59 protein-coding genes (2 of these 59 cut by a window edge) are annotated in these 57,671 nt (G+C 28.4%); 16 read left to right on the top strand and 43 right to left on the bottom strand.

The genetic code is table 11. The features are described from left to right. On the top strand, positions 1-43 hold the end of the coding sequence (locus tag ACI48P_RS08860) for a hypothetical protein (protein WP_475214941.1). Its footprint begins 185 nt before the window's first position; the window shows 43 of its 228 coding nt (coding positions 186-228); the start codon falls outside the window, past its left edge; the stop codon is at positions 41-43. Between the two features lie 355 nt (positions 44-398). Here ACI48P_RS08860 and ACI48P_RS08855 read toward each other — a convergent pair whose 3' ends face one another. Next, positions 399-860, bottom strand: a complete 462-nt coding sequence (locus ACI48P_RS08855) for a GNAT family N-acetyltransferase (RefSeq protein WP_475214940.1) — start codon at positions 858-860, stop codon at positions 399-401. A 293-nt stretch (positions 861-1,153) separates the two neighbouring features. Here ACI48P_RS08855 and ACI48P_RS08850 point away from each other — a divergent pair, with 293 nt between their 5' ends. Together ACI48P_RS08850 and ACI48P_RS08845 are read left to right on the top strand one after the other, a co-directional pair. Continuing rightward, the gene (locus tag ACI48P_RS08850) at positions 1,154-1,633 is read left to right on the top strand and encodes a hypothetical protein (RefSeq protein WP_475214939.1); all 480 of its coding nucleotides are present in this window, start codon (positions 1,154-1,156) and stop codon (positions 1,631-1,633) included. A 65-nt stretch (positions 1,634-1,698) separates the two neighbouring features. Further along, positions 1,699-2,226, top strand: coding sequence for a putative immunity protein (locus tag ACI48P_RS08845; RefSeq protein ID WP_475214938.1), 528 nt, complete (start codon positions 1,699-1,701; stop codon positions 2,224-2,226). 293 nt (positions 2,227-2,519) lie between these two features. Here ACI48P_RS08845 and ACI48P_RS08840 read toward each other — a convergent pair whose 3' ends face one another. The 3 genes from ACI48P_RS08840 to ACI48P_RS08830 form a co-directional block, all read right to left on the bottom strand. Continuing rightward, the gene (locus ACI48P_RS08840; protein ID WP_475214937.1) at positions 2,520-2,918 is read right to left on the bottom strand and encodes a PH domain-containing protein; all 399 of its coding nucleotides are present in this window, start codon (positions 2,916-2,918) and stop codon (positions 2,520-2,522) included. Positions 2,919-3,045: 127 nt separating this feature from the next. After that, complete coding sequence (locus tag ACI48P_RS08835; RefSeq protein ID WP_475214936.1) at positions 3,046-3,474, bottom strand: HIT family protein; 429 nt, start codon at positions 3,472-3,474, stop codon at positions 3,046-3,048. Positions 3,475-3,506: 32 nt separating this feature from the next. After that, positions 3,507-3,737, bottom strand: coding sequence for a hypothetical protein (locus tag ACI48P_RS08830; RefSeq protein WP_475214935.1), 231 nt, complete (start codon positions 3,735-3,737; stop codon positions 3,507-3,509). 142 nt (positions 3,738-3,879) lie between these two features. Between ACI48P_RS08830 and ACI48P_RS08825 the strand changes: the two genes are divergently transcribed. Together ACI48P_RS08825 and ACI48P_RS08820 are read left to right on the top strand one after the other, a co-directional pair. Continuing rightward, entirely contained in the window at positions 3,880-4,395 is a 516-nt protein-coding gene (locus tag ACI48P_RS08825; RefSeq protein ID WP_475214934.1) for a GNAT family N-acetyltransferase, read from the top strand. A gap of 13 nt (positions 4,396-4,408) precedes the next feature. Further along, positions 4,409-5,089, top strand: a complete 681-nt coding sequence (locus ACI48P_RS08820) for an HD domain-containing protein (RefSeq protein WP_475214933.1) — start codon at positions 4,409-4,411, stop codon at positions 5,087-5,089. Between the two features lie 120 nt (positions 5,090-5,209). Here the strand turns inward: ACI48P_RS08820 and kamE are convergent, their stop codons facing one another. The 16 genes from kamE to ACI48P_RS08740 all read right to left on the bottom strand — a co-directional run bounded on the left by kamE (position 5,210) and on the right by ACI48P_RS08740 (position 21,019). Then, a complete protein-coding gene (gene kamE, locus ACI48P_RS08815) occupies positions 5,210-6,004 on the bottom strand; it encodes a lysine 5,6-aminomutase subunit beta (RefSeq protein ID WP_475214932.1) in 795 nt (264 codons plus the stop codon). Further along, positions 6,004-7,566 carry a lysine 5,6-aminomutase subunit alpha gene (gene kamD / locus ACI48P_RS08810; RefSeq protein ID WP_475214931.1) on the bottom strand — a complete coding sequence of 521 codons (1,563 nt, stop codon included), beginning with the start codon at positions 7,564-7,566 and terminating at the stop codon, positions 6,004-6,006. Before kamD ends, kamE begins: the two co-directional genes overlap by 1 nt. A 19-nt stretch (positions 7,567-7,585) precedes the next feature. Then, positions 7,586-9,043, bottom strand: coding sequence for a lysine 5,6-aminomutase reactivase ATPase KamC (gene kamC, locus ACI48P_RS08805; protein WP_475214930.1), 1,458 nt, complete (start codon positions 9,041-9,043; stop codon positions 7,586-7,588). Between the two features lie 44 nt (positions 9,044-9,087). Next, a complete protein-coding gene (gene kamB, locus ACI48P_RS08800; RefSeq protein WP_475214929.1) occupies positions 9,088-10,119 on the bottom strand; it encodes a lysine 5,6-aminomutase reactivase subunit KamB in 1,032 nt (343 codons plus the stop codon). Positions 10,120-10,190: 71 nt separating this feature from the next. Then, on the bottom strand, positions 10,191-11,435 hold the full coding sequence (gene kamA / locus ACI48P_RS08795; protein ID WP_475214928.1) for a lysine 2,3-aminomutase: 1,245 nt from the start codon (positions 11,433-11,435) through the stop codon (positions 10,191-10,193). A gap of 15 nt (positions 11,436-11,450) precedes the next feature. Further along, positions 11,451-12,482 (bottom strand): L-erythro-3,5-diaminohexanoate dehydrogenase, encoded by a 1,032-nt coding sequence (gene kdd, locus ACI48P_RS08790; RefSeq protein ID WP_475214927.1) that lies wholly within the window; start codon positions 12,480-12,482, stop codon positions 11,451-11,453. Between the two features lie 57 nt (positions 12,483-12,539). Further along, entirely contained in the window at positions 12,540-13,190 is a 651-nt protein-coding gene (locus ACI48P_RS08785) for a 3-oxoacid CoA-transferase subunit B (protein ID WP_475214926.1), read from the bottom strand. 1 nt (position 13,191) lies between these two features. Next, the gene (locus tag ACI48P_RS08780) at positions 13,192-13,845 is read right to left on the bottom strand and encodes a 3-oxoacid CoA-transferase subunit A (RefSeq protein ID WP_475214925.1); all 654 of its coding nucleotides are present in this window, start codon (positions 13,843-13,845) and stop codon (positions 13,192-13,194) included. Further along, on the bottom strand, positions 13,846-14,673 hold the full coding sequence (gene kce, locus ACI48P_RS08775; RefSeq protein WP_475214924.1) for a 3-keto-5-aminohexanoate cleavage enzyme: 828 nt from the start codon (positions 14,671-14,673) through the stop codon (positions 13,846-13,848). 40 nt (positions 14,674-14,713) lie between these two features. Beyond that, complete coding sequence (kal, locus tag ACI48P_RS08770) at positions 14,714-15,094, bottom strand: 3-aminobutyryl-CoA ammonia lyase (protein ID WP_475214923.1); 381 nt, start codon at positions 15,092-15,094, stop codon at positions 14,714-14,716. 15 nt (positions 15,095-15,109) lie between these two features. Further along, on the bottom strand, positions 15,110-16,087 hold the full coding sequence (locus ACI48P_RS08765) for an electron transfer flavoprotein subunit alpha/FixB family protein (RefSeq protein ID WP_475214922.1): 978 nt from the start codon (positions 16,085-16,087) through the stop codon (positions 15,110-15,112). A 16-nt stretch (positions 16,088-16,103) separates the two neighbouring features. After that, on the bottom strand, positions 16,104-16,892 hold the full coding sequence (locus ACI48P_RS08760; RefSeq protein ID WP_475214921.1) for an electron transfer flavoprotein subunit beta/FixA family protein: 789 nt from the start codon (positions 16,890-16,892) through the stop codon (positions 16,104-16,106). A gap of 23 nt (positions 16,893-16,915) precedes the next feature. Beyond that, positions 16,916-18,040: an acyl-CoA dehydrogenase gene (locus ACI48P_RS08755; protein ID WP_475214920.1), complete on the bottom strand. Its 1,125-nt coding sequence runs from the start codon at positions 18,038-18,040 to the stop codon at positions 16,916-16,918. Positions 18,041-18,113: 73 nt separating this feature from the next. Continuing rightward, positions 18,114-19,298, bottom strand: coding sequence for an acetyl-CoA C-acetyltransferase (locus ACI48P_RS08750; protein ID WP_475214919.1), 1,185 nt, complete (start codon positions 19,296-19,298; stop codon positions 18,114-18,116). An 18-nt stretch (positions 19,299-19,316) separates the two neighbouring features. Next, on the bottom strand, positions 19,317-20,159 hold the full coding sequence (locus ACI48P_RS08745) for a 3-hydroxybutyryl-CoA dehydrogenase (RefSeq protein ID WP_475214918.1): 843 nt from the start codon (positions 20,157-20,159) through the stop codon (positions 19,317-19,319). Between the two features lie 71 nt (positions 20,160-20,230). Next, positions 20,231-21,019 (bottom strand): enoyl-CoA hydratase-related protein, encoded by a 789-nt coding sequence (locus tag ACI48P_RS08740; protein WP_475214917.1) that lies wholly within the window; start codon positions 21,017-21,019, stop codon positions 20,231-20,233. 338 nt (positions 21,020-21,357) lie between these two features. On the opposite strand from ACI48P_RS08740, the gene ACI48P_RS08735 reads away from it, so the two are divergent. After that, positions 21,358-22,305 (top strand): sodium:calcium antiporter, encoded by a 948-nt coding sequence (locus tag ACI48P_RS08735; protein ID WP_475214916.1) that lies wholly within the window; start codon positions 21,358-21,360, stop codon positions 22,303-22,305. Between the two features lie 403 nt (positions 22,306-22,708). Here ACI48P_RS08735 and ACI48P_RS08730 read toward each other — a convergent pair whose 3' ends face one another. Further along, on the bottom strand, positions 22,709-23,638 hold the full coding sequence (locus ACI48P_RS08730) for a DUF1848 domain-containing protein (protein ID WP_475214915.1): 930 nt from the start codon (positions 23,636-23,638) through the stop codon (positions 22,709-22,711). A 38-nt stretch (positions 23,639-23,676) separates the two neighbouring features. Continuing rightward, a complete protein-coding gene (locus tag ACI48P_RS08725) occupies positions 23,677-24,114 on the bottom strand; it encodes a cytochrome b5 domain-containing protein (protein WP_475214914.1) in 438 nt (145 codons plus the stop codon). A 1,027-nt stretch (positions 24,115-25,141) separates the two neighbouring features. Between ACI48P_RS08725 and ACI48P_RS08720 the strand changes: the two genes are divergently transcribed. Beyond that, entirely contained in the window at positions 25,142-25,465 is a 324-nt protein-coding gene (locus ACI48P_RS08720; RefSeq protein ID WP_475214913.1) for a hypothetical protein, read from the top strand. A gap of 100 nt (positions 25,466-25,565) precedes the next feature. Here the strand turns inward: ACI48P_RS08720 and ACI48P_RS08715 are convergent, their stop codons facing one another. The 3 genes from ACI48P_RS08715 to ACI48P_RS08705 all read right to left on the bottom strand — a co-directional run bounded on the left by ACI48P_RS08715 (position 25,566) and on the right by ACI48P_RS08705 (position 27,119). Further along, a complete protein-coding gene (locus ACI48P_RS08715) occupies positions 25,566-26,417 on the bottom strand; it encodes a L,D-transpeptidase family protein (RefSeq protein ID WP_475214912.1) in 852 nt (283 codons plus the stop codon). A 65-nt stretch (positions 26,418-26,482) separates the two neighbouring features. Further along, positions 26,483-26,869 (bottom strand): hypothetical protein, encoded by a 387-nt coding sequence (locus tag ACI48P_RS08710; RefSeq protein ID WP_475214911.1) that lies wholly within the window; start codon positions 26,867-26,869, stop codon positions 26,483-26,485. Positions 26,870-26,978: 109 nt separating this feature from the next. After that, positions 26,979-27,119, bottom strand: a complete 141-nt coding sequence (locus ACI48P_RS08705) for a hypothetical protein (RefSeq protein WP_475214910.1) — start codon at positions 27,117-27,119, stop codon at positions 26,979-26,981. Positions 27,120-27,639: 520 nt separating this feature from the next. Between ACI48P_RS08705 and ACI48P_RS08700 the strand changes: the two genes are divergently transcribed. Together ACI48P_RS08700 and ACI48P_RS08695 are read left to right on the top strand one after the other, a co-directional pair. Next, positions 27,640-27,858, top strand: a complete 219-nt coding sequence (locus ACI48P_RS08700) for a hypothetical protein (RefSeq protein ID WP_475214909.1) — start codon at positions 27,640-27,642, stop codon at positions 27,856-27,858. 54 nt (positions 27,859-27,912) lie between these two features. Then, on the top strand, positions 27,913-28,158 hold the full coding sequence (locus tag ACI48P_RS08695; RefSeq protein WP_475214908.1) for a hypothetical protein: 246 nt from the start codon (positions 27,913-27,915) through the stop codon (positions 28,156-28,158). 57 nt (positions 28,159-28,215) lie between these two features. On the opposite strand, the gene ACI48P_RS08690 is transcribed toward ACI48P_RS08695, so the two are convergent. The 11 genes from ACI48P_RS08690 to ACI48P_RS08640 form a co-directional block, all read right to left on the bottom strand. Next, entirely contained in the window at positions 28,216-29,592 is a 1,377-nt protein-coding gene (locus ACI48P_RS08690; RefSeq protein ID WP_475214907.1) for an MATE family efflux transporter, read from the bottom strand. A gap of 16 nt (positions 29,593-29,608) precedes the next feature. Beyond that, the gene (locus ACI48P_RS08685) at positions 29,609-30,040 is read right to left on the bottom strand and encodes a MarR family winged helix-turn-helix transcriptional regulator (RefSeq protein WP_475214906.1); all 432 of its coding nucleotides are present in this window, start codon (positions 30,038-30,040) and stop codon (positions 29,609-29,611) included. Positions 30,041-30,280: 240 nt separating this feature from the next. Beyond that, positions 30,281-31,681: a sensor histidine kinase gene (locus ACI48P_RS08680; protein WP_475214905.1), complete on the bottom strand. Its 1,401-nt coding sequence runs from the start codon at positions 31,679-31,681 to the stop codon at positions 30,281-30,283. Next, the gene (locus tag ACI48P_RS08675) at positions 31,665-32,348 is read right to left on the bottom strand and encodes a response regulator transcription factor (RefSeq protein ID WP_475214904.1); all 684 of its coding nucleotides are present in this window, start codon (positions 32,346-32,348) and stop codon (positions 31,665-31,667) included. The genes ACI48P_RS08680 and ACI48P_RS08675 overlap by 17 nt, the downstream gene beginning before the upstream one ends. A gap of 504 nt (positions 32,349-32,852) precedes the next feature. Continuing rightward, positions 32,853-32,981 (bottom strand): hypothetical protein, encoded by a 129-nt coding sequence (locus ACI48P_RS08670; protein WP_475214903.1) that lies wholly within the window; start codon positions 32,979-32,981, stop codon positions 32,853-32,855. Between the two features lie 16 nt (positions 32,982-32,997). Further along, positions 32,998-33,303: a hypothetical protein gene (locus ACI48P_RS08665; RefSeq protein WP_475214902.1), complete on the bottom strand. Its 306-nt coding sequence runs from the start codon at positions 33,301-33,303 to the stop codon at positions 32,998-33,000. Between the two features lie 21 nt (positions 33,304-33,324). Further along, positions 33,325-34,140: a hypothetical protein gene (locus ACI48P_RS08660; protein WP_475214901.1), complete on the bottom strand. Its 816-nt coding sequence runs from the start codon at positions 34,138-34,140 to the stop codon at positions 33,325-33,327. Between the two features lie 471 nt (positions 34,141-34,611). Next, a complete protein-coding gene (locus tag ACI48P_RS08655; RefSeq protein WP_475214900.1) occupies positions 34,612-36,996 on the bottom strand; it encodes an ABC transporter permease in 2,385 nt (794 codons plus the stop codon). Next, positions 36,989-37,672, bottom strand: a complete 684-nt coding sequence (locus ACI48P_RS08650; protein WP_475214899.1) for an ABC transporter ATP-binding protein — start codon at positions 37,670-37,672, stop codon at positions 36,989-36,991. Before ACI48P_RS08650 ends, ACI48P_RS08655 begins: the two co-directional genes overlap by 8 nt. Positions 37,673-37,750: 78 nt before the next feature. Then, positions 37,751-38,992 (bottom strand): sensor histidine kinase, encoded by a 1,242-nt coding sequence (locus ACI48P_RS08645; protein ID WP_475214898.1) that lies wholly within the window; start codon positions 38,990-38,992, stop codon positions 37,751-37,753. After that, positions 38,989-39,681: a response regulator transcription factor gene (locus ACI48P_RS08640; RefSeq protein ID WP_475214897.1), complete on the bottom strand. Its 693-nt coding sequence runs from the start codon at positions 39,679-39,681 to the stop codon at positions 38,989-38,991. The genes ACI48P_RS08645 and ACI48P_RS08640 overlap by 4 nt, the downstream gene beginning before the upstream one ends. 197 nt (positions 39,682-39,878) lie before the next feature. On the opposite strand from ACI48P_RS08640, the gene ACI48P_RS08635 reads away from it, so the two are divergent. Then, complete coding sequence (locus ACI48P_RS08635; protein WP_475214896.1) at positions 39,879-41,699, top strand: sensor domain-containing diguanylate cyclase/phosphohydrolase; 1,821 nt, start codon at positions 39,879-39,881, stop codon at positions 41,697-41,699. A gap of 83 nt (positions 41,700-41,782) precedes the next feature. On the opposite strand, the gene ACI48P_RS08630 is transcribed toward ACI48P_RS08635, so the two are convergent. From ACI48P_RS08630 to ACI48P_RS08615, 4 genes are all read right to left on the bottom strand, one after another. After that, entirely contained in the window at positions 41,783-43,120 is a 1,338-nt protein-coding gene (locus ACI48P_RS08630) for a hemolysin family protein (protein WP_475214895.1), read from the bottom strand. A 173-nt stretch (positions 43,121-43,293) separates the two neighbouring features. Further along, positions 43,294-45,159, bottom strand: a complete 1,866-nt coding sequence (locus ACI48P_RS08625) for a hypothetical protein (protein WP_475214894.1) — start codon at positions 45,157-45,159, stop codon at positions 43,294-43,296. 29 nt (positions 45,160-45,188) lie between these two features. Further along, positions 45,189-47,252: an efflux RND transporter permease subunit gene (locus tag ACI48P_RS08620; protein ID WP_475215037.1), complete on the bottom strand. Its 2,064-nt coding sequence runs from the start codon at positions 47,250-47,252 to the stop codon at positions 45,189-45,191. Positions 47,253-47,334: 82 nt separating this feature from the next. Then, positions 47,335-48,003 (bottom strand): TetR/AcrR family transcriptional regulator, encoded by a 669-nt coding sequence (locus tag ACI48P_RS08615; protein WP_475214892.1) that lies wholly within the window; start codon positions 48,001-48,003, stop codon positions 47,335-47,337. A 255-nt stretch (positions 48,004-48,258) separates the two neighbouring features. Between ACI48P_RS08615 and ACI48P_RS08610 the strand changes: the two genes are divergently transcribed. Next, positions 48,259-49,041 (top strand): nitroreductase family protein, encoded by a 783-nt coding sequence (locus tag ACI48P_RS08610; RefSeq protein WP_475214891.1) that lies wholly within the window; start codon positions 48,259-48,261, stop codon positions 49,039-49,041. 141 nt (positions 49,042-49,182) lie between these two features. On the opposite strand, the gene ACI48P_RS08605 is transcribed toward ACI48P_RS08610, so the two are convergent. Both ACI48P_RS08605 and ACI48P_RS08600 read right to left on the bottom strand, forming a co-directional pair. Further along, entirely contained in the window at positions 49,183-49,563 is a 381-nt protein-coding gene (locus ACI48P_RS08605) for a DUF6483 family protein (RefSeq protein WP_475214890.1), read from the bottom strand. Positions 49,564-49,572: 9 nt separating this feature from the next. Continuing rightward, positions 49,573-50,310: a glycerophosphodiester phosphodiesterase gene (locus ACI48P_RS08600; protein ID WP_475214889.1), complete on the bottom strand. Its 738-nt coding sequence runs from the start codon at positions 50,308-50,310 to the stop codon at positions 49,573-49,575. A 523-nt stretch (positions 50,311-50,833) separates the two neighbouring features. On the opposite strand from ACI48P_RS08600, the gene ACI48P_RS08595 reads away from it, so the two are divergent. The 3 genes from ACI48P_RS08595 to ACI48P_RS08585 all read left to right on the top strand — a co-directional run bounded on the left by ACI48P_RS08595 (position 50,834) and on the right by ACI48P_RS08585 (position 53,584). Continuing rightward, complete coding sequence (locus ACI48P_RS08595) at positions 50,834-51,682, top strand: DUF3100 domain-containing protein (protein WP_475214888.1); 849 nt, start codon at positions 50,834-50,836, stop codon at positions 51,680-51,682. Between the two features lie 18 nt (positions 51,683-51,700). Then, positions 51,701-52,171: a hypothetical protein gene (locus ACI48P_RS08590; protein WP_475214887.1), complete on the top strand. Its 471-nt coding sequence runs from the start codon at positions 51,701-51,703 to the stop codon at positions 52,169-52,171. A 99-nt stretch (positions 52,172-52,270) separates the two neighbouring features. Next, positions 52,271-53,584, top strand: a complete 1,314-nt coding sequence (locus ACI48P_RS08585) for an amidohydrolase (RefSeq protein ID WP_475214886.1) — start codon at positions 52,271-52,273, stop codon at positions 53,582-53,584. A gap of 168 nt (positions 53,585-53,752) precedes the next feature. Here the strand turns inward: ACI48P_RS08585 and ACI48P_RS08580 are convergent, their stop codons facing one another. After that, positions 53,753-55,039, bottom strand: coding sequence for a transcriptional regulator (locus tag ACI48P_RS08580; protein WP_475214885.1), 1,287 nt, complete (start codon positions 55,037-55,039; stop codon positions 53,753-53,755). A gap of 280 nt (positions 55,040-55,319) precedes the next feature. Between ACI48P_RS08580 and ACI48P_RS08575 the strand changes: the two genes are divergently transcribed. Both ACI48P_RS08575 and ACI48P_RS08570 read left to right on the top strand, forming a co-directional pair. Further along, positions 55,320-55,640: a (2Fe-2S)-binding protein gene (locus ACI48P_RS08575; RefSeq protein WP_475214884.1), complete on the top strand. Its 321-nt coding sequence runs from the start codon at positions 55,320-55,322 to the stop codon at positions 55,638-55,640. Between the two features lie 176 nt (positions 55,641-55,816). Then, positions 55,817-57,671 carry the 5' portion of a carbohydrate-binding domain-containing protein gene (locus ACI48P_RS08570; RefSeq protein ID WP_475214883.1) on the top strand. The gene runs 59 nt beyond the window's last position, so 1,855 of the gene's 1,914 nt are visible here — the first part of the coding sequence; the start codon lies at positions 55,817-55,819; its stop codon lies off the right edge, out of view.

The following is a 57,671-nucleotide window of genomic DNA, read 5'->3' as shown; positions in this document are numbered from 1 at the left end:
AAAACTACCAATGTTAGAAAAATATACTTTTACTGAATTCTAATTTTTTAAGTAGATAATAATTATTATTGCGACATTCTATATAAGTGACTATAATTATTGTTAGGTTTTCATTTTTTAAAGGGGGGATTTGGAAAATGAGAGATATTTGGAAACACTTTATGAGAGGAGTTTATCTAGGCTATACTAGATAAATAATACATAAAACTTTTTAAAAGTAATAAAATAAAAATATAGAACTGCTTTATGTAAGTAGTTTTATATTTTTATTTTATTACCATCTCCTATTTTTAAATCAAGCTTATAGGAATCTTTTTCTTCTCCATATTTTTAATTGATAACTTCAAATCCTAGTTTCTCTACATAAAATTCTTTTGATTTAATATAATCAGAACTATTTACAAGTCAATACTTAGCCTTATCATATCAATACATTCAATACCATTTTCTACAATTTTTTCATCATAATGTTTTCTAAAAAAGTCCTTATCAATTCCAACTATTCTAAATCCACATCTTTGATAGAAGGCAAGTTGAGATATACTAGAATTCCCCGTACCAACTTCTAATACTTTTGCTTTATATTTTCTTGCTACTTTTATTGCCTTATATACTAATAATTTTCCAATACCACTACCCTGATATTTTTCATGGACAGAAATATTTACAATTTCTAAAGTAAATGGTCTAGTATTTATAAGTATAAATACCCCTATGATTTTATCACTATCAAATGCTAAATAACAATCTCCTCTACATATACATTCGTTTATGCTTTCAATTGATGGATCAGCTTCTATTAATAAATAATAAGGGATTTTATCATTTATAGATAACTTTCTAATAATTATATTTTCCATTTTTTATCTCCTAGTTTACGTTTATCTTATTTATTTTAATTCCAGTCTTTTTGAAGTTTTTTTTAAACTATTTAATTTTAATTTAAATTTGTCTCCATTAATAGTTGCCTTACTATTTTTATTATAACCTAAATAAACGAACCGTAGTGTTTTATCTCCATATTTCAACACATTATTCTTTTTCATGTGTCGATAATAAAAGAATTGTTTTTCACCATTTATCTAAAATTTGTACTACCATTATTACTAATGAATAATTTTGTTAAATACATAATGAAGGGTGGAATTTAATCATGAAAAAAAATAAGTATATTATTATTGCTTTATTGTGTGTCTTGCTATCTCCATTTTTATATAAATACTTTCTTTATTATAAAATTCCAAACAATCCATTAGTCAAATTGTCTTCAGATGCAGTAAGTTGTAGTTTTTCAGAAATCAAGTACAATCCTGAAAAGTACAAGCATCACTACAATTATCATTCTCTAGACTGCTCCGTTATCTTTAATTATATTAAGGGTCTAAAACTAAAGCCCCTAGATAATAAAGATTATTCAAGTATTTACGATGTTATAAAGCCTGACTACGACTATTCTATTAAATTATCTGAGCCTGATTGGAAATATGACCTAAATATTAAACTATGGTTAAAAGATTTAAGTGTTATTTATATTGATTGTACTAAACCTGGCTTTAAAAGTGGATTTTATAAACTTATAGATTCTGAGTTTGATTATAAATACATAAATGAATTAATATTATTGCAAAGTTAATGGTGGTATCGTAAAATCATTATTATATATAAGATAATTAATTTGACTAATGAAAGGAGTATAATATGGCTAAATTACGAAAAACCTTAGGAAGTTTAGACTCTCCATATATAATTTCACTTATGAGATTGATAGAAACACAAAGTAATAATACAATTGGTAAATGGACTGTTAACTATGCCCTAGAGCATATTGTTCCAATATATGAGAAAATTTATCCTACTGATAGTCGCCTTAGAGATACGCTTAATGCATCTAAAGATTATCTTGATGGTAATATAAAATTAACAGGAGTCAAAAAGCTTATTTCAGATCTTCGTTTAGCTGCAAAGGATGCTGAAAGTAACCCTGTAGCTCAAGCATCAATAAGAGCAGTAAGTCAAGCTGCAGCAAGTATTCACAATCCAACAAATTCACTTGGTTTTGTTTTTTATGGTACAGCTGCAATTGCATATGATACAGTAGGGTTGGAAAAATCAGCAGACCTTTATGATCACTTAGCTTTTGAAGAGTCTACAAAAATGGAATTAGCGCTACAAGCAATTTCTGTAGAAAATGAACCAAATCCTGCAAAGATTAATTGGTATTGTTAGTATAATATAAGTTAAGGTTAACAACTAATACAGTTTAATAGTTATTAATAATAAATTAGATTTCAATTAAGAGAGTAAAATTTACTCTCTTTTTTATTTTTTTAAATATTTCTTATTATATTAACGATATATATAATGATACTTTATTAAAATGAATGCACATAAAAACAGAATAATAATTTTAATTACTACCCTGTTGGTTTACAATATATAAAGTTATTAATTAAAAAAATTATTTTGCTGATATTATTTATTGACTCACCTCATCCCAGTGTAATTTACCATTATATAAGTTATGATTGTAAATTCATGCATTTTGCTTTTAATATCTCAATAAATTTCTCTTTCTCTTTAGGAGATACATATCCACCAAATCTGCCATTGCATATTATTTCTATCCTATCTGTAGACAAACAAGAAGATGCTACCATAGATTTTTTAGAATTTATTCTTTTAATATCCTTAAAAAATATTTTTTCTTTTGATGGACCTGATTGAATTAGTAAATAATCTTCATTAAACTCATAATATGTTCCAAATAAAATCCAACTTATAAAGATAATAACTACTATGCCTATTATGTTACTTAATACTGATTGTAATTTTATAATTGCTATGACCTCATATATTATTGTAAAGCCAAGGAGAATCCATAACCACCAATCTACTTTTGAATAAAATCTACTTTTCAACTAATTTGCCCCCTATGTTCATATATATTTTATTATATAAATTATTTAATAATAATCTATCCATCGTACTTAAATACAATTATATTTACATAAAATACATATAAATTCTAAAAATAAGTTCTATATTTTAAATATCTATGACTCTAATATCCAATTTAGATTTTAATTTTTCTTTAACCTCTTCAAATCTATTAATATTTTTAAGATCTTTACAAACCCATCCAAATTTATCATCTATATACCTAGGAAAAATATGCATATGATAATGACCAAAGTCTGTAAATATACCCCCATTTTGCATCATTGTATATCCATCACAGTTATAAACCTTTTTAATAGCTTTAGTTATACATTTTGAAAGTTTCATAATCCTCAATAAAATTTCATCTTCAACCTCATCAACATTATGGCAATGCTTTTTAGGTACTATCAACACGTGACCTTCATTTATTGGATCAATATCTAAAAAGCAACACACAAGATCGTCTTCATAAACTATATTTGAATCAGCTTCCTTATTAACTATTTTACAAAATACACAGTCTTTATTATCCATTTAAAATATTTCCCCCTTTTATCACTTTAAAGTTAATTTGTTATATTATACATACATGCCGAAAATATTACTATCATTATAATTAAAATAAAAAAAGCTTGTTTTCTCTCTCCGTTTTTATAACTTTCCCATCTATCTATACAAGTTAGCATGAAAAATCCTGTAAGCATAACAATAGAAAATAAATCTTGTTGCCCTGACCAAATTAATATCAATTCAATGATGAAAAAAATAATCAAAATTCTAAGCCTAATTTTCTTCATATGTATCCCCCTTTGGACTTCTATTTATTGCTTTTTATATTATTATAGCATTTGTAATTAATTTATATAAAAAATGATTTAAATTGATATATGTATTATACTTAAATAGTAAAAAATATTTTTAGTGGTTTAAGGAGAATATATGAACATCTTAGCAAAAGATAAACTAGAGTTAAAAACATCTAGTATTAATGAACTTAATGAATTAAATATCATACATAATGAGGCTTGTGAATACTTCAGTTTTGATGAAAATCATAATATCACTAGTCCTAGTGATTGTCTAACAATAGGAGACTTGCCACCTAATGGCACGAAAGATAATTTCTATATATTATCAGTTTATGAAAATAATCAAATTATCGGATATACTACTTTATACAAAGGATTCCCATCAAAAGATACTTTATATATCTGTTTTATGTATATTTCTAGCAAAAAACGTGGCAATGGATATGGCTATAGTATAGTTGAAAGTATCTCATCATACTTTAAAGCTAATAACTATAAGAATATAAAAATTTCAGTATCCTTAAAGAATTGGCAGGGTATTAGATTTTGGAATAAGTGTGGCTTTTCAACTATTACTAATGTAGATATTGATGGTCCATTTGGTAACAGTAATTACGGTTCATTTGAACTTGAAAAAATAATATAGTATGGTGAATTTAATGAATAGATTTGAATTAATAAAAAATGATAAAAGAATTATTAATATATATAAGCAAATAACAGAATTTGAAGATTTAGATAAAGGATGGGCGCATCATAATTTTGGCCATGTAAATAATGTTTCTAATTTAGTTGAATCCATACTTAATAAGCTAAATTATAATGAGGATTTTATAGAAGAAGCAAAAATAGCAGCACTACTACATGATATTGGTGCTATAGAAGGTAAAGATAATCATTCTTCAAGAAGTTATAATTTTGCTAAATCCTATTTTAATGATAATAATATTATATTAGAACATAAAGATTTAGTTTTGGATGCAATAAAAATCCACAGTGATGGGTTTAATAGTGATAACATAATAGCACTTACTTTAATATTAAGTGATAAACTAGATATAAAACATACTAGAGTCGCAAAAGAAGGCTATAATGTAAAAGGCATGAGACAGCTACAATACATAAATGATATATTAGTTGATATTAATAATAGTAATTTAGAAGTTAAGTTTATTTGTAATAATAAAATTAACAAAAGTGAATTAGAAGAATTCTACTTTATTCTTAAAGTCTTCAAATCAATAATAGCTTTTTCTAAAAAAATGAATTTAGAACCTAAAGTATTCTTTAATAATATAGAATGGCAATTATTTAATAATATTTTAGAAAATAATTATTAAATTAGTAAAATATAAAATAACCAATAAAAGGCAACTTATATAGATTTTAAATCAATATAAATTGCCTTTTTACATACAATTTTGTATACATAATTACTTAACTAGGTTTAATATATAACATTACTTATTTACATGAAGATTTCTATTTATCATCTCAACAACTGCAAAGCTAGCAACATCTTGTGCAAACTTGCCTGGTCCAAACCCTGCATCATATCCAAGTTCTTTAGCTAATTCATGACTAATTCTAGGTCCTCCACAAATTAACACAACCTTATCTCTAAGGTTTTCTGCTTCTAAAAGCTCTACCAAGTTTGTAAGATTTTCTATATGAACATTCTTCTGAGTAACAGTTTGAGATACTAAAAGTACATCAGCATTTAATTCTACAGCCTTCTTAATAAACTCCTCATTAGGAACTTGACTTCCTAAATTATATGCTTCTATTCCATCATATCTTTCTAATCCATAGTTACCAGCATATCCCTTCATATTCATGATTGCATCTATCCCTACAGTATGAGCATCAGTACCAGTACTTGCTCCAACTACTACTATATCTCTTTTTATATTTTCTTTTATATAAGTTTCTATTTCATACTTATCCATGGTCTCTTCTTGTGCTACTTCAACATGGATTTCCTCATAATTTACGCCTTTTTCTATATTTCCATATACAACATAAAAAGTGAAATCCTTATCTAATGGTTTATGATGAGCAACATTTATATCATTTAATCCCATGTTTTTAGCAGTTAGTTTTGCAGCCTCAATTCCTTTTTCATCGTCATTTATTGGAAGTGTAAAACTTACTTGTACCTTTGAGTCATTCATAGTATCTCCATAAGGTCTTAAGTTTTTAAGATCTAAATTTTTATCAAATTCCTTAGTCTCCATTGAGTATAATCCACTCATTAAAATCCACCTCCTAACATAAGTCCTATAAATGGGTTAAAATAATTAGCTTCTTTCATAACTACTCCATCAAGACCTTTCCCACCATCTATAGGTCTTTTTATTCCTGCAAACTTGCCTTGTTCTAATGTTTTAAATAATCCTTCTTTTTCTATCTCTGTAAGTAGTTCACAGGCTTTGTTTAAAACTTCATCAGCTCTGTTTGCCATTATTCCATCTTTCTTAAACTCTATTTCATCTCCAAAGTCTTTCATAGTATTAAAAATATAACTAGCATTTTCTATTGATATTGCTCGATCTGAAATAAATGGTGTGTGGATTGCCTCTGTTAACATTCCAAGTAAATGTAGTTTCTGCTTTGTCATTATAGTTACCATATTAAAAAGTGCATCTTGTACTTGCCCTTTAAATATATCTCCAGTCATAAACTTTGTAGGAGGCATATACTTCAGTGGTGCTTTAGGGAAAATCTCCCTAGCCATTTGTGCTTGTGCTAGTTCATATAAAAATCCATTTTCTACATCTGGGCTTATTTCAAAAGCATGACCAAGACCCATTTGCTCTTCTGGTAGTCCTGCTATAAGTGCAAATTGTTCATTAATAAATTGAGATGCCAATACTGTATGTGCTTCTTCTACTGCATCTGCTGTAGTTAAATAGTTATCTTCTCCAGTATTTATTATTACTCCTGCAAATCCATTAATTATTCTTGAAAAATATTGGTCTATCATAGTTCTTTTCATGTTTATATCTCTAAACAAAATTCCATATAATGCATCATTAAGCATTACATCTAGTCTTTCTTTTGCACCTAATGCTGCTATTTCTGGCATACATAATCCAGAGCAGTAGTTACAAAGTCTAATATATCTTCCAAGCTCTTCTCCGACTTCATCTAGTGCTTCCCTCATTAGTCTAAAGTTTTCTCCTGTAGCGTATGTTCCTCCAAAGCCTTCTGTTGTTGCTCCATAAGGCACATAATCTAGTAAACTTTGACCAGTAGTTCTTATTACTGCAATTATATCAGCGCCTTGTTTTGCTGCTGCCTTTGCTTGGATTATATCTTCGTATATATTTCCTGTTGCTACTATTACATATAAGTAAGGACCACTCTTATCGCTATACTCCTCTAAGTAATCATCTCTTTTCTTTCTATTTTCTTTAATTTTCGCCACAGTTTCTCTTGCTATTTCATTTATCTTCAATTTAACTTCAAAAACGTCATGTTCTTTCAAATTACATAAATCTAATTCACCTTTGCTAACTTTTTGGGCTATTTCTTGAATACTAAGCCCAGTATTAATCATAGCATTCCCTAGGTAATAAGCTATACCTAATCCTAAACTGTTTTTTCCATGGTCTTTTATAATATCGTCCACTACCACATTTGGAAGCGGCACATTAAATTCATCTACTCCATCTACTCCAAGTAATCTACATATTGTTCTCTCAACAGCAACAGTAGTATGTTTGTCTATAAATTCTTGAGTATCCATTGCAATACTTTTAGCGCTTTGTCTTGCTTTTTCAACTACACTAAAATCTAAATTTAATTTACTCATCTTGTCCCCCTTGTAAAACTTACTTAATATTTTTAGCTATCTCAACAATTTCATCTTCTAATCCTAATAACTTGCATATATTTATAGCATCTTTCGGTACTTCTCTTTCATTTCCAACTTTTTCTAAATTATAATCCATATTTTCTTGAAGTATGTCTATACTTGTGCTATTATAGTTTTTGTGAGAAATTTTCAGATTCATTTGACGTTTTAGCTTATCAAAATTGACATTCTTTAGACCAACCACTTGATAGTGGTCAATTTCCTGGTCAATGATATCATCATAATGAGTACACATTAAACTAAAAGAGTTGAAGTTTTTAAAATAAGTACATATTGATTTTAGAAGTATTCTTCCTTCACATGGATTAGTACCTCTTGCAAATTCATCTAGAGCTATAAAGCCATCTTGTATTTTCATAAGTTTAGTTATTTCTTTTAACTTAATTATCTCTGCTCCAAATGTAGATAGACCTTTGTTTACATCTTGCATATCATCACTTACTAAATATATAAAGTCTAGTATACATAAATCAGCTTCCTTAGCAAAAACATAAAATCCACATTGGAATAGATATAAATTAAGTGCAACAGTGTTTAAACTAACACTTTTACCACCCATGTTGGCTCCAGTTATTAAGGTAATCTTCTTAGTTAACTCTATACTAATTGGCATGTACTTTTTATTAGCTTTATTTAATATATTAGCTACTTTAGGATTTATTATTTCTCTGAAAATTATCTTATTATCAGTGTTTATATTTGGCTTAATCCCATTGTATTTGACAGCTAACTCTACTTTCCCCAAAAGTAGATCTAGTTTCCCAATTGAATTTATATTTGTTTTAATATTTTCTAGGTAATAATATAAGCTTGAAGTTATATGTTTTTTTATTTTCAAACATTCATTTTCTTCTTGTACAACTATGTCTAACCTATCATTTTTTAGTTTTTCAATAATATAAATATCATTTTCTGAGAAGATTTTACTTTCAAGCTTAGCCTTTTCTTTTCTAAGATTTGTTAGCTCTTGGCTATATGAATCGTATATGTGGAAGGTTGATAGATTTAAATCATCAGGATCTAGCATTTTAATAATTTTATTTAAGGATATAAAATTAATATAATCTATCTTAAGATTAAGCTTTGAATATTTTTTTATAAGTTCTTCATTGTTTATAGCAAAATTTTTTATTTCAAATAACTCTATTTCATCTAATATTTGTTTATTAGATAATCTTGTTATGCTATTTTTTATATCTTTGATCTTATAAAGTATATAAATTATTTCCTGGTAAATATCATTATTTTCTGATAACTTATTTTTAAGAGTTTCAATGTTATCTAATTCTTTTATTAATTTATCAGCATTAGCTTTTTTATAAATTTTTATGTTTCTTTTTTCTTCATGACCAAAGGCTGTTATAGTATTTAGTTCCTCATTAATAAAATTCTTAATACTCTCACCTACTTTCACTATATTTTATTAAACTTATAATATTTATATATTTCAATAAGTTTTTATTTATCTATAACATTAAATACTTTTGTTTCTGTTTTATTTTGTATACAATATATAAAGTTTTCTTCATTAAAAGCATATCCATCTATTGATGTTGGGTTTATACTAATTCCTATTAAATTTATAGGATTAATAACCTTAATTTCTCCTTTAAGTTTTAAAAATTTATCGTATACTTCTTTATCTAAAAATATCTTCGTACTATCGACAACTAACAAAGTCACATTTTTGTATTTAGTGCCACTTTTTATTAAACTTTGGATAAAGGTATTTGTAAGTATCCCATTTATCACTATATAACTTGTATCTTCATCTATCCCATCATAAACTTCTTTATGAGCATCTAAGGTTGTCATTATATTTAACTTTTTATAAGAGTAATCCTCATTAACCAAGGTTATCTTACTATCTAAAAGTTCTTCATAAATCTTATAAAATTTATCATCATCTATCTTATCAGTACTAAGCATGTTTGCTTCATAAGCAATTTGCTCAACTGCCTTATTCATATTTTTATTAATTACGGCTCCACTACAAAATATTGTAGCTTCTGTTACACTAGGTGAACCTAAAGTCTTTCTTGATAATGCTCCATCTACTATACTTAAGTTGGCACCTAGATTTAGTAATAAATTAATAATAGTTTTTATCTGACTATTAATAGATGGACCTGCTAGCTCTACATATCCATCACTTAAAGCTCTAAATATTACGATCTTACCTAAAGGAGTGTTTATATTTGTTACCTCTAGTATCTCTTTAGTAATATCGCTACTTAAAACACAGCTTTTTGCTGTTGCAATAATACTTCCTGCCATAACATAAATTCTTGGCTTTTGTGTATTAGTTACTATATCCTGACTTTCTCCATCTACCCCTATAGAGGTAAGACCAAGGGTAACCTTACCCTTAGTCTTCTTATTAGCTATTTCATTTATAATATAATTTAAGGTTGTGGTCTTACCTACATTTTTATAGTTTCCTATTATAGATAAGCTTTTATATTTTAAAACTTCATCTAAAATATTCATAATATATCCTTATTTTATTTAACTTTGTAATTTATTTTATAAGTCAAATTATAAAGTTAATAATTTAGTATTTATTCCTTACTTAAACCTCTATTTCTTCTATCTAACTCTACTGGCTCAAGTACTGTTTTTTCATTATTAAGTAGTCCTGCTATACCTACCTTATGTGTTTTAGATTTTCCACTACACACTTCACAATTACATTCGTGTTCATACTTAGGTGGCTCTATGTAAGTAGTTATTACACCTTCAAAGTTTCTAAGTATTACTTTGTCATAACTTTGAGATATTACGTAGTTTGGCATAACTGGTGTTTTTCCACCACCACCAGGAGCATCAACAACAAATGTTGGAACACAATAACCCGAAGTATGCCCTCTAAGACCTTCTATTATTTCTATTCCTTTTGCTACTGGAGTTCTAAAGTGTTCTATTCCATTTGATAAGTCACATTGATAAATATAATATGGTCTTACTCTTATTTTTACTAAATCATTTACAAGCTTTTTCATAACATGCATACAGTCGTTTACTCCTTTAAGTAATACGCTTTGATTTCCTAAAGGTATTCCTGCATCTGACATTTTTTCACATGCTATCTTTGATTCGTCAGTTATTTCATTAGAATGATTAAAATGAGTATTTAACCAAATTGGGTGATATTTTTTTAGCATGTTTACAAAATCGTCAGTTATTCTTTGAGGTAAAACTACAGGCGTTCTACTTCCTATTCTTATTATTTCTACATGTGGTATTTCTCTTAGTTTCTTTATGATATATTCTAAATTTTCATCACTCATTAGAAGTGCATCTCCACCTGATAATAATACGTCTCTTATTACAGGAGTATTTCTTATATATTCTATAGCTCTATCTATTTGGCTAAATGGTAGAGCATCATCATTTTGTCCTGCAAATCTTCTTCTAGTGCAGTGTCTACAGTACATTGCACATTGGTCTGTTACTAAAAGAAGAGCTCTATCTGGATATCTATGTGTTAATCCTGGTACTGGAGAATCTCCTTCTTCATGTAATGGGTCATCTAAGTCAGCAGCAGATATTTTTAATTCATTATAAGTTGGGATTGCCTGTTTTCTAATAGGGTCATTTGGATTAGTGGGATCTATTAATGATAGGTAGTATGGTGTAATACTCATTCTTAAATTTTCAAGACATTTTCTAACGCCTTCTTCTTCACTTTCTGTAAGTGGTATATATTTTTTTAATTCTTCAACAGTAGTTATTCTATTTCTTACTTGCCATCTCCAGTCATTCCAGTCCTCATTTTTAACATCCAAAAATATCTTCCTATTCATATTTTAATCCCCCTACTATACATATAAATTTTTAAATATTTCTCTTAAAGTTTCGCTTTCTCTTAATGAACTTATAGTTACATCTGCATGACCTTTTGTGTATCCGTTTCCTATTATCATGTTTACATCTTTACCTACACCCTCAGCTCCAAGTGCTGCCTTTGTAAATGATGTAGCCATAGAGAAGAAGTATACTGTTCCTTCATCTTTAACTGGTAATATAGAAGTCATTTCTGTATTAGGTACATTTACACAGTTTATACATAAATCAATTTCTTTTTCGTCATTTGCTTTTAAAACTTTTTCTAATACTTCATTTGGATTTTGTGCGTCAGCTACTATTGCTATATCCACTAATTTATTTTCTAATAAGAACTTTCCTTGTTCTTCTTTTCTTACTAATCCCATAACTCTACCATTTTTACCTGCTTTTTTCTTAGCTTCATAGCAACATAACATACCAGACTTACCTGCAGCTCCTAAAACTAATACACTATCGTCCTCTTTTACTAGTCTTTGTGTTTGAGCTGGTGCCCCTGCCACATCAAGAGCAGCTAGTGCTAAAGTTTCTTCCATATCTTTAGGAAGTTTTGCATATATTCCACTTTCAAATAATATTGCTTTTCCTTTTATTTCAACTCTATCTATATCTGGTTTAATATCTATTATTTCATCTATTTGTAGTGGAGTAAGAGATAATGAAACTAATGTAGCTATTTTATCTCCAACTTCTAAATCAATTTTTCCTATTAAGTCAGATCCTATTTTTTCTATAGTACCTATTAACATACCACCAGAACCTGTTACTGGATTTTGCATTTTCCCTTTTTGTGATACTATTTCAATTATTCTTGATTTTATTTTTTCTACATCGTGTTTACATTCTTCTTCTATTTGAGTAAAACTTGCTGAATCTATGTTTAAAGCTTGAACATCTATAAGTACTTCATTATCATAAAGTTCCATACTATTGTTTATTTTCTTAGCTGGTTGTGGTAGTACATTTTCTCCTATAACTCTGTGTGTTCCGTATTTGCATCCTTTCATGATTAAATCCCCCTATTTATTAATTTACTTAACCTATTAAGCACTTTTTATTATTCATTATTCTTCCATTATTTTCACATTCTCAGGTATTATTAAATATGCTTCAGTCATCGCTCTTAATTCATCAACACTTACATCCTTACTAATTTCTTTTACTAAAAGACCTTCGCTAGTTACTTCCATTACAGCTTGTTCTGTTATTATCATATCTACAACACCTTTAGCTGTTAGTGGTAATTTACAGTTTTTTAAAATCTTAGACTTACCTTTAACAGTGTGAACCATTGCAACTATTACTTTCTTAGCTCCCACAACAAGATCCATAGCCCCCCCCATACCTGGAACCATTTTTCCTGGAACTATCCAGTTTGCAAGATTTCCATGTTGATCAACTTCTAAAGCACCTAGAACTGTTATATCAACATGACCACCTCTTATTAGCCCAAAAGACATAGATGTATCAAAGAATGCACCATCTTCATTTATAGTTACGTATTGTCCACCAGCATTGGTAATATCTACATCTATTTCATCATCTTTAGCTAGTTTTCCCATACCAACCATTCCATTTTCTGATTGGAAGGTAACTTTTATACTTGGATCTATATAATTAGCTGTTAAAGTAGGTAATCCTATCCCTAAGTTTACTAAATCATTATCTTTAAGTTCTTTAGCTACTCTTTTTGCTATAATCTCTTTTGCATTCATTTTATTTTTCCTCCCTAACTATAAAGTCAACTACGACTCCAGGAGTCATTATCATATCTTTATTTAAGCATCCACATTCTACAAGGGTCTCAGCTTCAACTACTACTAAATCACTAGCCATAGCAATCATAGGATTAAAGTTTTTAGTAGTTCCTTTATAAATTGTGTTACCAAAGTCATCAACAATACTTCCTTTTATTAAAGCTAAGTCTGCTCTAAGAGGTAACTCAAGTAAAAACTCTTCTCCATTTACAACTATCTTTTCTTTATTTTCTTCTATTATTGTTCCAACACCAGTTGGTGTAAGTATTCCACCTAAGCCATAACCACCAGCTCTAACTCTTTCTATTAAAGTACCTTGTGGAGATAATTCAACTTCTACCTTTCCTTCATTCATAAGTCTTCCTGTTTCTGGATTTGTGCCTATGTGAGATGCTATTATTTTCTTAACTTGATTATTCACTATTAGTCTTCCTATTCCCTTATCTACAAAGGCAGTATCGTTACCTATTATTGTAAGATTCTTAACTCCTGAATCGATTACTGCATCTATTAATATCTCACTTGTTCCACAACCTAAGAAACCACCAATCATAATTGTCATATCATCTTTTAATAATCTTTTTATTTTATCTAAAGAAACTAATTTAATCATTTATTTCCCCCCATTTAGGCTTAAGATTTCACGAGCTTCCTTAGGTGATGCTATTTCTCTTTGAAGAACATTAGCTATTTTTACTACTCTTTCTACTAACTCACCATTAGATTTTGCCAAAACTCCTTTTTGCATATATACATTATCTTCAAATCCAACTCTTACATGACCACCTAGTAATATAGAAAATGCAGCCATTTCAAATTGAGATCTTCCTATACCGCTTACTGTAAAAGTAGCATTTGAAGGAATACTTTCTTTCATAAAAATTAAATCTCTATATGTAGCACTTATTCCTCCATTAACACCCATTACAAAGTTAAAATGCATACTATCTTTTATAAATCCTTTTTTATTAAGTCTTAAAGCCATATCTATCATACCTTTATCAAATACTTCTATTTCTGGCTTAACACCTAAAGCTATCATCTTTTCCCCAAACTCTTTTATAGTGTTTTCTGTATTGACAAAGATATCATCTCCACCAAAGTTACAAGTACCACAATCTAGGGTTGCCATTTCTGGTAATAAGTTTACAGGTTGAATTCTTTCATTATTACTCATTCCAACTGCTCCACCAGTAGATGGCTGAATAATAACATCAGGACATACTTCTTTTATTGCATTTATACAATCTCTAAATCTATTTATATCTTGAGTTGGTTTTCCATCATCTTCTCTAACATGAAGATGTATTATCGATGCACCTGCATCATAAGCCAACTTTGCTTCTCTAGCTATTTCCTCTACAGTGTATGGAACACTTGGATTATGCTCTTTTGTTACTTCTGCTCCACAAATAGCTGCCGTAATAATCAACTTTTCCATATTAAGACCCCCTATTTTATATCTATTATTAAAAACATTTTTAATATCTTTGTTTATCTTTAGTTACTACACAAGTACCACTTGCCCTACAAACTACTATTGGATCACTCAAAAGTTCTGCTGCTGAATCATTTATATCAGGTCTTGGTATAATAACTTTTCTAGCTTCAAAAACCATTTTTCTTGAAGAATTTCCAGAGTTAACTATCTCACCAACTGCTTCAATATAATCCCCTGCATAAACCGGTGCCATAAATTCCACATTATCATAGGCTTTAAATAAACCTTCATCTCCGTCATTTCTTATTAATAATTCAGTAGCCACATCTCCAAATAACTGTAGCATCTTTGCACCATCTACTAAATCACCTCCATAGTGAGCATCATTACTACCCATTCTTACTCTTATCATAGCCATCATTAAAGTCCCCCCCCCTTAGTTTCTTAATTCTTCTATAAGGTTTTTAATTACCTTATTAACATCTCCAACTATACCAACATCAGCAACTTCAAATATCGGAGCACTTGGATTTTTATTTATAGCAATTATAAATTCAGATTCTTCCATTCCAGCCAAATGTTGAATAGCTCCAGATATTCCACAAGCTATATATAAGTCTGGTCTTACTGTTTTTCCCGTTTGACCAACTTGTCTTGACTTATCTAGCCATCCAGCATCAACTACTGCACGAGATGAACTTACCTCTGCACCTAGTATTTCTGCTAACTCATAAATATCATCAAGATTTTCCTTACAACCCATACCACGACCAGCAGAAATTAATATTTTTGCATCCTCTATATTAACCTTTTTGATGTTTTCACTTACAAACTTAATAATCTCAACATTCTTATCACTTTCCTCAAAATCAACTTCAAACATTTCTATATTTCCTACAAGTGAGCTATCTTTTTCAAGCTTTTCCATAACTCCAGGTCTTACTGTACTCATTTGTGGTCTGTGCTCTGGGCAAACTATTGTAGCCATTATGTTTCCACCAAAAGCAGGTCTAGTCATAAGTAGTCCTTTAGTTTCTTCATCTATATCTAGAGAAGTACAGTCTGCAGTAAGTCCAGTATGTATACTTGCACTTACTCTTGGAGCCAAATCTCTTCCTATCGTAGTTGCTCCTATTAAAACTATTTCTGGTTCTTTTTTATTTATTACTTCACATAATGCTTTAGTATATGTGCTAGTCATATAATCTTTTAAGTTTTCATTATCTACACAAATTACTTCATTTGCTCCATAATAGATAAGATCCTTACATAATTTTTCTACATCATTACCTAATAAAACTGCACTAACTTTATCATTAAGCTTATGAGCTAATTCTTTTCCTTTTCCTAACAATTCTAAAGAAACTTTTTGTATATTACTGTTTCTTTGTTCAATAAAAACCATTACACTCATCTTTATCCCCCCTTAACTATTTCGTTATAATATACTTTTCACATAAAGCATCTACTATCAACTTAGCTCCTTGTTTTTCATCAACATCATGAACTACACCACAAGCTTTTACTCCTTTAGTGAAAGATTTTTTAACTTTTGTAGGAGATCCTTTAAGACCTATTTCTTCTAAATTAACTTCTATTCCATTAACACTCCAAGTCTCTATTTTATCTTCCTTCTCACAATCGTATATTAAGCCTACTCTCATATATCTTGGAGTATTCATTTCCTTTAATGTAGTAATAAGAAGTGGCATTTTTGCTTTTATTACTTGGTGTCCATCTTCAAAAGCTCTATTTACTATTACGCTATCACCTTCTATATCTAACTTTTCAACATAAGTTATTGAAGGTATATTTAAGTGCTGTGCTATTTGAGGTCCAACTTGTGCTGTATCTCCATCTATTGCTTGTCTTCCAGCTATTATTAAATCATAATCTAATTTTTTAATAGCACCAGCAATAGTAGATGAAGTAGCTAAAGTATCTGCACCTGCAAAAGCTCTATCAGTAAGTAATATTCCTCTATCAGCACCCATTGCTAAAGCTTCATTTAAAGCATGTTTAGCTTGAGGTGGTCCCATAGTTATTACTGTTACAGTAGAATCTGTTTTATCTTTTATATTTAAAGCCTCTTCTAATCCTGCTTTATCATCAGGGTTTATAATACTTGGTACTCCATCTCTTATTAAAGTACCAGTCTTAGGATCTAATTTTACTTCCGTAGTATCAGGAACTTGTTTAATACAAACTAAAATATTCATAATTTACTCCTCCAAATATTTTGCTATTTAAGTAAATCTGCACTAATAACCATTTTTTGAACTTCTGAAGTTCCTTCATAAATCTCGGTTATTTTTGCATCTCTTAACATTCTTTCAACATCGTATTCACGAGTATATCCATATCCTCCGTGAAGTTGGACAGCTTTAACAGTTACTTCCATAGCTACCTCTGAAGCATAAAGCTTTGCCATTGCAGCCTCTACACTGTATGGTTTACCTTCATTTTTCTTATCAGCTGCACTATACACTAAGTGTCTAGCCGCTTCTATTTTCGTTTTCATATCAGCTAAAACAAATTGAGTATTTTGAAATGCTGATAAGCTTCTTCCAAATTGTTTTCTTTCTTTTACATAGCTAACTGTAGAATCTAGTGCTCCTTGAGCTATTCCTAAGGCTTGAGCTGCTATTCCTATACGTCCACCATCTAAAGTTTTCATGGCTATTTTAAAGCCTTGACCTACTTTACCAAGTAAGTTTTCTTTAGGAATTCTACAGTTTTCAAATATTAATTCACATGTTGCAGAACCTCTAATTCCAAGTTTTTTCTCTTTCTTCCCTACAGTAAAACCTTCAGTATCTCTTTCAACTATAAATGCTGATATTCCACGAGTTCCCTTAGATTTATCAGTCATTGCCATAATTATATAAATATCAGCAACTCCTGCATTTGTTATAAATATTTTACTTCCGTTTAATATATAATGATCTCCATCTTCAACAGCAGTAGTTTGTTGTGCAGAAGCATCTGTTCCTGCGTTTGGTTCAGTAAGTCCAAAGGCTCCAATCTTTTCTCCTTTAGCAAGTGGAACTAAGAATTTTTGTTTTTGTTCTTCACTTCCAAACTCATATATTGGTGTTGCTCCTAGAGAAGTATGTGCAGATAATATTACCCCTGTTGTGCCACAAGCTTTTGATAATTCTTCAACAGCCATAATATAACCGACTACATCTCCCCCTTCTCCACCATATTCTTTAGGGAAGGGAATACCAAGCATTCCACACTCTGCCATTTTCTCTACTGTCTCATAAGGAAATTTTTCTTCTTCATCTATTTCATGTGCAATTGGTGCAACTTCATTTTCAGTAAATTCTTTATACATTTGTTTTAATAATTCATATTTTTTCATACTTTTCACCTCTTTTTAAAATCGATTGACTCTAATTTAATAGCTTTATATAATAAAATTTAGCATTAAAGTTTTATAACTTATTAACTATTAAGCTTGTACCTTGTCCTCCACCTATACATAAAGTAGCAAGACCTAAATTACAATCTTCTCTTCTATGCATTTCATGAATAAGCGAAACTAAAATTCTACATCCACTAGCACCTATAGGATGACCAAGTGCTATTGCTCCACCATTTACGTTTACTTTTTCCATATCAAAATTTAATCCTTTAGATACTGCTAATGATTGGACTGCAAAAGCTTCATTAGCTTCTATTAAATCTATATCTTCTAAAGATAAGTTAGCTTTATCTAATGCTTTTTTAGTTGCTGGTACTGGCCCATAACCCATTATTGTAGGATCTACTCCAGCAGATGCGTATGATATAATGCTAGCTAATGGTTTAAGTCCTAGTTCATCACATTTTTCCTTAGACATAACAACAACCATTGCACCACCATCATTTATTCCAGATGCATTTCCAGCACTTACAGTTCCATCTTTCTTAAAAGCAGGTCTCAGTTTTGATAGCTTTTCTATAGTAGTGTTATGCTTTGGATGTTCATCTGTAGAAATTATTATTGCATCACCTTTTCTTTGAGGTATTTTTACTTCTACTATTTCACTACTAAATCTATCTGTTAATTGAGCTTTTTTAGTTCTTTGTTGACTAATATAGGCAAATTCATCTTGTTCTTCTTTACTAATATCAAATTTTTCTGCTAAATTTTCTGCAGTTATTCCCATATGGTAGTTATTAAAAGCATCAGTAAGTCCATCATTTACTAAACTATCTATCAATGTGTTATTGCCTAAACTGTAACCATATCTTCCTTTTGGTATTAAGTAAGGAGAGTTACTCATACTTTCACATCCGCCAGCTAATACTACATCACAGTCACCTAAAGCTATAAATTGTGCAGCCATTGTTACTGCACGAAGTCCAGAACCACATACCTTATTTATTGATAATGCTGGAACTTCAACAGGTACCCCTGCTTTTATAGCTACTTGTCTTGCCACATTTTGTCCAAGTCCAGCACTAAGTACATTACCTATTATTACTTCATCAATTAATTCTGGATTTATGTTTGCTCTACTTATTGCTTCCTTAGCTGCTATACTTCCAAGGTTAACACAACTTACATCCTTTAGGCATCCACCTAATGTACCTATTGGAGTTCTAACAGCTGAAACTATTACTACTTCTTTCATATTAAAGCCCCCCTATAACTATTTATAATCATAAAAACCTTTATTAGTTTTTCGTCCTAGCATATTTCCTCTTACCATTTTTCTAAGTAGTGGATGAGGTCTATATTTTGTATCTCCAAATTCTTTATATAAAACTTCCATAATATTTAAACAAACATCAAGTCCTATTAAATCTCCAAGTGCTAATGGCCCTATTGGATGATTAGCTCCTAATTTTAATGCATTATCAATATCTTCTACACTTGCTATACCTTCAGCATAAATTCCTATACCTTCATTTATCATAGGTACTAGTATTCTATTTACTATAAAACCTGGTGATTCTTTTACGTTAACTGGTGTTTTATTTAGACTGTTAGAAAGGTTGACTATTTTATCGTGAGTTTCATCAGAAGTAAAGATTCCATCTATTACTTCTATAAGGTTCATAATTTGTGCTGGATTGAAAAAGTGCATTCCTATTACCTTTTCAGCTCTTTTAGTACTTAGAGAAATTTCAGTTATTGATAGAGATGATGTATTACTTGCTAGAATTGTTTTCTTTTGACATATATAATCTAGTTCTTTGAATAATTTCTTTTTAGCTTCTATATCTTCATATATTGCTTCTATTACTAAATCACATTCTACGGCTTCTCTTAAATTTGTTGTTGCTGATAAGTTATTAATCATTTTCTTTTTATCTTCTTGAGATATCTTTCCTTTTGCTACCTTTTTTTCAAAGCTTTTAGATATTACTTGTACGCCTTTTTCTATTAACTCATCTTTTATATCATGCAAAATTACTTCTTGATCATTAGACATTAGTACTTCACATATACCACAGCCCATTGTGCCACTGCCTATTACCATTATTTTCATAGTTTGTCCCCCTGAAACTCTTAATATTTTTATAACGGATTTCTACTACTTCTAATTTTGTAATAAATTATTTACTTTATATCTTTTTTCAAGTCAAAGTTAGCTTCTCTCTTTTCTAAAAAAGCTTCCATACCCTCTTTTTGATCATAACTTGCAAAACACATACCAAATAAGTTGCTTTCTAATTTAATACCATTATCAATACTCATATCTAAACCTTGGTTTATTGCAATTTTTGCATATCTTACTGCAAGCTGACCCTTAGTTGATATATCCTTTGCCATTTTTATAGTCTCGTCCATTAATTTATCTTCCTCTATAACTGTATTCACAAGGTTAATTTTTAATGCTTCCTTTGCATCAATAATTTTAGCACTATATGTAAGCTCTTTAGCTTTTCCTATCCCTACTATTTTTGGTAACCTTTGTGTTCCTCCAAATCCGGGAATTATTCCAATATTTAATTCAACTAAACCTAACTTTGCTTTTTGTGATGCTATTCTTATATCGCAACTCATGGCTAACTCTAAGCCTCCACCTAAGCAAAATCCATTTATTGCTGCAATAATTGGTTTAGGTGAAGATTCTATTTTTCTAAATACTCGATTTCCTTCTTCTGAAAATTTACGTCCTTCTTCAAAGTTCATATCTTTCATTTCATTAATGTCTGCACCTGCGACAAAAGCTCGACCTTGTCCACTTATTATTCCCACAAAGATACCTTCATCATTGTTTAAAATATCTATTGCTTTATCAAGCTCTTCTAAAACGTCCTTGTTAAGAGCATTTAATTGTTTTTCTCTATTTATAGTTATTTTATAAATATGATCTATCTTTTCACAGATTATATTAGTAAACATAATTTTTCCCCCTATAATTTAATCTTTTGATTTTCTACCTTACTTTCCAACCGTTTTCTACTGTATTTATTAAATTATATGAAGGCTATTTTTGATTATGACAATAAAAAGTAAAATTTCCTTAACTTATATAAAATTATTTTTATTAAGTAATAATTAATTTTGAATAACCAACCTATAGCTATCTGGTTATTAATATTTTTTATTAGTTATCTTTCATGAATTAATTTTATTTGTGAGTTTTTTTCTAAAAAAAATAGTTAATAATGATAAATAGATATTTTTAACTTTTAATAAGCTTAAATTATTTTTACTTGATATAAATTTGGAGGTTACATATGAATTATTTATCTTACGCCATTGTGGCAACATTAGTTATCTTCTTATCTATAAAGACTGCTAAGTATATTGATTTAATTGATAAGACTACAACCTTGTCTGGAGCATTTATAGGAGGGATATTATTATCAGCAGTTACATCTTTGCCAGAGCTACTAACTACTGTATCAGCTACTATTTTGTTGGATAATCCTAGTCTTTCTATTGGCAACATACTTGGTAGCAATTTGTTCAACTTAACAATTTTTTCTATTTTAGTTTTACTTAGTGGTAAAATATTCAAAAATGCTTCTATTTCTAAAATCCATAGTACTACAACACTACTATTATTTTTCATTTATATAGCATTAATATTAAACTTATTTAAGCTGGCTAACTTTGAAGTTTTAGGTTTAAGCATAACGTCTATATTTATACTCACTTTATATATAATAGGAATTAAAACAATGGCAAGCGATGATAATGAAGAAATTGAGGAAGATAATACTAAAATTGACTTGAGTTTAAATCAAATAATATTTAGATTTGTAATTTCAAGTATTGGCTTAGTTTTATTTAGCATTTTAATAACATACATAACTGATATTATATCTACAAAATTGAACTTAGGCGCAGGACTAGCCGGTGCATTATTCCTTGGAATTGCCACTTCCTTACCTGAAGTTACTACGTGTATTACCTTAGTAAAAAGAGAGAACTTTAACGTTGCAGTTGGAAATATCTTAGGCAGTAATATATTTAACTTTCTTGTGATTTTTATTGCTGATTTTATATATACTAAAGGAACTATCTATTTGTTTGACGATAAAAATATAGTATATCTTATTCTATTTGGAGCAATAGCTACTCCTCTTATGTTCTTTGTCTTAAACGGTAAGAAAGAAAAATCATACATATTCCCTTCAATTGGTATAATGATTTGTTACTTGTTGTTCTTAACATTATAAGCAAAGGTTAGTAGGCTGCCCTTAGAATATAAATATAATTTCTATAGATTTCCCTTTCTATTGTTTTATAAGCATGTATAATTATAGAAACTATGCACTCATACTGGCTTTATGATAATCAGCGAAACTTTAAAGGATACAGTAAGATGAGATGTTATGAAGAATGAATTAGCAGAGGCTATTTAGTTTAAAAGAATAGAGAAATTTTTATTAGATAAATACATAAGCCTAAACGCTAAAATGATTAATAATTTTATTAATCATGATCATTAATAACTAACTATTTAAAGATGGTTGAATATATCTTCTTTATTAGAAAAACTGTATCTCATTTACTATAATAAATAGTAAGAAGATACAGCTTTTCTAAAAATATATATTTTCATTTAATTAATTTTGTTTATTAAAAGAATGTTATCTGTCCGTCTATATAGCTTTCTTGTTTTGCTTCTTTTATAACATCATTCTCCATAATATTCCCAATTAATAAAGGTGAATTTGGATCATGATTCTTAATATTATCTTTAACTATATTATGATTATAATTTGCATAGCAGTATATACAACCATGAGCGCAAGTATTATATACCCCTATATCATTTCCAAGAAGACAACTACATCCTTTTCTTGTTGCTATTTTATTTGTTAGTACTTTGATATTATTATTAATTGCACGCTCAATTACTTGTTTAGTCATGCATCCACTACAATCAACACCACATTTAGAGAACTCTTCACCTTCTAAGCAGGTTTTAATTCTTATGTTGTATTTTTCTCCAATAGAAACAAATTTCTCTGCTAAAATTTTACGCTCTTCATAGGATACCTCTTTAATATTAATAAAATTACGCTTTGTACTTTCATACAGATCTACAAAACTAATTATACAATAATTTGTATATCCACTAAGAGAAGAAGCCATTTTTTCAAAACTTTCTATATGAAATTGGAGACTATATTTTTCATTAATAAAAATCGGATCATATCTCCATTCTATATTTTTTAAACCTACAATATCTGATAACTTTTTGAAACTTTCTATAACTTTTTCTTTTAAAGGCACATTAGGTTCTATGTCTTTATCATATGGAGTGATTGTTATAAACCAAAATTGTGAAAAATCCTTTATTTCACTAATTCTTGTAATAAAAGGTTCTGGATTTTTACTACAAAACGCTAAACAATCTACTATATCAGGTGTTAACCTGTATTTTGTTACCTGATTAAAATAATATGGATTTCTAACATAAACATATCCATCCTTAATTCTATTAAAAAACCATTTACTAAAATAAGCTGGTATATCTGTTCTATTTCCTGTATTTATTATCATAAGTCATTTTCTACCTTTATCTATTAATTGATTTTATATTATTGTTCTTCAACAATATATCCAACTATTGGCGCTACTTTTTTTAATGATTCTACGTTCCCATAATGACAAGAATTAAATTCATTAGTAAGGTTGTTACCTGCTAATAATCCATGGTGCATTCCGCCACCCCAAGAACCTACATTACTTACATCATAAACTATTTTGTTAACTACAACGTATGATGGACTTCCATTTTCTCCATTATAATTTTTTTCTATTTCTTCCATTGTAAATGAATTATTTGAATAGATCGTCTCAACTGTGTCTTGCTCTTTGACCATTTCTAAATAACTTATTTTGTTTTTCAAATACAATCTTTGCATTCTTAAACAGTTAAGCATATATTGGTTATCAGCCATATTCATATATTGCTCTGTCATTTTTATAGCATTTTCTAAATTTCTAATTTGTATATCGATATAACTCTTATTCATATTTTCACCTCTAAATTATAAGTTCATTATTATATATATACTTAAAATATTGAGGTTCTATGATATTAATATATCTACTATCACCTTTTATTAAAAAGAAAAACTAATGACTTTCCTTTATTTGTTAGTATAATTCTTTGTATATATAAAAAACTATTATAACTGCAAAAGGTACTTAATATCTTTTATTCTTGTGTTTAATATATTTTTTATTGATACCTAAATACCTTAAATTTTTCTCTTTATAAAAGATCAATTCTGGTATATTATCAATAAATATTCTCAAAATATTTTATCTGTATAAGATTTATTATTCTAGTTAATATCTGTAACATCAATTAACATAGATATTAAATAACCACATTTATCATAATTACTCACTACAGTTTATATACATTTTTGTTATACTTGAAAACATCATAATGTCTTAACTTATGTTAAAAAGCAATACTTTCTAAATATCTAAATTAATTCGCTGAAATTTTTCAATATTATAATCTTCTAAGTCCAAAGGGTATCTAAAGTTATTATAAAGACACTTATTAGCATATATTATTCTATTGTTTTTATCCTGAGTTCATACAGCACACTCCCTATTGTCAAAAATCTAATATACAGAATTCGTAACTTACCATCATTCTAATTTTAAAATATAATGATTTACTACAATCTCTAATGCAATGTTAAATACCCATTTATCTAAAATTTAAAATCATTATTCATTAATAATATAAATTTTAACCAACAATATATATTATTCACAAATATTTTTGATTAAATTGCCATATATAAAAAATTTATACAGCAGCTTATCATATCTAAAATATAACAAACAAGAAAACAAGTCTTTACTATACTTAAAAACTTAACATATTTTAAATTTTCTATATTTTCAATAAATTATAAAAAGTAAATGTACCACTTACTCTTCGAATAAAATATAATTATCTTATATATCTAAAACACTTAGATTATTATTACATAAATTCATGACTAAACTTATTTTTATATAATAGGGGGTGATTTATTGAAAAAGTTAATCTCAGGATCTATCACTTTAATTGTTCTACTTGCTTCAAACTATTTATTGTGTAATCTGTTTAAAGTGGAGTTTTTAGAATTATCATTTATGACTGGTTTGTTATTTACTATTATAATTTGGTTTTTCTCTAGTGAGGGTGGGTTTACTACAGAATTAACTAATGCATCTCATAAAAGATTTATGGCTAGCGAAACTCGTACTAAAGATCATTTTGTAAAATTCCATTTCAATGTCCCATTTGTAGTTTCACTAGCTTATACAATAATTTTTGCATTAATTAGTATAGTTATTTATTGGAAATACTTCTAATATATTATTATCTACTTAATAAAAAGCAGTAACTTTTCTGCTTTTTATTAAGATAATATTTATCATCTATTTTTATCAATTTATAAATATAAAGATTTAATTATTGAATAATTACAGGTGTTGTATCTAATATATTCTCATATATCCACTTTGCATTCTCAGTCTCTAATCTTATACATCCATGACTAAGCGCCTGACCAAGTCGTGAATCTATTACATAGCTTCCTGTTGAATCATATAAAATAGAATGATAATAATAACCATCTTTAATTCTTGTTGCATACTTTACAGAATAATTCTCTGTTCCAAATGATGGCTTTCTACCATTTATATAAAATATACCTGTAATAGTAGGTGTTTCAGCCTTTCCAACTGTGCATTTCCATTTGTGTAACTGTACCCATTTACCATCTTCCTTTTTAAAAACATAAGTATATTTGCTCTTTAGGTCAGTTGTTAGTAAATAATTGGTAGGACTTTTTATATTATTTTCATTAACAAATCTAGTCATGTCAGTGTAAAAATATTTATAATCAAATGCATTTGGTTTATTTCCATCATCTGATAAAAAATAATTAAATACATAACCAACCATATCATCATATACTACCTTAGACCAATCACCATCATCTTCTAATACCTCAACTCTTGACTTTTCAGGAATTACAGTTATTATATCAGTACTTATTGATTTATCTTTTCTTAAATTAAGATTGCTCCAAGTATATTTACTTTTAGATACAAAATCCCTATAAACATATCCTTTGTTATTATAATATACTACTTTTAACCAATATTCCTCAGAATCTAAAACTTCTATTTTAGCCCCCTTAGGTATTACTGTAATTATAGGTGAGTCTGTTGATTTTTCAGATCTTAAATTTAAATTTACTAAAGTGTATTTATATATATTTTCTCTTGCTTTTTTTATTATTCTTTTACTTTCATACACAAAAATACATCCCCTCATATTCTTTTACAATATTTTATGAGAAAATGTATTTTTATGTTCTATTTTTATTTTTCTATATTTATAACTTGATCAAATACTACTTCTTTATCTACTTCATCATAAGTTCCTTCTTGACCTTCAATAGTAACTAATATTGGCTTTTCAACTACCACTCGTATATTTTTATATTCTTCAGATGGAGGCATATAGATACCCATCTCACCTTTATTATCTTTACTTACTCCACTTTCTGACATTTGAAGCACTTTACCATTTTCACTTTTTACATTTATTACAGTTCTTAATTCTTTATTTACTTTTACATGCACCTTAAAAGCCCACGTTCCAATGATAACATGATCTTTATCATTTCCACTAATTGCATAGTTATCTATTACATTAATTTTTATTTGGAAGTTAAATTCGTCTGGTATTTCATCTTCTATATCCATTGTACTAAGCTTATATTTTGCATACCTACAAATGTATATTCATCTATAAACTTTCCTTCTAACCCTGCAAAACCTGATGTATCCAGTTCTTTATCTATAAAATCGACCTCTATCTACTGGAGAGAGAGTATTTATTACACCCATTTAACTCTTCTCTTTCTTCTATTGCTAATAATTCATCTTCAACCAAGTTGCTTTCACTACTAATCTTATCTTCTAGCCTTGCTTCTTTACTTCTCTTCTGTAACAATCTATAGCTTTAAACTTTGCTATTGCACATATCTACTTTCTAAGATCTTCAGATTCACCTGTGCATTTTTTGAATTATTCTATACTGAAAGGAATACATCATTTATACACACTTCAATTACCCCATCGTTATTAAGTGAATATAATACCTTATAATACACACCTTTAACTAATGGTAGATATTTATCTACTATATATTCTAGTGAGTCCTCTTTCTCTTTTTATATAATTTGCTTCATTACATGCCATATTCACCTCCAAAATTCCTATAAATTGTGCCACAACTTATTAATAAAAGATTTACAATAGATAAAATGAAATAAAATAAATTTATTATCACTTCTATTAAATATTTTTTATAAATTGCATTTTAAAATTATCAACCACTTAATATTGTAATAAAATAACCCATAATACTTCTTTAAAAATAATACTATAAATAAAAAATCTTTTTTAGGTAAAAATATTTAAGACATTATAATTATTATGGCTATAAAACTACTCATTATGGAGGTATTACTTTGAAAAAATACTATTATTTATTTTCTATTGTTTTAATACTTTTCTTATTTCCTAATTCTACATATGCAAATTCAAATAATATAATTGAACCATGTAAAGAAGCGACTACAACATATAACAAGGAGTTAGGAAAAATATATTCTGAAATTGTACGTGTAAGAGATTATCTTTATGCAATTGACATTAATCCATATGATATTAAAAATGACTCAAAATAATTATATAAACAATTAAACTTTACTTTAAGTAATCTTAATACAATAAGAAGCAATTTGAATTTTCAGAAAAGCAGCTCGAAGAAATCTAAAGATGATGTCTTATTAATAGCTAGGCTATATGCTATTGTAGACATTTTAGAAATTAGTATCCAAGAACAAATTAACCTAATAGATCAGCTTCTAATAGATGCTAACCAACATTCTAGGATGTTTTATTCTGAAATGATGACTCATATATATTACTACCTGACTTCAGCAAATGATATGATAAATTATGTTGCTGACGATTATGAGTTTTAAAAATTAATATAATAAAAGCCTGAGTAAATATAAATATTTCTCAGGCTTTAAAATTATCTATGCTAAAACGTCTACTAACTCTTCTTTTACTAGAAATTTTTGTTTATTAACTTCTATTTTAACAACTATAAATGTTACTACACATGAAATAAAATCTGCTACTGGTTGTGCAAACCAAACACCGTTAAGTCCAAAAAATCTCGGTAATACAAGCATCATAGGTACTAACAATATTACCTGTCTTAATAAACTTAAAAACATTGCGTGTTTTGCTTTACCTATTGACTGGATATAGTTTGAACCTATCATAGACATACCTATTAAAGGCATAAACATTAAGTATTTTCTTATTCCATCAACAGATATTCTAACTAGTTCCTCATCACTATTAAACATAGCTACTATTGGTTCTGGGAAGAACTGAACTATTACCCATCCAAAACATAAACCTATAGTTGCCGCAACAACGCATATCTTTAATGTTTTTGTAGCTCTATCATATTGCTTACGTCCATAATTAAATCCTATAATTGGTTGAGCACCTTGACTTAAACCAACTATTGGCATGCCAACCATCATTATTATTGAGTTTATTGTAGCCATAGCTCCTATAGCTAAATCTCCACCGTAAGTCTTAAGCGAATTATTGCATATTATTTGAACACAACTAGCTGCTATTTGCATTGCAAAAGGTGCACTTCCTATAGCAAATATCATATTTATTAGTGATTTATCTAATTTAAGGTTTTTCTTATCAAACTTCAAGTTAGACTTACCTCTTATGAAATAAGATACTCCCCAAGTAGCTGTAATAAATTGAGAAGTAATAGTAGCTAATGCAGCTCCTTGTATTCCCATTTTGAATCCAAATATAAATAACGCATCAAGTACTATATTAGTTAAACAACCAACTATCATTATTGCTGCAGAAAGCTTTGGACTTCCATCCCCTCTAATAATATGGTTTAGAGAAAATGCAGTAATGTTAAATACTGTACCTAATAATATTATGTTTATATAAGATTTTGCATAAATTAAACTGGCATCACTTGCTCCAAATAAGGAAAGTATTTGGTTTTGGAATGTTAGACCAACTACAGTAAGTACTATTCCTATTATGATTGCTAATGACAATACGTTACCTAAAAGCCTTTGTGCTTCATCTTTCTTCCCTTGACCTAATTTAATAGATATATTTGTTGCTGTACCTATTCCTATTAACATACCAAATGCCATTATTATCGTCATAATTGGCATTGTAACTCCTAGACCTGTTATAGCTAGTGGTCCAACACCAGGTATATTTCCTATAAATATTCTATCAACTACATTGTAAAGACCATTTACCATCATCCCTACTATGGCAGGTAAAGAGTACTTAAGTAATAATTTTCCAATAGACTCTGTTCCTAAAATTTGTTGACTATTGTTCATTCATTCATTCATCTCCTTATCTTAAATTATGATTAATACAGATCTTCTTTAAGATTCTTGTAAAAGTTTCTTTTTCTTCTTCTGTTAAATTTGTTACTATTTTTTCATCCCATTCTCTAAGTATCTCAAAAATGTTGCTTTCGATAGATTTTGCCTTGTCAGTTAAGTAAACTTTATATGCTCTTCTGTCCTGCTCATCTTTTATTCTAGTTACTAAGTTTTCTTCTTCAAGCTTTTTTATCGCTCTTGCAGTAGTTCCTTTATCTATTCTGAGAATTTCAGTAAGCTCTTCTTGGCTAATACCATCTTGCCTGTAAAGTTGTGTTAAAAACATTAGTTGCCCTTGACCAATTCCAAAGGTAGAGATTTCTTTACTAATTTGTGTCCCTCCTTTTCTATATAATTGAGAAATATATTTCCCGATAGGTTCTCTTGACTTTCTTTCCATATTAATACTCCTATTTAATTTAGTTGCAAATGCAACCTAATATTTATACTTTATCATTAGTTGCATTTGCAACTTATATAATACTAACACTTTTTAGTTGTGTCCGCAACTACTTTTTCTTGTATTTTTTTAATGTTTTTCTTACATATTTGCAAAAATCATTTTCCTTATCTAAAAAAGCTATGAACTTATTAATTATCATATAACTTAATAAATTCATAGCTTCATCTTTTTTAAACATTATCTTGGTATTTTAATAATAAACTCAGTGCCTTTTCCTATTTCACTTTTCACTAATATTTCACCATTATGCTGTCTAATAATAGTTTTAACAATCGTTAAACCAACGCCAATACCACCAGTCTCTGTATTTCTTGACTTATCAACTCTATAAAACCTTTCAAATATATTGTATATATCTGCTTGTGGTATTCCTATTCCACTATCTTTTATAGAAATATGTACATAATTATAATCTTCATAAAGTTTAATGTCTATTTTACCACCATAATCAGTATATTTAATAGCATTAGACAGTAAATTTACAATAGCTTGTGAAATCTGATTTTTATCAACTCTTGTCCATATTTCCATTAAATCATAATTTATCTCTATGTTTTTATTAATAGCTTCTTTTTCATAGTTGAAAGCAATGTTTTGTATTAGTGCTTTTATATTAGTATTTTTCATATCTAATTTATTTTTTTCACTTTCGTACTTAGCAAGCTTTCTAAGTTCTCCAATTAGATAACTAATTCTTGTAATTTCTTCTCTTATACTCATTAGCCTTTCTGGTGTAGGCTCCCAAATACCATCAATAATGGCATCTAAATGTCCTTGAACGCTGGTTATTGGTGTTCTAAGTTCATGAGATATATCCGTTGTTAATCTTGTTCTTAATATTTCTTGATTATTCAATGCTAGTGATAATTTATTTATTGAGTAAATAAGTTCATCTACTTCTTGGATACTACTATCACATTCAAGTGTAGACTTAAGCTTTCCTTCTCCAATATCTTTAGCCATCTGTGATACCTCTTCTATAGGCTGAGATATTGACTTTGATATCACAATTGATATTGCTACCACACTGCCAATAGAAATTATACTTATCATTAATAGTATCTTGTCCATTATTTTTAAGAATGCAATATCTTTGTCTAAATAATAAATAGATTTAAAGTGATAAATCTTTCCGTATCCTATTAATTTATCATCATCATTATAAATACCAAATTTGTATTCTTCAAGATCTTGGCTCCAGTTATTATCAATTTTTTCCATATTTTCACTAATACTATTTAGCGTATCATTAAATAACATCTTATCTTCTTCAAAGATACTCCATATAAGCTTATCATTGCTATCATATACTTCTAGAGCCATGCCCTTATCTATAGCTCTTTCGCCTAATACTTTTATGCTATCTTTACTAAATCCTTTTAAGGAGTACATGTTCCTAATATCATAAACTAAATGTTCTACTTCCTGTTTGTTTCCTTTATCAACATATTTACTAAATTCAGATTTAAAAGTATTATGAATAAAACCTCCAATTACTACAATAGTCAGTGTAATAATCGTAACAAAAGATATGATTATATGCTTATTAAGAGATATTTTATTAAACCTGTATTCCAAATTTATAACCTACCCCATAAACAGTTTTTATTATCTTACAATTTCTTGAATCAACTTCAATCTTTTGCCTTAGATTTTTTATATGACTATCAATTACTCTATCCATTTTTTCATGATAACCATCAATAACTTTTTCTAATAATTCTTCTCTAGTAAATACTTTTGTCGGATTCAATGCCATCATCAACAATATCTTATATTCTGTATTCGTTAGTATTATTGAATTCCCTCTTACCTTGACATCATGTGAAGCTGTATTAATTATTATTTCTTCATTTAGATTTATGATTTCATTATTATCTAATTTTCCACTTCTCTTTAAGAATACTTTAATTCTTAAGATTAGCTCTTTAACGTTAAAAGGTTTGCAAATATAATCATCACAACCTAAGTTAAAACCTTCAATTCTTTCTTCATCTTCTATCATTGCTGTTAGCATTATTATTGGTGTATTAGATTTGCTTCTAATATACTTACACACATCTTCACCACTAATATCTGGTAACATCCTATCTAGAATTACTATGTCAAATATGTCATTATCAAAATACTCAATAGCACTTTTGCCATCGTATGCTACCTTTGTATTATATCCTTCATTCTCCAGATATGCTTTTACAAATTCACATATCTTTTTTTCATCATCTACAAGTAATATTTTCATCATGTTAAACTCTCCCATTAAAAAATCACCTTACTAAGAATATATATATTAGTCTTATATCACTTTTCGATTATTTTTAAATATAATATAAATCTTATTTAAAACTATCAACTTCTATAATACTATAATTACGTATTATTATGTACCATAATTTAAATTACCTCAGTATTTTTATCATATTTATGAATAAAAATCTAATATACTACTTCTTAATGTTTATGTTATTATCTTATTAATATTAATATACGGTAAAATAGAATGCTTTATTTAGTATTAACTTTTATCTTATATATAAAAAATCCTATAACGTAAACATCGTAACTGTCTACTGTATAGGATTTTCATATAGTCTATTAATTATTTATTTTACTTAATCTATATTCTTTGTACTTAGTTACTAGTTTTCTAGCCAATCATTCATGTTATCTATATTAATCCTCCAGAAGAAACTACTTTAATTTTTTTATTAATAGATTTTACATTTTTTATATATTCAGGATTAGCCAGCTATGCAGGATATAATTCAAATACAGAATTGCCTGAGTTAAGAACTCTATGAACCTCTGTAATAGTAGCCACTATTTTAGATTCTTCTAGTAGTTCTCTTCTTAGTATCCCCTGTACCGTTAAGTCCATCTGCTATTATCCCTAATTATTGATATTTTATCATTTGTAAGTTATCCATTGAATAATCACTTACTCTAAAATAAGCTGTTCCATCTTTATCTTCATATACGGCATAATTGTCTTTCTCATAAATAGTTATAGTTGTATCACAATCATCCTTAATAATTAAATATGGTGATTCCTCTACCTCACTCTTGTCAATTTCTTCCCAAGACTCAGTATCTAGATAATAATAGACATCATAAAAAGTATTACCTTCACTATAAATCTCTAAAAATTTATCTTTCTTAACATTTTCTATAGTCAATTTTTCAGTACTATCTTTAATCAACATATTACCATAAGAAGGGAATCATAAATAACAGTCTGTACTTACTGATTCAGTTTGCCCTTCAGTAACTCTTTCCATTGGCATGTAATTTATCTTAGTCCCTACAAGAGGTAACTCTCTCCTTTTTGCCTTTCTATATAGAGTACCATCATCTGACTCAATTATATAAGCTATACTATTTTCATACTCATCAGATGCTGTAGTTGTATCATATGCTGAATAAACCACATCGTAAGTTGCAATATTTTTATTTTCTTCTAAAGTGGATTTTGCAAACTCAATATTTGAAATTATCTTCATAAACTCATCTACATTAATATTTCTATAATCATCATCAAACCATCCCCAGGTTGATCCACTTTGATCATCTCTATATTTTTGAACTTGAATATGATATCTTCCTTCAAGATCATCACTTACCATAAAAAGTTTATTTTCATTTTCATTAATAAAATAATAATATACATTCTGAATATTATCATCTTTATCGTAAGATATCCTAAACTCCTCAAGCATATTATTATAATCTAAATACAGCTTTTCTTTAATATAGTTCCACTCATCTTTAATATCTCTTACATTAGCGCTATAATTTTTAATTCTATAGTCTCTATATTCTAAAGAGTTATAAATTAATCCATTTAAAAATCCAACATAAAGCATAGCAACTCCAAATACTGCACACTTATGCTTTACGATTTTATTGTTTCTCTCATTATCCTTAATAAAAAAATGGTAAATACAATAACCTAAAGGTAATAATATAGGTATACTAATAATTCCATTAAGGCTGAAATTGAATCCTCCTAAGATATAAAAGCCTATCATCTTCAACACTAAATTCGACTCATATACTTCTCCATCTTTTTTTTTATATATTTTCATAAACACGAAAATAATTAATGGTAACATCTAAATCCAAGCATACTCAGTTATAATTTTAATAAACTCTAAAAAATAAAACATACCTTCCCCACATAATTTTATAGACCTGAAAAATAATAAGAATCCAACTCTATAATACCATGATATTCCATATATTTAAAAAGTATCTAATATACTAATTTTTATAAAAATATAAATAACTATTTTAAGCAAAGCGCAAATACATTCATTATTATAATATAGGATCTTATCTTTTAATTTTTCCTCCCATAGTTCTTTAACAAAAAAATTGTTTGTAATTTAGCGTAGGGGATGATATATAAGTTCACTTGCCATTTTCAGGCACGCCCTTAGCCTGCATGGCAAAGAACTTATACATCATCCACGGAGCTATAATTACTAACAATTTTTAGTTAATTCAACCTAATCACTATATCGTACACGGTCTATTAGGCTTTCTTTGTTAAAGTTTTTACTAATCAAATAAGTCAACAACAATTGTGCAATTACAACACACACAACCATAATTAATATCTGAGCAATAGGTAATGTAAATACAGCATATGATCCTCCAGTTTTTCTAAATACATAAACTGCTATATATCCTAATATATTTCCTAAAGTCAATGAAGTAAATAACATTATTGATGTATAAAACATAGCTTCAATATTTAACATCTTTACTAACTGCTTATCAGTTAATCCTATTGCTTGTAACATACCTAGTTCTTTCTTTCTATTAATAATACTGCTTATCATTGAGTTTATTAAATTGATAAATCCTATTATCCCAATTATTACGACTAAACTATATCCAATAGCCTTTGTAGTACTTACTAAGAACTTATATGTATCTATTTCATCATCAATGTAGCTTGCTTCAAAATACTCATTGCTTTTTACTAAGTTCTCTACATAAGCTTTAACGCTATCATACTTATCTTTTTCAACATATAATCCTAACGATGTAGTTGCATCTGTTTTCACTAGTTTATCTAATACATCATCATGTACTGCAAAACTACCTGATCCACCACTTATTGCTTGCACCTTAAAATCTTTATCTACTTGTTTATCTCCATCGTATATTGTTAGAGTTATTGTATCTCCTACTTTTATATTTGCTTCTTTAACAGTTGAAGAATCATAGATTATTATTTCTTCACCTGATTTAAGTTTTTCTAAATCAATCTTTCCATCTTCTAAATACAACTCTAACTCTTCTAAATCATTTTCATTTGTTCCGACTAAACTATGATATTTATAAGATGTTTCTTCCCCTTTTAACTCTACTTTTAAATATTTTGATTTGTCTATTTTTGCTACTCCATCAATACTAAGCATTTGATTTACAAATTCTTCTCCTAATGGATTGTTCATTTGAAGTAGATTTAATTCTGTTTGATGACTTTCATCATCTCCAAAAGTATAATTAGTTAGAGATATTCCAATATCAGATGGGAAATGATTTCTAGCCATAGTCTCTCCATCTATACTATTCATCCAACAAGATATAACAATAAATATAATTCCACTAAGAGATAAAGATATTATTGTTACATAAGTACGCTTTTTGTTTCTACTTAAGTTTGCATAGGCTAGCCTTTTTAAGTTTATGGCATTATAGCCTTTTCTAGTTTTATTTTTAGTATTTTCTTGTCCATTGTATCTTACAGCATCAACTATTGAAACCTTCGACGCAACCTTCATTGGTTTTAATAAAGATAGCATAACTGCTAATAAACTAATAATTATTACTCCAATTACTATAGGTAGTTTAGGTACATCTTCAGTAAATGCAAACATCTGAGATAATAAGAACTTATTTAAAATAAAGCCTATGGCAATTCCTATAGGAATTGCTATTATTGATAAAATCATTCCTTCTTTAAGAACTATTTCTTTTATTTGCTTTTTAGTAGCACCTATTGCTCTTAATTTACCAAACTCTTGAACTTTAGTAACAATAGATAAATAGAAAATATTATATATTACTAAAATACTAGATAGTAATACTACCGCTCCTATTACTACTCTCCAAAGCATAACTTCTTCATCAGGATTTAAAGTGTTTATATAATCTTCATTTATTTTTCTATTAATCTTTGCTATTTCTAAATCTTCACCTATCTCTTCAATTTTATATTCAATTTCACCAGAAGATAATTTATTTACTCCATTAAGTGTTATATATACAATATAGTTTTCTTTTGACATATCTCTTGTTGATGTCATATAATCTTTTGAAACTGTTGCTGTATATGCTTTTTTCATTTTAGCCATTTCACTAGCTTTTGTAATTCCAGTTAATACAAACTCAGATGTCGTTTCTCCCTTTTTAGAGAAATCTTCATAAGTTAATACTATCTTTTGACCTAACTTTTTTTCATATCCTAATTTTTCAAGTGCAATATCATCAAGAACTATTTCATTAGATTTAGTTGGGAGTTTTCCTTCTAATAGCTTTGTACTATTAAATTCAATGGCATTTTCATCTAAATACATTATTCCAAGTTTATTTTCTTCGCCAATCTCTTTTATTCCAATACCATTTGATACTCCTGTATCTTCTATATCTGCATGAATCTTGATTTTCTCATAAGTAGCATCATCCACGCTTGCATATGCACCATGAAAAGTTCCTGAGTACTTTCTTACTCTTGCTTTATTACTTTCACTCCAGTCAACACAAGTCATTGCAAGTGCTGATAATAAGCCTGTTGATAAAATTATTGTTATAAGTATTAATATACTTTTTGATTTATTTTGTTTAAGATTACTTTTAGCAATTTTTGTAGTGTTAATCATTTATAACACCACCTTTTATTACTTTACCATCTTCAATATATATTACTCTATCTGCCATTTGAGCTATAGTTTCATCATGAGTTATCATTACTAGTGTTTGGTTGTATTTCTTTATCATTGTTTTTAGTAAGCTCATTACTTCATCTGAAGTTTTAGAATCTAAGTTTCCTGTTGGCTCATCAGCTAGTATTATTGAAGGCCTTGTAGCAAGAGCTCTAGCTATTGCAACCCTTTGTTGTTGTCCTCCAGATAAAGTATTTGGAAGTGACTCTTTCTTACTTGTAAGTCCTAGTGCTTCAACAATATCATTTACAAAATTTGTGTCTACTTCTTTGTTATCAAGTCCAATTGGTAATACAATATTTTCCCATACATTTAGCGATGGTATTAGATTATAGTACTGAAATATAAAGCCTATTTTTCTTCTTCTAAATATTGCAAGCTGTTCATCTTTTAGAGAAAATATATCTTTATTATCTATATAAACCTTACCCGCTGTTGGTCTATCAAGACCACCTACCATATGTAATAAAGTACTTTTACCAGAACCTGATTTTCCTACTATAGCAACAAACTCACCTTCATCTATTGAAATGTTTGTGTCATCAATTGCTTTTACTAAACTTTCACCACTTCCATAATATTTTTTTAATTTACTTGTTTTTAGTATACTCATATTTATTTGCCCCTTGTCTATGTATTATTTATACTTTAATAATACATAGATAGTCTTTCATTAATCTTACAAGAAGTCTTACACTTTTGTAAGAAACAATGAAAACTTACTTCCAATACCTTTCTTTGATGAAACAATAATATTTCCACCTTGTCTTTCTAATATTTTTCTACTTAAATATAATCCCACACCTGATCCTTCTATACTTTCAACTTCTTCACTTCTATAAAATCTTTTAAATATGTCGTTATATTTTGAAGTATCTATTCCAATACCATTGTCTTCAATATCTATTCTAATAAAATTAATAGTATCATTTACTGAGAGTTTAATTTCTCCATTTTCATCAGTATACTTTACACCATTATCAAGTACGTTAAATATACATTCTTCCGTCCACTTTGAATCATGTAATATAAAGCTATCTTTAAAGTCTTCATAGTTAATATTGATATTCTTTATGTTTGCTTTTGCTTTTACACTACTTATAGCTCTATTGATAGTTTCTTTAATACTTTTATTTTCTTTTTTAATACTTATCATTCCAGCTTCCATTCTAGAAATATTAACCAATGAATTTATAAGATTGTGTAATTTATTAATAGACATTTCATTGGTTTTTAAAAATTCTAATCTATCTTCTTCATCAATTTCTTCTTCAATTAACAATGTGTTATATAGCTTTAGTGATGCTAGTGGAGTTTTTAATTGATGAGATATATCTGTTACCAACTCTTTAATACTTTCTTTTTCTTTATCCAAGTTAATAATCTTTATATGTAAACTTCGTGATAACTTATTAAGGTCGCTATTAATAACACTAAATATTCCATCGTCATCACTTTTTATTTCTGAATAATCTCCATTATTTATTATTTTTTGTAGTACTCTACTTAACTCTTCAAGGTTCTTAAATACATATTTTACTAAGCTAATTAAAAGTATAATTATTGAGGCACTTATTGCTAAAAATCCAATAATATTTGTAATCATAAAAGTTGATAATTGATTGGTAAAGTTAATATTTTTACCCATTTCATAATTTTCATCATAGCCAAGTTTACTAAGTGTTATTTCACCTAATTCTTTATAATCATCATTAGAATAGTATATAGACTTTACTATATCTACTTCATCTTCTGGGTATTTATTTACTAAAGTACCGACTATTCTTTTATTAATTTCATTTTGCTCTTTATAAATGCTTTTTAAATTATTGTACTGAAAATATGTAAATATAGAAAAAATCAAACTTATGGACAATACTGCAATAATAAAAATCTTTTTAAAGATAGGTTCTCTTCTTAATATAGTAATCATTTTTTTAAACACCTCTTTGCAAAAGAATATCCTAATCCACGAATATTTTTTATATATTCTGGATTTGAAGGATTGTCTTCAACTTTTTGTCTAAGTCTTCTAATATTTACTGCTATAGTATTTTCATCAACAAAGTTTCCATCTATATCCCAAAGTACTTCTAATAATTGTTCTTTAGTAACTGTCTGAGTTGAGTTTTCCATAAGATATTTTAGTAACTTAGCTTCATTATTGCTTAGTAGTGTTTCGTAATTTGCCTTAATAATCTTGTTATTTACATAATCAAATCTTATTTTTTCACAAGTTAATATGTTTTCAGTATTAGTTGAGCCAACTCGTCTCATATACGCGTTTATCTTTGATATTAATACTATTAAGCTAAATGGCTTAGTAATATAATCATCTGCTCCTATATCATAACCTGTTACTATATCTATTTCTTGATCTAGTGCAGTTAAGATAATAATATAAACGTTACTATTTTTTCTTATTTCTTCACAAAAATCTAATCCGGATCCATCTGGTAATCCTACATCAGAAATTATTAAATCTATTTTACTATTATTAAATACGTCTCTTGCTTCACCTATAGTAAAGGTATTATAAACCTCATATCCTTCTCTTTTTAGTTTAAAGCTTATTCCTCTATTTAATGATTTATCATCTTCTAAAAGTAAAATACTTCCCATGTTTCCTCCTAATATATTAAGTAGTCTTTCCATTATATAATAGCAAAATATTTCATTATTAGCTATTTCGCATCAAAATTAGTACATTTTAGCCTTTTTTGTGTATTTGTCATGTAATTATGGACATATTTTGCAAACCCATGTAAAATACAATTATTGGAATAACTTCTGTAATAAATTTTAAGGAGTATTGATAAATGAACATAGAAAATTCTATAGATATATATAAATTATTTTTACAAAACATGCCCTACCCAGTTTGGATATCTGGAGTTGATACCAGGCTTCTTTTTATAAATGAACACTATGAGAAAATGTACAATGTTAATGCTTATGACGTTGTAGGTAAAAAAAACATTGATGCCTTTCCCTTTGAAGCAGCTAATTTATACAATAGATTGTTAGATGAAGTTTTAGTAAGCCAACAATTAACAATTTCTGAGTGCGAAATTAATGGTTCTCAAATGGAAGCATATATCTTCCCAATGATTGACTCTAACAATAAGATACAAGGTGTTGCCGGTATAGTTATTGATGTTAATGATAAAAAACAAAAACAAATTGAAGTAATAAATCAAAAGAATATTTTAAGAACTATTATTGATACAGTTCCTGAAGCAATTTTTTATAAAGATAAGGACTGTAGATATATAGGATATAATAAAGCTTTTGAAGAAGTATACACTAAAATGGGAGTTACAGAAATACTAGGAAAGACTGATTTGGATCTTCTTGATAATCAATCATCTGCCATGCAATTTATTGAACAAGATAGGTTGATTATGGAAAATAAAAAACCACAACACTTCCAATATAGTTTTAACCCAATGGATATTGATTATAGAACAGAAGAAAGTATAAAAACGCCTATTATTAACGAGGAAGGTGAAGTTATTGGTTTAGTCGGATTGGCTAGGGATATTACTGATCGAATAAAAATAGAAGAAAAACTTAGGTACTTAAGTGAAATAGATATGCTTACTGGTTTATACAATAGAAATAGCTTTGAAGAAAAAATTAAGGAATTAAATCATTTTAAATATCATCCCCTTGGTATAATAATGGGTGATGTTAATGGACTTAAAGTATTAAATGATACACTTGGTCATTTTGAAGGTGATAAGCTATTGAAAAGCATCTCTTCTGTACTAAAATCAGTGTGCAAGGAAAGCGGTTACGTATTTAGGTGGGGCGGAGATGAATTTATTATCTTAGTTCCTAATTGTGATGAGTTTAAGTGTGAGAGACTAATGAGAAGTATTCTTTACAAGTGTAAACAGGAAGAATACGAATATATGCAACTTAGCATTGCATTAGGCGAAAACGTTAAATACGATGTTGATGAAGATATATATGAATCTATAAAAAAAGTTGAAGAAAAAGTTTATAGACAAAAGCTTCTTGAGAGAAAGAGTATTAAAAGTTCTATTATAGAATCTTTAATGAACAGCTTAGAAGAAAAAAATCTTGAGACAAATGAACATGCTCAAAGAGTTGTAAAATATGCTTTTGCTATAGGGAGAAAATTAGATTTTAAAATGTCAGAGTTGGATGAACTTATTCTTGTAGCTAAACTGCACGATATTGGTAAAATAGGAATAAGTGAAGATATTTTATTAAAGCCAGGAAAGCTAACTTCTGATGAATATGAAATTATGAAAACTCACACTGAAAAAGGTTATAGAATTATTAATGCTTCTAGTGAGCTTGGTAATGTTGCTAAATGTGTGTTAACTCATCATGAAAAATGGGACGGAAGTGGTTATCCTCTTGGTCTATCAAAAGAAGAAATACCTTTAATTGCAAGAATAATAAACATAGCTGATTCTTATGATGTTATGACCACAGATAGGACTTATAAAAAAGCTATGAGTAAAGAAGAAGCTATTTACGAACTTAATAGATGTTCTGGAACACAGTTTGACCCTACCTTAGTAGCATATTTTATAGATTTTCTTGAAAAAGAGGCCAATAATGAATTAGAAATAGACGCAAACTTATTAGCTTACAATTTATAAACTTATCTAATAACTTATATTAAATGCAAAAGGACTATTACAACTTACTCAGTTATAGCAGTCCTTTATTATATATCATTTTGTTATGCATTTACAACATTATCTGGAAATCTATTATAAAACTCAACTTTAACTTTTTCAATCCTTCTACTTCCTACTTTCAGAATCTTAAGCTTTATATCCTCTAATTCTACTTCTGCTCCTTCCTTTGGTATTTCTCCAAAGGCAGTTAATAAATATCCATTTAATGTGTCATATTCTCCATCTTCTATATCTATGTCAAATTTATCGTTGAAGTCACTAACTGATAAAATGCCTTTTACAATAAAGTTATCGTCATCAATTTTTAATACATCTGAGTCTTCTAAATCATACTCATCATCAATATCACCCATTATTTCTTCTACTAAATCCTCCATAGTAACAATCCCAGAGAAACCTCCATATTCGTCAAATAACAGGGCAAGATGTGTTCTTTTTTCCTTTAGTAATTTAAATAGCTCATCTGTTTTTTTTGTTTCTGGTACAAAACAAGGTTCTTGAAGAATATTTTCTATTTTGATATTTTCAAAGCCATGTTTTCTTGCTTCTATCATTAAATCCTTAACATATAAAACACCTATTATGTTATCAATTTGTTCCTTATATACTGGTATTCTTGAGTAGTTTTGCTCTAATACATTATCTAGAATACTTTCTATATTATCCTCAATATTAATAATAAATGTATCTTTCCTAGATATCATAATTTCTTTTGCCATCTTATCATTAAATTCAAAAACTCTAGATATCATTGCTTTTTCTTCATCTTCAATACATCCATCTTGAAGTGATTTAGCAATTAAAGTTTTTATTTCTTCTTCAGATACTTTTTCTTCAATATCAATGTCATGATTACCAGTAAGTTTTAATACTATACTAGTGGATACTGAAAGAATTTTTACAAATGGCTTTGCTATTAATGATATATAATATATTGGCTTTACTACAAATAAAGATATTCTTTCTGATTTTTTAAGTGCTATCCTCTTAGGTACTAATTCTCCAAATACTAAAGTAAAGAAAGATAGTATTATTGTAATACTAATCACACTGATTGCCTGTGCATAAGGAATGTTAAAAGAATTAATAGATTTCGTTATATAACCTGATATTCCTGTTGCGGCTTGTGCACTCGAGAAAAATCCAGCTAAAGTTATACCTATTTGAATTGTTGATAAAAAATTACTTGGTTCCTTCATTAGTTTTTCAAGTAATTGTGCTTTTAGGTTACCATCCTCACTTAACTTTTTAACTTTCGATTTGTTTACTGACACTATAGCCATCTCAGCTGATGCAAAGAAAGCATTAACTGCCGTAAGTAAAATTATTAATATTAATTGTGGGATGATGGACCTGGGGTCTGCGTCTAAATTATTCATTGATTCCTCCTTAAAAATAGTTTTAAGAGATTATATCATATTTCTAATGTATTATGTATGAATTTTTAATGAAAAGTGTGCATTAAATAAAAAAATAAAATTATTATATTTTAAAATTAGAGCTACTAGTTAAAAACTAGCAGCTCAATAATAATAAAAGATTTCATTTTCTATTAACCAATTTTCATAACAAACTTAACCTTACCATTCATATCTTTTTCTATACCTGAGAAATTATTATATTCTTTAGATAAATCTAAAAGCTCATCTTTTATATCAATAATATTTTCAATATCTTTTAATTTTATATTTCCTTCATTATAAATTTTATCTAAGCCTTCTGATTTTAATTTATATACACCATCATATAAGTCTTTTGAACCTTTCGCTAAGTCATTAGTACCATTTAATAGTTTACTAGAATTTGTGCTAAGTTCTTTTGTTCCTTTTGCTAAAGATTTACTACCTGCACCTAATTGGCTAGCCCCTTTATTTAAATCGTTTGCTCCTTTTGCCAGTTGTTCTCCTCCAGATTTTATTTCTAATGCTGCTTGTGATAATTGATCAGAGTTTGCTGTTAATTTTGAACCAGCATTTACTAAATTATTAAAGTTACTAGCATAAGTATTTGAACCTTCATTTAATTTCCCAAGTCCAATATTTAAATTATTTACTCCACCATATAATCCTGACATACCTGATTTAATATTATTTATACCACCTTTTTGTCCTTGTGATACTTGAGTTAATCCTTGAGATATTTCATTTAGTTGTGCTGCTAACTCTGGATTTGTGCTTGATACTGAATTAGCAATACTATTTAATTTACTTGAGGCATCATCAATGTTATTTGTTGATGATAGTAGTGCGTCTAACCCTGAATTACTTTGACCAAGTCCTTTTAATACTTGTGTACTTCCTGCATAAGAGTCAGTTATTCCTTTTTTGATCATAGAGTATGCACTATTTAATTGAGAACTATTAGCTACATATTGTTTTACACCTTCACAGAACTTATTTTGTGCATCACTTAGTTGAGTTAGTGATTGACTAAGCTTCTTTGCTCCTGCTTCTAAAGTTGGAGTTGAGTTTATAAGCTTATCAATTCCTAGGTTTAGTTTATTTGTTCCTTCATCTATTGATTTTACACCTTTATCAAATTTTACAAAATTTGTGTTAAGCTCATTATTTCCATTTAGTAATTTTTGTGATCCATCTAATAATTGTGTTGATCCATTGTTTAAATCATCTAACACCTTAGATAAATCATTTATTGTTGAATTTTCATCTAACCCCTGTAATTCTGGCAATTGTGGTGTTGCAGCAAGCATAATTGTTGGTGCTTCAAAGTTTGTAGCTTCTCCTTCTATTACTAATGTATCTTTTAAATCTATATATTTATTAAATTCTTCATCTAAATCTAGCGATTCTTTTAATCCTGGACTTGAAGCAAAAGTTATTGAACAATTTTTACCATCATCAATTAATTCACCACTATTTATTTTTACATTCTTTACATTTTCTCTATTAAACAATACTTCTGTTGCAGTTAAAAATGGTACATATAATTCTCTTTCTTTTCCATTTATAGTACACTTTCTTTTTTCGTTATTTATGAGGCTTATAGTTATTTTAAATTTACCAGACTTACCTTTTAGCTCATCAGGTTTTATTTCTTTACCATTAAGTTCATATTTTATTTGTACATTAATAGGAAGTTCTTGGTTACTTTCTCCTTTGTAATATAAATCTTCTTCGTTAACATTCCAATCTATATTCTTACCGTTAATAGTTGGCTTTTCATCTCCCTTAACATTAGTAATATTTGTAAGATTGCTAATATCCTTAAATTCACCTAACTTATTATCTGAGTTTATCCATGATGAAACAATTGTTTTTTCAATATTTCCATTGCTATCTAGTATTGAATATACCGTTTCCTCTTTATTTACATCTGCAAATGATACACCTGTATTAAAAAGTATCATTAATCCTGTTAATGATGCAATTGATTTTTTAGGTAAATTAATTTTTCTCATGAGCCCCATCTCCTTTAATTTTTTATCATTTATCTTTTAATAAAGTTTTTACTAGTCTTTAATATTCCATTATGAGAAACTAATAAAATAGCAGGAAGTATAAAGATTATCATAAACATACTTATAATCGCTCCCCTAGACATTAGACTACAAAGAGAGCTTATCATTTCTAGTTTAGAAATAACTCCAACTCCTATAGTTGCAGAGAAGAAAGAAAGTGCACTTGTAACTATTGCCCTAGAACTGCTTTGTATAGATTTTTTCATTGCTTCAAATTTATTGCTGTTTATCGCTAACTCTTCTTGGTATCTTGATGTTAATAATATTGCATAGTCTACTGTTGCTCCAAGCTGAATTGTTCCTATAACTATAGATGCAATAAATGGTTCTATCTTTCCAGTATAATAAGGTATGCCCAAGTTGATAAATATTGCTGCCTCTATTGTCATTACTAAAATAACTGGTATTGATACTGATTTAAATAGCAATGAGATTATTACAAATATTGCTATAATAGAAACTGCACTTACCGTTTTAAAGTCCTTATCTGCTATTTTGATTAAGTCATAAGTTAAAGGTGCTTCTCCACCTATTAAGCCATTTTTATCATATTTTTGGACAATAGCATTCATTTCATCTATTTGTTTTCCGACTTCATCAGATGCTGCTTTATATTCTGAGTTGACGATTATTTGTTCATATCCACCAGCTTTTACTGCTTCTAGTATTTTATTAGGTATTATATCTTGAGCTATTGCTGGACCTACATATTTCTCCAATCCTATAACAGAGTTTATACCATCAAGATTTTCTATTTCTTTTATCATTTTATCTATTTCATAACTACCTAGTTTGTCACTTACTAATATGATATTTGTACTATTCATGTTATAATCTTTTTTCAATTTGTTTGTTGCTACTATTGAAGGTAAATCTTTAGGTAGTGATTCATCTAGGTTATAATATACTTTTGCATTTCTACTTCCATAAAAAGCAGGTATTAATAAAATTATGAAAAAAATAACTAATTTTTTATAATGTTTTACTACAAAATCTGATGTCCAATTGAATTTTGGTAAAAATGGTTTATGTGTATATTTATGAATTGGTTTATCAAATATAAGTATTAAAGCTGGTAGTACTGTTATTGTGCAAATAACACCGATTAATACCCCTTTTGCCATAACCAACCCCATATCCATTCCTAATGCTAAGTCCATCGCACATAGTGCCAAGAAACCTGCAATAGTGGTCATTGAACCTCCAAGAACAGATACTACAGTATTTGAAATTGCGTTTGCCATAGCTTCAATATGGTCCTCATATTTTTCTCTCTCTTCATCGTATCTATGAAGCAAGAATATGGAGTAATCCATTGTAACACCAAGTTGTAGCACTGCTGTGAGTGCCTTTGTTATATATGAAATTTCTCCGAAGATGATATTTGTACCGAAGTTAAAAATAATTGCCATACCAATACTTAATAAGAATATAAATGGTGTAACATATGATTCTGTAGTTAACATTAAAACTAATAATGTTAAAACTACTGCAACTATTACGTATAGTTTTGTTTCATCATCTGATATATCCTTTGTGTCTTTGATAATGCTTGCCATCCCGCTTAAAAATGCTTGTTTTCCAGTTATACTTCTAATTTCCTCAACTGCATTTAAACTTTTAATATTAGCTGACCCTTCACTTAACTTAATAATCATTAGTGTAGAATTATCAGTATACAATAAATCTGTAACTTCCTTTGGTAGCATTTCCTTAGGCACAGTAATGTCTGATAGGTCATCTACCCACATTACGTCATTTACTCCATCTACTTTTTTAATTTTTTCTTTTAATTTGGATACATCCTTATTATCCATATTCTCAACTATTAACATAGCTAGTGATCCACAGTTGAAGTCTTCTTTTAGTATTTTTTCTGCCTGTGTTGTTGATAGGTTATCTGGTAGGTAACTTAAGATGTCATAATTAATGTTAGTATTAAAATATCCAAATACTGCTGGTACTAATAAAACTATTGCAACAAGAAGTATTATTTTACTTTTACGTGCAATTTGATTGGATAATCCTCTCATTTCAATATCCCCCCTTTTTAGGCATGCCCAAATTATATTATATTTAGGCGCGCCCAATATAATTCATAGAAAGATATCTCCTTTATCTCTCTACATAATTAATATTCTTTACTATACTATTAATATCCATATTTTTTGTTACATTCTCACAATAAATTATTATTTCATTAACTTCCTTATGAGAAATGTTTAATAGTAGCAACCTGGTTCTTATTGTACTTTCAATAATCTCTTCCAAACTTAATTCTGTTTCTTTTTTGTAGAATCTTCTTAGTAGCTCATCTTCCCCTGCTGAGCCAATAATAATACTTAGGTTTGTATCCTTTTCAGTAAATCGTTTTTCTTCATAATGTAATTCTTGAATTTTTTCTACTAGTAATTCTCTTAAGATTTTTATATATTCATTTCTTACTGAATCTACTTTTGAAAGTTCTATATACATTCTGAATAATTCTTTATTAGTTGCTATAGATTTTATATATATACTTTGTATAATAGCATAACTAATTAGAGGATTATTGTTACTATCTAATTTACTGATATATGAATATATATTCTCAATAAGATCTTTGTAAAGATATAAGACTATATCTTCTTTTTTTCTAAAATAATAATACAAATGACCTCTTCCTAGCTCACAAGCTTCAGCAATCTGCCTTATTGTAGTGTTTTTGTATCCTTGCTCTACAAACAACCGAGAAGATTTTCGAATTATTAAATCTCTAAGATTATCTTTACTTTCCAAGTCCATAAAATACCCCTCCTAACTTTATAAATTTCTTATTTGTATTTAGCATAGTCCTATAACCATATTTTGTCAATAAACAAAAGCTTAAAATCTAACTAAGTCTTTCTATTTACCTTAATTTCACATTATGTTTTTTAATTATTATTTTAATCTTATTATTTCTAAAAAATTATCATCGAAATATTTAAAGGAAAAGGACTATAGTTAAAAGAAATTAATAATATATTTTGATAAATACATGAGTAAAGGAGATTTTTTATGAACAACACAATAGAAACAATTAACAAAAGAGTATCTCTTAGAAGATATAGTCACAGAGAAATACCTAAAGAACATCTTGATATTATTCTTAATAGTGCAATTAAAGCTCCAACTGCAGGTAATATGATGATGTACTCAATAATAAAAATTACTGATGAAAAAACGAAAGAAACTTTAAGTAAAACTTGTGATAATCAGCCTTTTATTGCAAAAGCTCCAGTAGTATTAATATTTTTGGCTGATGTTCAAAAATGGTTTGATTATTTTAAGGTATGTAATGTTGATGAAATAGCAAAAGAAAACAATAGAGAAGTTACCCCTCCAGGAATGAATGATTTAATATTATCAATTAATGATGCACTTATTGCTTGTCAAAATGCTGTAATTGCAGCTGAAAGCTTAGGTATTGGAAGTTGTTATATAGGTGATATTATGGAAAACTATGAAATACATAAAGAGCTTCTAAATTTACCTGATTATACCTTCCCTGCTGCAATGATTACTTTAGGATATTATCCTGAAAATATGAAAAGAGTTTATGTTGATAGATTTAATATGGAACATGTAGTATTTGATGAAAAATATAAATCATTAAATGACGATGAGCTAAAGGAAATGTTTAAAGTTAAGGAAGATAAAATGCCTAAAACCAATCCTTTTAATGCAAAGAACTATGGTCAATTAATTTATATGAGAAAAACAAGCTCAGATTTTTCTATTGAAATGAATAGATCAATTAAAGAATGTATTAAGTATTTTACAGGAAAAATTAAAGGTTAAAATTTAATACATACAAATAATATTATTTCTTGATATACTATGTTAAATATGAAAGATAAAAAATATAATACAATAGTATATAATCTAACATAAGGATATATATAAAAAATAACCTGCTTATAAATATAAGCAGGTTATTTTTTATATATTAAGTAGTCCAATACTTGGTACTCCATATATTTCAAGAATTTCTTTTAGTCCTTCAACAATTTCATCTCTTGAGAAATTACAAATTGCTAATTGTTCATCACTAAATTCGTTAATTCTAGTGTAAAAATCTATAGCTAGCTTAAGATACTCTAAATTTTCTTCTTTAATATTTTTAAATATTAAATTTTCAGCTTCACAGATTTTATTTTTTTCTAATAACCTTATAATTTCTTTAAATAATAAATCTGACTCTGAGTTATTAATTAAATCATTTATTTCATAGTTTATAAAATCTTTATTAAACATAAATCTTGATACAAACTGTACAAGATTTTCTATTTCTCTAAGTAACCAGTCTTGTTTAATTGCCACTTTAGCCTCCTAATTTCTCTCTTCTAAGATTTCTTTCATTAGTTCGGGATAATCTGTAAATACACCATCTACGTTACATTCTATCATTTTTTTCATTTCTATTGGTGAATTTACTGTATATACTAATACCTTCATATTTTCCCTATGTGCTTGTTCTACTATTTCTTTATTTACTAAACTATTGCTTACATTTATGCTATATAAACCAATTTTCTTACCATGGTCTACTATATTTTCTTCTGGATTATAATCTTCTTTGCTATAATATAGTGCTCCATAATCAATACTATTATCAATATTTTTTAGTTTGCTTATACTTTTATGGTTAAAACTAGATATCAGTATCTTATCTTTTAGATCGTATTCTTCTACTAGCTTTATTATATCATTTTCTAAGTCATAATGAATTACATCTGTTTTAGCTTCAATATTTATAAGAATATTTTCATCTTTTATTAGTTCAATAACTTCTCTTAAAGTTGGTATTGTACATTCTATGTTATTTTTAAATTCAAAATTTCTGCATTTATATTCTTTAAGCTCTTTTAATGTTTTGTCCAAAACTTGCCCTTTTCCACTAAAAGTGCGTTGTACATCTTCATCATGTATTACTATTAATTCTCCATCTTTTGACTTATGGACATCTAGTTCTATACCATCCACACCAATTTCTAATGCTTTCTTAAAAGCTAGTAAGGTATTTTCAGGATAATATCCGCTAGCTCCTCTATGTGCAATAATTTTCATTTTGCCCCCTTATTTTGTTACCTTAAACATTATTAATTAATATTTAAAGCTTAATTTAATAAATTTTCTTATGGCTAAGATAAAGATATTTTATTGTATCTCATTTTATGTAATTTATATCTATTATTATTTAAATACAAATTACACATTACTTCAATAGTTATATTATTATTCATTATTTTAATACTACTTAGTCATCTTCTTTTATTCTAGATAAATAAATTCACTAGGATAAATATGCTATTTTTCGACTCACTTACCCATTTTCCTTCGACTCTAAACATTTTTCACTATTTTTTATTGACATTTTTTTAATAATTATATATCATCTAGTTAAGGTCATGTTTCAGACATGACAAAAACATACATCAGTGAATCCACATCTAAATATTAAATAATAATAAGTGAATACATAAGTTTATAAGGAAAAACGTATTCACTATATTTAAATAAGTTAGGTAAACATTTTCACAGATGTAAAAATTATTTATTCATTATTTTATTCATTATTTTAGGAGGCAACATGGAAAACAAAAAAAATCTTATTAAGTTAATGCTTACTGCTTTTGTTATAGTGGTAGTATGTGAATTCATCGGTGAGTATACAATTAACATAGGTCCTGTGGCACTTGTATTATTCCCAATGTTATATGCAGTTATAATTGGTATCATAATAACACCAGATTTATTAGGTAAAAAAATTAAGGCACTAAAAGAATGTGTCGGAGAAAAAGAAATAAATATTGCAGGAGATGTTGTTGGTATAGCTCTTGTATTATTAGGTATTAAGTACGGATCTACTGTTGGTCCAAATCTTGCAAAAATAATAGAAGCAGGACCTGCTTTCTTAGCTCAAGAGTTTGGTCATATATTAGCTCCGATAGTAGCATTACCCCTAGCTTTATTATTTGGATTTAAAAGAGAAGCAATTGGTGCTTGTTCAAGTATAAGCCGTGAGACTTCATTAGGTGTAATATCAGAAAAGTATGGAATAAACTCTCCAGAAGGAAGTGGTGTTCTTGGAACTTACTTAATGGGAACAGTTATAGGAACTATATACTTCTCAATATTAGGTTCAGTATCAATATACACAGGACTTCATCCATATGCATTAGGTATGGCAACAGGTGTTGGTAGTGGAAGTATGATGACTGCAGCATCAGCAGCACTTACAAAAGTTCCTCAAATAGCAGCAGATCCTGCTATGGTTGATACAATATTATCTTACGGTGCAACAAGTAATATGATGTCTAGTTTAACTGGATTAATATTCTTAGTGTTCATAACTCTACCATTTACTAATAAGCTATACGCTATATTAGAACCAAAATTAGGTAGAAAAAATAATTCTAACAATAGAAAAGCAGCATAATAAAGAGAGGTGCAAAATATGTTTGGAAATTTAAATTTCAAAAAAAGTTCATATCAATTAGTAGTAATGTTAATAGTTGGAGCTATGATACTAATTGGTCAATATATAAGTAAAGGTGTTGCTATAACTACTGCTCTTCCAGGTATGTTAATAATGATAGCAGCAGCAATGGTAGCAATGATGTTAAAGGACATGTTCCCAAAATCAATATTCCCAGCTTTCGGATTTGCAACATTAATAGGTTTAGCTTTAAGTATACCTGGTAATGCAGTATCTGATGTTTTTAATGCTCAAGTAGCAAACATAAACTTTATGGCAATAACTACTCCACTTTTAGCATTTGCAGGTATATCTGTTGGTAATAAAATTGAAGATTTAAAGAAGATGTCTTGGAAGATAGTTGTTATATCTCTAGTAGTTTTCACTACAATATTCTTCGCTTGTGCATCAATCGGACATATAGTATTAAAGATGCAAGGTGTAATATAATAAATGGTTTTTAATTTATTGGTGAGCTTTAATAATAGCTCACCAACTTTATAAATAAACATAAAAATATAGACTTATAACTTATTAGGAGGCTTCACAATGACAAAAGAGCAATTAAAAGACTTAATAATCAAAACAATAGATGAAAACAGAGAACATATAATAGAGGTAGGACGTGGAATATACCATACTCCAGAATACGGATACAAGGAATATAAAACAACTCAAGCTGTAGCTAACTTCTTAAGAGACGACTTAGGATTAAATGTTGAAGAAAATATAGCAGTAACTGGATGTTTAGCTGTAGTTAATGAAGAAAAACAAGGTCCTCATGTATCTATACTTGGAGAACTTGATGGCATATCTTGTAAAGAACATAAAGATTCAAATGATATAGGAGCTTCTCACACATGTGGACACAATATACAAATAGCTGGTATGTTAGGTGCTGCATTAGGTTTAGTTAAAAGTGGAGTTTTAGATTCTCTTGATGGTAAAGTATCTTTCATGGCTACTCCTGCTGAAGAATTTATAGAGTTAGAATACAGACAATCTTTAAAAGATAAAGGTGAAATAACTTATTTTGGTGGTAAGCAAGAATTAGTTAAGAGAGGATACTTTGACAATATTGATTTATCAATGATGTTCCACTCTTTAGACATGGGAGAAAACAAAGCTTTAGTTGGACCAGAAAGTAACGGATTTATAGGAAAAAAAGTTCAATTTATAGGTAAAGAAGCTCATGCTGGTTCTGCACCATATGACGGAATAAACGCATTAAACGCTGCAATGTTAGCTATAAACAATGTTAACGCATTAAGAGAAACTTTTAAAGAATCTGAAAGAGTTAGATTCCATCCTATCTTAACTAAAGCTGGAGATATAGTCAACGTTGTTCCTGCTGATGTTCAAATGGAATCATATGTAAGAGCTAGAACTATAGATGGTATGATAGATGCAAGCGAAAGAATAAATAGAGCTTTAATAGCTGGTGGAACTGCAGTTGGTGCTGAAGTTGTATTAACTGAAATACCAGGATACTTACCAATACTTAGATACCAAAGTATGGATAACTTATTCGCTAACAACTTAGTTGAATTAGGAATAGAAAGTGAAAAGATAGTAGATGGTGGAGACTTCACAGGGTCATTTGACTTCGGTGATATATCTCACTTAATGCCTACTCTACACCCAATGGTAGGTGGAGTTAAGGGAGCTCTTCACACTAGAGATTTCGAAATAATTGATGAAGACTTAGCTTATATAGTTCCTGCTAAATCTATGGCAATGACAGTTGTTGACTTATTATTCGATGGTGCTAAAGAAGCAAATGAAATATTAGCAGATTTCACACCAGTTATGACTAAAGAAGAATACTTAGGATTCTTAGCTAAATACGATAGAACAATATAGTTAACCATAAATTACTAAAAAAACTAAAAATTATTTAAAATATAGAAATCCAAATTATTTAACACATTTTTAGATGGGGAAAGTTCATATTGAGCTTTCCCCCCTTTTATTATTTTAAATTAATTTAATATTAAAATATATTCTAATTTATGTTTTTAATAAACTTATCTAGAATAATAGTTCAATAAGACTCTTAGGTCTTCCTGTTCCACTACTACTCTCTTTGGCAAAAACTCTACCTAAATTAGCTTCAGTAATTTTCTTTAAAATACGCCTAGCTGTTCTTTCACTAACATCTAAACAGTCTGCCAGTTCTTTTGAGTCATATATCTTACTTTTTCTTGCTTCATTTAAAGATTTTAGTTTTAATACTGATTCACAGCTTAAGCCTGTTTTTTGTGAAATATCCATAATATTTTCATCTGCTGATAACAGCGGATAGCTTATTTCAAATTGAGATCCAAGGGGACCTTTTAAGTTTCCTTCTTCATCAACTTGAAACACATCATTACCCTTTGAATCATGAGATCTTCTTAATGCCTTTCGTGCGTTTGTCTCTGCTTGATAAGATGTAAGTCCAATACCTATACCTGCACTTAATGTAAATCCAATGTTTTTAATTTCCTTTTTTAATGAAGATAGTTTGCTATAATTTAATTCTTGGCTTATCATTCCCTTATTAGCAAAGATTACAAATTCATTTCTTCCAAAAGAAAATAAAGAACCTTGTACTCCTCTAACATATTCTACTATGTACTTCTCTACCTCAGTCCTTTTTAACATATCAGAATAATAACTTTCTGTATTATCCTTTCTATGGTCTAGGCTTAATATTTCTACCGCAATTTGAGAATATTGTGCTTTGCTTAATGCACATTCACTTTTTATTTTATTATAACTAACCTTAACTAATGGTTTTGTAGCTTGTAATCTATAAACTGGGTAGTTTCTTTTCTTTAGTTCATTATATACTGCTCCAAAACCTGTAATAATAACATCTATTTCTTTTCTTTCATACAAATTAATGTGCCAGTTTACATATTCCATTTCGTTAATATTCATTGAAAAAGGTAGACAATACATTGCTTCTGGTTTTACTTCTAATTCATCTATCATGTCATCAATAGTTTCATTGTCTACAACGTCTATGCTAAATTTATTTAGATTAAGATTATCATTTTTCATTTTCCAAAAAGCTTTTGCAATACTACTTCCACCTCTGTCTACAAAGGCGTAAGGCTTAGTAATATTGTATTTAGATTTTACAAATTCACATACTGCAACACCAGAAAACAGTATTGCATCACATTGGCTTTCACATTCCTCTATTACCTCTATAGAGTCTACTACCCTCTCCCTAATAAATGATTTTATTTCCACCTTGGTGTCAATTTCATTTAAGTCCTTCCCAATTTTATTAACCGAGTCACTTGGACCTACTAATCCTAACTTCATAATACCCTCCGTTGTGCATACATCTTTCCACATGTAAAATTATACTATATCCTTTAATTTTTGTATCCTTTAATATGTTAAATATTATCAATTATTTACTAAATTAATGTATCTTTATTTTTGTCTAAGTTAATTAAAATAAACATAAAATGTAATATAATAGCAAAAAATATTCTTTATATAGATTTTATTTTTTTTATACCTATATTTTAATTGTTTACATATCCATATCATGGGTATTATAATTATAGAGAATATTTAACATGAGAGGAGATTTAAAATGGCTGGAGATAGAATAATATGTCATTGCAAGCAAGTAAGTTACATAGATATAAGAAAGGCAATGATACAAGGTGCTAGAACTTTAGATGAGATAAAAGAAATGACAGGTGCTGCTACTGGATGCGGTAGATGTGCTGGTGAAATAGAAAATATATTAGCATCTGTTTGTGGATGTAAGAATGTTTCTTTAGAAGATGTTGTAAATGCAGTTAAAAATGGTGCTGATACAACTGAAAAGGTTGCTGAAGTAACTGGGGCTGGTTCAGGTTGCGGTAGATGTAAGGCACTTGTTCAAAACGTAATAGATATAAAAAGATAATAATCGATTATAAGATGTACCTATTTAATTTTTAAATTTAAAATTAAATAGGTACATTTTTTTATTTTTAAGATTACTTTAAGCTTCTATTGATATTATTAGTTCATAAATAATTGCTTATCAGCTAGTACAAACTTAACTACTTGTTAGCTGTTCTGTAAATTAGGAGGAAAATTATGAACAAGAAACTTATTTTAATGATGTCAGTTTTATCACTTTGTGTAACTGTATCTGGATGTACAAAAAATATCAGTGAAACAAATACTAGTACAAATGAAGTTATAACAAAATCTAAAGAAATAGAAAGTATTGGAGAAGTTGATACTTATATTAAACTTGGAACAAATATTAGTGTTGAAGGAAATGGCGCAACTGTAGAAAATAATAAGGTCGTTATAAAATCTGCTGGTACTTATAGCATTAGCGGAAAAAGCTCAGATGGTCAAATAATAGTAGAAGCATCTAAAGAAGACCAAGTAAATTTACTTCTAGATGGCGCTAATATTACTTCATCAAATAGTGCTCCAATATATGTAAAAAGTGCAAATAAAACTATAATAGCTTTAGCTGATAATACTGAAAATGCTATTACTGATGGAAGTAATTATGTTTTAGAAGACGAAACTAATAATGAGCCAAATGCAGCTATATTTAGTAAGGATGATTTAACAATTATCGGTAATGGTTCTTTAAAGGTAAGTGCAAACTACAACAACGGAATAACAAGTAAGGATGATCTTAAAATTAAAGAAGGTAATATCTCTGTAGATGCTATTGGTGATGGCTTACGTGGTAAGGATTCTATAACTATATCTGGCGGAAATGTTACTGTAAATGCTCAAGAAGATGGCATGAAATCAACAAATATTGAAGAAGCTGAAAAAGGATATATAATAGTTGAAGGCGGTAACTTAAATATTACTGCTTTACAAGACGGAATTCAAGCTGAAAACAATGTAATAATAAATGGTGGTGATATAAACATAAATACTGGTGGCGGTAATGCTAATGCAAGCACGTCTAAAGATGGTACTTGGGGTAATTTGGGGAAGGCACCAGGTGAAAATCCTCAAACTACAACTACAGATTCTGAAGAATCAGACTCTACAAGTGCTAAGGGTATAAAAGCTACTAACGATATATCTATTAATGGTGGAAATATTAATATCGACTCTTCTGATGACTCTATACATTCAAATGATACTATAAGTATTAATAATGGTAGTATATCTGCTTCTTCTGATGATGATGGTATACATGCGGATTCATCTCTTGAAATAAACAGTGGTACTATAGATATCCAAAAGTCATATGAAGGCATCGAAGCTCAAACAATAACTATAAATGATGGTAATATAAGTGTTGTAGCAAGTGATGATGGTATAAATGCTGCTGGAGGAAATGATAGCTCTTCTACTAATGGTAGACCTGGTCAAAATGGATTTGCTTCTTCATCTAACGGTTCAATTACTATTAACGGTGGTAATCTTTTAGTTGACGCAAGCGGTGATGGTATAGATTCAAATGGTTCTATAGCTATGACTAATGGTACAGTAATAGTTAATGGTCCAACAAACAATGGTAATGGGGCACTAGACTATGACGGTACTTTTAATGTTAGTGGAGGTTTACTAATTGCTGCAGGTAGTTCAGGAATGGCTCAATCTGTAAGTCAAAGTTCTACCCAAAATGCTGTAAATATAACTGTGGCTTCTCAGGAAGCTAATACTTTAGTAAATATTAAATCAGATTCTGGTGAGGATATAATTACTTTTGCTTCTCCAAAAGCCTATCAATCTGTTGTTATTTGCTCACCGCAATTAAAAGATAATACTTCTTATGTAGTATCAACTGGCGGAGAATCTACTGGTACTAATAATAATGGGTTATATACTGATGGTAAATATAGCGGTGGAACTGAAGTTGCAAACTTTACTGTGTCAGGAGTTTCAAATAGTGCTACTCAATCAGGAGTAAGTGCTGGTGGTATGGGCAACCCTGGAGGAATAGGTAATCCTGGTACTAAACCAA

The organism is Romboutsia sp. LXY-2 (assembly GCF_056171995.1).
The sequence above is the reverse complement of the archived record's forward strand: the minus strand, read 5'-3'. Positions and strand labels throughout refer to the sequence as shown.

Excerpts from the sequence above, each read along its gene's own strand:
- ACI48P_RS08735 (WP_475214916.1), top strand. The coding sequence starts at position 21,358 with ATGAATTATTTATCTTACGCCATTGTGGCAACATTAGTTATCTTCTTA.
- ACI48P_RS08655 (WP_475214900.1), bottom strand. The coding sequence starts at position 36,996 with ATGATTAACACTACAAAAATTGCTAAAAGTAATCTTAAACAAAATAAA.
- kamD (WP_475214931.1), bottom strand. The coding sequence starts at position 7,566 with ATGAGTAAATTAAATTTAGATTTTAGTGTAGTTGAAAAAGCAAGACAA.
- ACI48P_RS08760 (WP_475214921.1), bottom strand. The coding sequence starts at position 16,892 with ATGAATATTTTAGTTTGTATTAAACAAGTTCCTGATACTACGGAAGTA.
- ACI48P_RS08845 (WP_475214938.1), top strand. The coding sequence starts at position 1,699 with ATGGCTAAATTACGAAAAACCTTAGGAAGTTTAGACTCTCCATATATA.
- ACI48P_RS08610 (WP_475214891.1), top strand. The coding sequence starts at position 48,259 with ATGAACAACACAATAGAAACAATTAACAAAAGAGTATCTCTTAGAAGA.
- ACI48P_RS08650 (WP_475214899.1), bottom strand. The coding sequence starts at position 37,672 with ATGAGTATACTAAAAACAAGTAAATTAAAAAAATATTATGGAAGTGGT.
- ACI48P_RS08825 (WP_475214934.1), top strand. The coding sequence starts at position 3,880 with ATGAACATCTTAGCAAAAGATAAACTAGAGTTAAAAACATCTAGTATT.
- ACI48P_RS08640 (WP_475214897.1), bottom strand. The coding sequence starts at position 39,681 with ATGGGAAGTATTTTACTTTTAGAAGATGATAAATCATTAAATAGAGGA.
- ACI48P_RS08670 (WP_475214903.1), bottom strand. The coding sequence starts at position 32,981 with ATGGACTTAACGGTACAGGGGATACTAAGAAGAGAACTACTAGAAGAA.
- ACI48P_RS08755 (WP_475214920.1), bottom strand. The coding sequence starts at position 18,040 with ATGAAAAAATATGAATTATTAAAACAAATGTATAAAGAATTTACTGAA.
- ACI48P_RS08575 (WP_475214884.1), top strand. The coding sequence starts at position 55,320 with ATGGCTGGAGATAGAATAATATGTCATTGCAAGCAAGTAAGTTACATA.
- kamA (WP_475214928.1), bottom strand. The coding sequence starts at position 11,435 with ATGAATAGGAAGATATTTTTGGATGTTAAAAATGAGGACTGGAATGAC.
- ACI48P_RS08710 (WP_475214911.1), bottom strand. The coding sequence starts at position 26,869 with ATGGATATAGAAGATGAAATACCAGACGAATTTAACTTCCAAATAAAA.
- ACI48P_RS08830 (WP_475214935.1), bottom strand. The coding sequence starts at position 3,737 with ATGAAGAAAATTAGGCTTAGAATTTTGATTATTTTTTTCATCATTGAA.
- kamB (WP_475214929.1), bottom strand. The coding sequence starts at position 10,119 with ATGAATATTTTAGATGAAGTTTTAAAATATAAAAGCTTATCTATAATA.
- ACI48P_RS08835 (WP_475214936.1), bottom strand. The coding sequence starts at position 3,474 with ATGGATAATAAAGACTGTGTATTTTGTAAAATAGTTAATAAGGAAGCT.
- ACI48P_RS08645 (WP_475214898.1), bottom strand. The coding sequence starts at position 38,992 with ATGATTACTATATTAAGAAGAGAACCTATCTTTAAAAAGATTTTTATT.
- ACI48P_RS08730 (WP_475214915.1), bottom strand. The coding sequence starts at position 23,638 with ATGATAATAAATACAGGAAATAGAACAGATATACCAGCTTATTTTAGT.
- ACI48P_RS08585 (WP_475214886.1), top strand. The coding sequence starts at position 52,271 with ATGACAAAAGAGCAATTAAAAGACTTAATAATCAAAACAATAGATGAA.
- kce (WP_475214924.1), bottom strand. The coding sequence starts at position 14,673 with ATGGAAAAGTTGATTATTACGGCAGCTATTTGTGGAGCAGAAGTAACA.
- ACI48P_RS08595 (WP_475214888.1), top strand. The coding sequence starts at position 50,834 with ATGGAAAACAAAAAAAATCTTATTAAGTTAATGCTTACTGCTTTTGTT.
- ACI48P_RS08725 (WP_475214914.1), bottom strand. The coding sequence starts at position 24,114 with ATGAATAAGAGTTATATCGATATACAAATTAGAAATTTAGAAAATGCT.
- kamE (WP_475214932.1), bottom strand. The coding sequence starts at position 6,004 with ATGAGTGGATTATACTCAATGGAGACTAAGGAATTTGATAAAAATTTA.
- kdd (WP_475214927.1), bottom strand. The coding sequence starts at position 12,482 with ATGAAAGGATGCAAATACGGAACACACAGAGTTATAGGAGAAAATGTA.
- ACI48P_RS08600 (WP_475214889.1), bottom strand. The coding sequence starts at position 50,310 with ATGAAAATTATTGCACATAGAGGAGCTAGCGGATATTATCCTGAAAAT.
- ACI48P_RS08745 (WP_475214918.1), bottom strand. The coding sequence starts at position 20,159 with ATGAAAATAATGGTAATAGGCAGTGGCACAATGGGCTGTGGTATATGT.
- ACI48P_RS08820 (WP_475214933.1), top strand. The coding sequence starts at position 4,409 with ATGAATAGATTTGAATTAATAAAAAATGATAAAAGAATTATTAATATA.
- ACI48P_RS08785 (WP_475214926.1), bottom strand. The coding sequence starts at position 13,190 with ATGAATGCAAAAGAGATTATAGCAAAAAGAGTAGCTAAAGAACTTAAA.
- ACI48P_RS08615 (WP_475214892.1), bottom strand. The coding sequence starts at position 48,003 with ATGGACTTGGAAAGTAAAGATAATCTTAGAGATTTAATAATTCGAAAA.
- ACI48P_RS08765 (WP_475214922.1), bottom strand. The coding sequence starts at position 16,087 with ATGAGTGTAATGGTTTTTATTGAACAAAGAAACAGTAATATACAAAAA.
- ACI48P_RS08630 (WP_475214895.1), bottom strand. The coding sequence starts at position 43,120 with ATGAATAATTTAGACGCAGACCCCAGGTCCATCATCCCACAATTAATA.
- ACI48P_RS08590 (WP_475214887.1), top strand. The coding sequence starts at position 51,701 with ATGTTTGGAAATTTAAATTTCAAAAAAAGTTCATATCAATTAGTAGTA.
- ACI48P_RS08855 (WP_475214940.1), bottom strand. The coding sequence starts at position 860 with ATGGAAAATATAATTATTAGAAAGTTATCTATAAATGATAAAATCCCT.
- ACI48P_RS08625 (WP_475214894.1), bottom strand. The coding sequence starts at position 45,159 with ATGAGAAAAATTAATTTACCTAAAAAATCAATTGCATCATTAACAGGA.
- ACI48P_RS08620 (WP_475215037.1), bottom strand. The coding sequence starts at position 47,252 with ATGAGAGGATTATCCAATCAAATTGCACGTAAAAGTAAAATAATACTT.
- ACI48P_RS08685 (WP_475214906.1), bottom strand. The coding sequence starts at position 30,040 with ATGGAAAGAAAGTCAAGAGAACCTATCGGGAAATATATTTCTCAATTA.
- ACI48P_RS08780 (WP_475214925.1), bottom strand. The coding sequence starts at position 13,845 with ATGATTAAATTAGTTTCTTTAGATAAAATAAAAAGATTATTAAAAGAT.
- ACI48P_RS08690 (WP_475214907.1), bottom strand. The coding sequence starts at position 29,592 with ATGAACAATAGTCAACAAATTTTAGGAACAGAGTCTATTGGAAAATTA.
- ACI48P_RS08740 (WP_475214917.1), bottom strand. The coding sequence starts at position 21,019 with ATGTTTACTAATATAATCTGTGAAAAGATAGATCATATTTATAAAATA.
- ACI48P_RS08750 (WP_475214919.1), bottom strand. The coding sequence starts at position 19,298 with ATGAAAGAAGTAGTAATAGTTTCAGCTGTTAGAACTCCAATAGGTACA.
- ACI48P_RS08635 (WP_475214896.1), top strand. The coding sequence starts at position 39,879 with ATGAACATAGAAAATTCTATAGATATATATAAATTATTTTTACAAAAC.
- kal (WP_475214923.1), bottom strand. The coding sequence starts at position 15,094 with ATGATGGCTATGATAAGAGTAAGAATGGGTAGTAATGATGCTCACTAT.
- ACI48P_RS08850 (WP_475214939.1), top strand. The coding sequence starts at position 1,154 with ATGAAAAAAAATAAGTATATTATTATTGCTTTATTGTGTGTCTTGCTA.
- ACI48P_RS08580 (WP_475214885.1), bottom strand. The coding sequence starts at position 55,039 with ATGAAGTTAGGATTAGTAGGTCCAAGTGACTCGGTTAATAAAATTGGG.
- ACI48P_RS08675 (WP_475214904.1), bottom strand. The coding sequence starts at position 32,348 with ATGATGAAAATATTACTTGTAGATGATGAAAAAAAGATATGTGAATTT.